Annotated in this window: 52 protein-coding genes and 3 tRNA genes (2 of these 55 only partly in view); 29 read left to right on the forward strand and 26 right to left on the reverse strand. The window is 69.8% G+C overall.

The features are described 5' to 3' along the window. From NE358_RS01625 to NE358_RS01670, 10 genes are all read right to left on the reverse strand, one after another. Positions 1 to 803: the 5' portion of a S8 family serine peptidase gene (locus NE358_RS01625; RefSeq protein ID WP_141376492.1), read on the reverse strand. Its footprint begins 526 nt before the window's first position; 803 of the gene's 1329 nt are visible here — the first part of the coding sequence; its start codon is at positions 801 to 803; its stop codon lies off the left edge, out of view. Next, on the reverse strand, positions 800 to 2128 hold the full coding sequence (gene eccB, locus NE358_RS01630; protein WP_103206901.1) for a type VII secretion protein EccB: 1329 nt from the start codon (positions 2126 to 2128) through the stop codon (positions 800 to 802). The genes NE358_RS01625 and eccB overlap by 4 nt, the downstream gene beginning before the upstream one ends. 3 nt (positions 2129 to 2131) lie before the next feature. Next, entirely contained in the window at positions 2132 to 3466 is a 1335-nt protein-coding gene (gene eccD, locus NE358_RS01635) for a type VII secretion integral membrane protein EccD (protein ID WP_103206900.1), read from the reverse strand. Between the two features lie 77 nt (positions 3467 to 3543). Beyond that, the gene (locus NE358_RS01640; protein ID WP_103206899.1) at positions 3544 to 3831 is read right to left on the reverse strand and encodes a WXG100 family type VII secretion target; all 288 of its coding nucleotides are present in this window, start codon (positions 3829 to 3831) and stop codon (positions 3544 to 3546) included. Further along, a complete protein-coding gene (locus NE358_RS01645) occupies positions 3828 to 4148 on the reverse strand; it encodes a WXG100 family type VII secretion target (RefSeq protein ID WP_074695998.1) in 321 nt (106 codons plus the stop codon). The genes NE358_RS01640 and NE358_RS01645 overlap by 4 nt, the downstream gene beginning before the upstream one ends. Positions 4149 to 4193: 45 nt before the next feature. Next, positions 4194 to 5237: a hypothetical protein gene (locus tag NE358_RS01650; RefSeq protein ID WP_499318209.1), complete on the reverse strand. Its 1044-nt coding sequence runs from the start codon at positions 5235 to 5237 to the stop codon at positions 4194 to 4196. Between the two features lie 356 nt (positions 5238 to 5593). Continuing rightward, positions 5594 to 6898, reverse strand: a complete 1305-nt coding sequence (locus tag NE358_RS01655; RefSeq protein ID WP_180993387.1) for a S8 family peptidase — start codon at positions 6896 to 6898, stop codon at positions 5594 to 5596. Then, a complete protein-coding gene (locus tag NE358_RS01660) occupies positions 6895 to 7290 on the reverse strand; it encodes a hypothetical protein (protein WP_116238739.1) in 396 nt (131 codons plus the stop codon). The genes NE358_RS01655 and NE358_RS01660 overlap by 4 nt, the downstream gene beginning before the upstream one ends. Before the next feature lie 126 nt (positions 7291 to 7416). Next, complete coding sequence (locus tag NE358_RS01665; protein ID WP_103207114.1) at positions 7417 to 7695, reverse strand: WXG100 family type VII secretion target; 279 nt, start codon at positions 7693 to 7695, stop codon at positions 7417 to 7419. A 38-nt stretch (positions 7696 to 7733) separates the two neighbouring features. After that, positions 7734 to 8045, reverse strand: coding sequence for a WXG100 family type VII secretion target (locus tag NE358_RS01670; protein ID WP_055831852.1), 312 nt, complete (start codon positions 8043 to 8045; stop codon positions 7734 to 7736). 291 nt (positions 8046 to 8336) lie between these two features. On the opposite strand from NE358_RS01670, the gene NE358_RS01675 reads away from it, so the two are divergent. From NE358_RS01675 to NE358_RS01710, 8 genes are all read left to right on the forward strand, one after another. Then, complete coding sequence (locus NE358_RS01675) at positions 8337 to 9701, forward strand: hypothetical protein (protein WP_146035519.1); 1365 nt, start codon at positions 8337 to 8339, stop codon at positions 9699 to 9701. Continuing rightward, positions 9698 to 10705: an RDD family protein gene (locus NE358_RS01680; RefSeq protein ID WP_289940818.1), complete on the forward strand. Its 1008-nt coding sequence runs from the start codon at positions 9698 to 9700 to the stop codon at positions 10703 to 10705. The genes NE358_RS01675 and NE358_RS01680 overlap by 4 nt, the downstream gene beginning before the upstream one ends. Next, a complete protein-coding gene (eccCa, locus tag NE358_RS01685) occupies positions 10702 to 14706 on the forward strand; it encodes a type VII secretion protein EccCa (RefSeq protein ID WP_499318211.1) in 4005 nt (1334 codons plus the stop codon). Before NE358_RS01680 ends, eccCa begins: the two co-directional genes overlap by 4 nt. A gap of 94 nt (positions 14707 to 14800) precedes the next feature. After that, positions 14801 to 16840: a DNA helicase RecQ gene (gene recQ / locus NE358_RS01690; protein WP_371861597.1), complete on the forward strand. Its 2040-nt coding sequence runs from the start codon at positions 14801 to 14803 to the stop codon at positions 16838 to 16840. A 377-nt stretch (positions 16841 to 17217) separates the two neighbouring features. Continuing rightward, complete coding sequence (locus NE358_RS01695; RefSeq protein ID WP_103206893.1) at positions 17218 to 19320, forward strand: acyl-CoA dehydrogenase family protein; 2103 nt, start codon at positions 17218 to 17220, stop codon at positions 19318 to 19320. 97 nt (positions 19321 to 19417) lie between these two features. Continuing rightward, positions 19418 to 19993, forward strand: coding sequence for a DNA-3-methyladenine glycosylase I (locus tag NE358_RS01700; RefSeq protein ID WP_103206892.1), 576 nt, complete (start codon positions 19418 to 19420; stop codon positions 19991 to 19993). 220 nt (positions 19994 to 20213) lie between these two features. Continuing rightward, positions 20214 to 21761, forward strand: a complete 1548-nt coding sequence (locus NE358_RS01705) for a DEAD/DEAH box helicase (RefSeq protein WP_056225904.1) — start codon at positions 20214 to 20216, stop codon at positions 21759 to 21761. A gap of 267 nt (positions 21762 to 22028) precedes the next feature. Further along, a complete protein-coding gene (locus NE358_RS01710) occupies positions 22029 to 22421 on the forward strand; it encodes a nuclear transport factor 2 family protein (RefSeq protein ID WP_289940829.1) in 393 nt (130 codons plus the stop codon). Positions 22422 to 22455: 34 nt separating this feature from the next. Here NE358_RS01710 and NE358_RS01715 read toward each other — a convergent pair whose 3' ends face one another. From NE358_RS01715 to NE358_RS01750, 8 genes are all read right to left on the reverse strand, one after another. Then, positions 22456 to 22932 carry a recombinase family protein gene (locus tag NE358_RS01715; RefSeq protein ID WP_103206888.1) on the reverse strand — a complete coding sequence of 159 codons (477 nt, stop codon included), beginning with the start codon at positions 22930 to 22932 and terminating at the stop codon, positions 22456 to 22458. A gap of 227 nt (positions 22933 to 23159) precedes the next feature. Continuing rightward, on the reverse strand, positions 23160 to 23912 hold the full coding sequence (locus NE358_RS01720; RefSeq protein ID WP_289940834.1) for an SDR family NAD(P)-dependent oxidoreductase: 753 nt from the start codon (positions 23910 to 23912) through the stop codon (positions 23160 to 23162). A gap of 93 nt (positions 23913 to 24005) precedes the next feature. After that, a complete protein-coding gene (locus NE358_RS01725) occupies positions 24006 to 25763 on the reverse strand; it encodes a cation:proton antiporter (protein WP_289940835.1) in 1758 nt (585 codons plus the stop codon). A 62-nt stretch (positions 25764 to 25825) separates the two neighbouring features. Further along, the gene (locus NE358_RS01730) at positions 25826 to 27112 is read right to left on the reverse strand and encodes a kynureninase (RefSeq protein ID WP_499318214.1); all 1287 of its coding nucleotides are present in this window, start codon (positions 27110 to 27112) and stop codon (positions 25826 to 25828) included. Then, positions 27102 to 28040 carry an amidohydrolase family protein gene (locus NE358_RS01735; RefSeq protein WP_289940837.1) on the reverse strand — a complete coding sequence of 313 codons (939 nt, stop codon included), beginning with the start codon at positions 28038 to 28040 and terminating at the stop codon, positions 27102 to 27104. The genes NE358_RS01730 and NE358_RS01735 overlap by 11 nt, the downstream gene beginning before the upstream one ends. A 10-nt stretch (positions 28041 to 28050) precedes the next feature. Beyond that, positions 28051 to 28308: a glutaredoxin family protein gene (locus tag NE358_RS01740; protein WP_103206884.1), complete on the reverse strand. Its 258-nt coding sequence runs from the start codon at positions 28306 to 28308 to the stop codon at positions 28051 to 28053. A gap of 41 nt (positions 28309 to 28349) precedes the next feature. After that, entirely contained in the window at positions 28350 to 29477 is a 1128-nt protein-coding gene (locus NE358_RS01745; RefSeq protein WP_103206883.1) for a glycosyltransferase, read from the reverse strand. A gap of 174 nt (positions 29478 to 29651) precedes the next feature. After that, the gene (locus tag NE358_RS01750) at positions 29652 to 30806 is read right to left on the reverse strand and encodes a polysaccharide deacetylase family protein (RefSeq protein ID WP_289940841.1); all 1155 of its coding nucleotides are present in this window, start codon (positions 30804 to 30806) and stop codon (positions 29652 to 29654) included. A 107-nt stretch (positions 30807 to 30913) separates the two neighbouring features. Here NE358_RS01750 and NE358_RS01755 point away from each other — a divergent pair, with 107 nt between their 5' ends. From NE358_RS01755 to NE358_RS01765, 3 genes are all read left to right on the forward strand, one after another. Next, entirely contained in the window at positions 30914 to 31870 is a 957-nt protein-coding gene (locus tag NE358_RS01755; protein ID WP_289940842.1) for a Gfo/Idh/MocA family protein, read from the forward strand. 41 nt (positions 31871 to 31911) lie between these two features. Further along, positions 31912 to 33105, forward strand: coding sequence for a chromate efflux transporter (chrA, locus tag NE358_RS01760; RefSeq protein ID WP_289940844.1), 1194 nt, complete (start codon positions 31912 to 31914; stop codon positions 33103 to 33105). 103 nt (positions 33106 to 33208) lie between these two features. Next, entirely contained in the window at positions 33209 to 34792 is a 1584-nt protein-coding gene (locus tag NE358_RS01765; protein ID WP_289940847.1) for an AMP-binding protein, read from the forward strand. Positions 34793 to 34863: 71 nt separating this feature from the next. Here NE358_RS01765 and NE358_RS01770 read toward each other — a convergent pair whose 3' ends face one another. From NE358_RS01770 to NE358_RS01785, 4 genes are all read right to left on the reverse strand, one after another. Next, entirely contained in the window at positions 34864 to 36870 is a 2007-nt protein-coding gene (locus NE358_RS01770) for an MDR family MFS transporter (RefSeq protein WP_289940849.1), read from the reverse strand. Positions 36871 to 37288: 418 nt separating this feature from the next. After that, positions 37289 to 37361 (reverse strand) — tRNA-Phe (locus NE358_RS01775). Between the two features lie 64 nt (positions 37362 to 37425). Beyond that, positions 37426 to 37499, reverse strand: a tRNA-Asp gene (locus NE358_RS01780). Positions 37500 to 37529: 30 nt separating this feature from the next. Then, positions 37530 to 37602 (reverse strand) — tRNA-Glu (locus tag NE358_RS01785). Positions 37603 to 37815: 213 nt separating this feature from the next. Between NE358_RS01785 and NE358_RS01790 the strand changes: the two genes are divergently transcribed. Continuing rightward, positions 37816 to 39255 carry a peptidoglycan DD-metalloendopeptidase family protein gene (locus NE358_RS01790; protein ID WP_289940851.1) on the forward strand — a complete coding sequence of 480 codons (1440 nt, stop codon included), beginning with the start codon at positions 37816 to 37818 and terminating at the stop codon, positions 39253 to 39255. 60 nt (positions 39256 to 39315) lie between these two features. Here the strand turns inward: NE358_RS01790 and NE358_RS01795 are convergent, their stop codons facing one another. Further along, positions 39316 to 39849 (reverse strand): inorganic diphosphatase, encoded by a 534-nt coding sequence (locus NE358_RS01795; protein ID WP_103206876.1) that lies wholly within the window; start codon positions 39847 to 39849, stop codon positions 39316 to 39318. Positions 39850 to 39939: 90 nt separating this feature from the next. On the opposite strand from NE358_RS01795, the gene tilS reads away from it, so the two are divergent. The 13 genes from tilS (at position 39940) to lysS (ending at position 51843) form a co-directional block, all read left to right on the forward strand. Continuing rightward, entirely contained in the window at positions 39940 to 40938 is a 999-nt protein-coding gene (gene tilS / locus NE358_RS01800) for a tRNA lysidine(34) synthetase TilS (protein ID WP_289940853.1), read from the forward strand. Positions 40939 to 40961: 23 nt separating this feature from the next. After that, positions 40962 to 41513, forward strand: coding sequence for a hypoxanthine phosphoribosyltransferase (hpt, locus tag NE358_RS01805; protein ID WP_141376520.1), 552 nt, complete (start codon positions 40962 to 40964; stop codon positions 41511 to 41513). Between the two features lie 139 nt (positions 41514 to 41652). Then, positions 41653 to 43656 carry an ATP-dependent zinc metalloprotease FtsH gene (gene ftsH / locus NE358_RS01810; RefSeq protein WP_103206873.1) on the forward strand — a complete coding sequence of 668 codons (2004 nt, stop codon included), beginning with the start codon at positions 41653 to 41655 and terminating at the stop codon, positions 43654 to 43656. A gap of 6 nt (positions 43657 to 43662) precedes the next feature. Continuing rightward, positions 43663 to 44250, forward strand: a complete 588-nt coding sequence (gene folE, locus NE358_RS01815) for a GTP cyclohydrolase I (protein WP_103206872.1) — start codon at positions 43663 to 43665, stop codon at positions 44248 to 44250. Next, positions 44247 to 45038, forward strand: a complete 792-nt coding sequence (folP, locus tag NE358_RS01820; RefSeq protein ID WP_141376523.1) for a dihydropteroate synthase — start codon at positions 44247 to 44249, stop codon at positions 45036 to 45038. Before folE ends, folP begins: the two co-directional genes overlap by 4 nt. Continuing rightward, positions 45038 to 45403 carry a dihydroneopterin aldolase gene (gene folB, locus NE358_RS01825; RefSeq protein ID WP_103206870.1) on the forward strand — a complete coding sequence of 122 codons (366 nt, stop codon included), beginning with the start codon at positions 45038 to 45040 and terminating at the stop codon, positions 45401 to 45403. Before folP ends, folB begins: the two co-directional genes overlap by 1 nt. Further along, positions 45400 to 45927, forward strand: a complete 528-nt coding sequence (gene folK, locus NE358_RS01830) for a 2-amino-4-hydroxy-6-hydroxymethyldihydropteridine diphosphokinase (protein ID WP_103206869.1) — start codon at positions 45400 to 45402, stop codon at positions 45925 to 45927. Before folB ends, folK begins: the two co-directional genes overlap by 4 nt. After that, on the forward strand, positions 45924 to 46409 hold the full coding sequence (locus NE358_RS01835) for a DUF3180 domain-containing protein (RefSeq protein ID WP_289940862.1): 486 nt from the start codon (positions 45924 to 45926) through the stop codon (positions 46407 to 46409). The genes folK and NE358_RS01835 overlap by 4 nt, the downstream gene beginning before the upstream one ends. Beyond that, positions 46363 to 47094, forward strand: coding sequence for a PH domain-containing protein (locus tag NE358_RS01840; RefSeq protein ID WP_499318221.1), 732 nt, complete (start codon positions 46363 to 46365; stop codon positions 47092 to 47094). Before NE358_RS01835 ends, NE358_RS01840 begins: the two co-directional genes overlap by 47 nt. Before the next feature lie 101 nt (positions 47095 to 47195). After that, complete coding sequence (locus tag NE358_RS01845) at positions 47196 to 48674, forward strand: PH domain-containing protein (RefSeq protein WP_289940863.1); 1479 nt, start codon at positions 47196 to 47198, stop codon at positions 48672 to 48674. Next, entirely contained in the window at positions 48671 to 49393 is a 723-nt protein-coding gene (locus NE358_RS01850) for a DUF2520 domain-containing protein (RefSeq protein ID WP_103207102.1), read from the forward strand. The genes NE358_RS01845 and NE358_RS01850 overlap by 4 nt, the downstream gene beginning before the upstream one ends. After that, positions 49390 to 50244: a pantoate--beta-alanine ligase gene (gene panC / locus NE358_RS01855; protein ID WP_103206867.1), complete on the forward strand. Its 855-nt coding sequence runs from the start codon at positions 49390 to 49392 to the stop codon at positions 50242 to 50244. Before NE358_RS01850 ends, panC begins: the two co-directional genes overlap by 4 nt. Positions 50245 to 50322: 78 nt before the next feature. Then, a complete protein-coding gene (gene lysS, locus NE358_RS01860; protein WP_141376531.1) occupies positions 50323 to 51843 on the forward strand; it encodes a lysine--tRNA ligase in 1521 nt (506 codons plus the stop codon). On the opposite strand, the gene NE358_RS01865 is transcribed toward lysS, so the two are convergent. Then, positions 51794 to 52957: a DUF4192 family protein gene (locus NE358_RS01865; protein WP_289940869.1), complete on the reverse strand. Its 1164-nt coding sequence runs from the start codon at positions 52955 to 52957 to the stop codon at positions 51794 to 51796. The genes lysS and NE358_RS01865 overlap by 50 nt on opposite strands. A 134-nt stretch (positions 52958 to 53091) precedes the next feature. On the opposite strand from NE358_RS01865, the gene NE358_RS01870 reads away from it, so the two are divergent. The 3 genes from NE358_RS01870 to NE358_RS01880 all read left to right on the forward strand — a co-directional run bounded on the left by NE358_RS01870 (position 53092) and on the right by NE358_RS01880 (position 55617). Further along, the gene (locus NE358_RS01870; protein ID WP_103206864.1) at positions 53092 to 53289 is read left to right on the forward strand and encodes a hypothetical protein; all 198 of its coding nucleotides are present in this window, start codon (positions 53092 to 53094) and stop codon (positions 53287 to 53289) included. Positions 53290 to 53353: 64 nt separating this feature from the next. Next, complete coding sequence (gene cls, locus NE358_RS01875; protein WP_103206863.1) at positions 53354 to 54820, forward strand: cardiolipin synthase; 1467 nt, start codon at positions 53354 to 53356, stop codon at positions 54818 to 54820. Between the two features lie 74 nt (positions 54821 to 54894). After that, a complete protein-coding gene (locus NE358_RS01880; RefSeq protein ID WP_289940874.1) occupies positions 54895 to 55617 on the forward strand; it encodes a hypothetical protein in 723 nt (240 codons plus the stop codon). 21 nt (positions 55618 to 55638) lie between these two features. Here the strand turns inward: NE358_RS01880 and NE358_RS01885 are convergent, their stop codons facing one another. Together NE358_RS01885 and NE358_RS01890 are read right to left on the reverse strand one after the other, a co-directional pair. After that, on the reverse strand, positions 55639 to 55872 hold the full coding sequence (locus NE358_RS01885) for a helix-turn-helix domain-containing protein (RefSeq protein WP_116238721.1): 234 nt from the start codon (positions 55870 to 55872) through the stop codon (positions 55639 to 55641). Further along, positions 55869 to 56495 (reverse strand): hypothetical protein, encoded by a 627-nt coding sequence (locus NE358_RS01890; RefSeq protein WP_289940878.1) that lies wholly within the window; start codon positions 56493 to 56495, stop codon positions 55869 to 55871. Before NE358_RS01890 ends, NE358_RS01885 begins: the two co-directional genes overlap by 4 nt. Positions 56496 to 56685: 190 nt before the next feature. Between NE358_RS01890 and NE358_RS01895 the strand changes: the two genes are divergently transcribed. Further along, positions 56686 to 57671, forward strand: the start of a protein-coding gene (locus NE358_RS01895) for an ATP-dependent Clp protease ATP-binding subunit (RefSeq protein WP_103206859.1). The gene runs 1540 nt beyond the window's last position; 986 of the gene's 2526 nt are visible here — the first part of the coding sequence; its start codon is at positions 56686 to 56688; the stop codon falls past the right edge of the window.

A 57671-nucleotide genomic window follows, 5' to 3' on the forward strand; every position in this document is an offset into this window, starting at 1 on the left:
GGGGCGGAGAGGCTCACGTGGGGGCCGTGGATGCTCGCCTTCGTGACGACACCGCCCGACCCGACGGCAGCGACCCCGATGACACCGGAGAAGCCCGCGGGGTAACGCGCACCGTCCTTGTCGTCCTGCTCGGGGGAGTCGTTGTTCGAGCGGTTTCCCGAGCTGGCGACGACGAGGCTCCCGCGTTGCTGCGCGTAGGCCACGGCATCCGCGAGGGAAGCGTTCTTCTCGCTCGTGCTGATCGAGACATTGATGATCTGCGCACCCCGGTCGGCGGCGTAGCGGATGCCCTCGGCCAGCCGTTCGGTGTTCGGACCGAACCCCGCCTCGACGAGTTGCTTCTCGATACCGGCGTAGACGCGCACGGGCAGGATCTTCGCGTCGGGTGCCAGGCCCTGGATTCCCGAGCCGGAGATCAGCTGGGCGGCGATCTGACCGGCGATCACGGTGCCGTGCGCATAGTTGTCGGTGCGTCCCGACGCATCGGTACCGTCGGGGACGAGGTTGACCCCGGGCAGCACCGCGGCCTCGAGATGCGGGTTCACCGCGACCCCCGAATCGACGACGGCGACGGTCACGCCTGCCCCACGAGTGAGGGGCCAGGCCGACGAGCTCTGCAGCGACGCGAGCGCGGTGGGCGCGTCGGGGATGCGCGTCGAGGCAGTGCACTGGCTCTGCGTCGTCGCCGCCAGCACGCCGGTCGTGGGACCGACGGCGGACGCGGGTGACGGGATGCCGACCAGCAGCACCCCCGCCGCGGCAGCGAGGGCTGCCAGGCGAGCGGCGCGGGAGCGAAGGGTCACTTCGTCTCCGGCGTCTGCTGCGCGGCGCTCTCGCTCAGGGAGGGGCCGGTGCGCAGGAGGGCGGTCCACCCGTCGGGGATCGAGCCGACGTCGTTCGTGGAATAGCCGAGCCGCGCGATGGTGTCGTCGGTCGCGCCCGGAAGCGGGAACGCCGTGCCCGTGGCATCCACCAGTGTCAGGATGCTCGTGTTGTCGGCGCCTCGTCCGCCGGCGCGCACGAGAGCCCCGTGGCTGGGATCGACCCGGATGCCGGTGGTGACGGCGGTCGAGGTCGGTTGCGTGGCCAGGGTCGTCGTGGCCTGGCCTTCGCCGGCGGTGAGTACGGCGCAGGGACGCTGGCCCGAGGGGACGGTTTCGAAGCCGACCCGGGGCCACTCGTCGCCGAGGCCCTGCGTCGCGGTGGGGAGGCTGCGGATCTCGTCCGCGGTCACCTCGGTCACCTTGCCCTTGAGGGCCTCGCCGCTGCCCAGTTGGTACAGCTGCCACGCCAGGGGCGAGAGGGACTCGAGCACCCCGCCGGTCTGCACGAGGAAGCGCTCGTCTTCGGCGGCGCCGGCCTGCCGGATGACTTGGCCGACGCGCAGCGAGGTGTTCGTGACGGGCTGCCCGTAGTTCTGCAGTGTGATCGGGGTGAGCGCCGTACCGGCCGTGAACAGATCGAGCCACGATGCCGGCACGGTCACGGGGGAGAGCGAGGAGATCCCCGCGGCGCGCAGCACGGCGTCGGCGACTTCGCTCGAGACGGCGAAGCTCCGACCGCCCTGCACCACGTGGAGGATGCCGTCGACCGACACGACGACCGCGCGGTCCGTGGCGGGAGTGGGGGCCGCGGCCGCGGAGATGCGGACGTCGAGACCGGCGTCGTCGGAGACGCAGGCGCTCCAGCCGGTGTTGATCAGCCCGGATACGGGGGGCAGCTCGTCGGGAGCGCCGGTGATGCCGAGGGTGTCGCCGACGGGGGTACCGCCGAGGGTCGAGGAGTCGGTGGAGATCACGCCGTACTCGTTCGCCGGGAGCAGCAGACGGGCGCTGGCCGTGTTGATCACGGGGTGCAGCACACCGTCGACGGTGACGAAGCGGGCACCGGTGTCGGACACGAGGACGAGCTTGCCGTTCTCCCAGCCCGTCGGCAGACCGGGGCGGATGAGCCCGTAGAAGACGCCGACGAGCACCACGATCACGGTGAGGGCGATGGCGGCGATGACCGCGCGCAACGGCGAGCTCGGCTGCAGCTCTTTACCGCCGGGGGCGCCGCTGACGAATGCGGTGAGCAGGCGGCGGCGCGAGAAGTTCTGCGCCTCGATCAGGTCGCCCTTGGTGGCCATGCGTCAGGCCAGACCGGACGAGATGACCGCGAGGGGCAGGAGCGCTGCCAAAACGAGCAGCTCGGCCGTGTCGGCGAGGCGGATCAGCCGCAGGCGCGTCTTGGGGGCGAGCAACGTGACGGTGACGACGCAGACGGTGGCGATGGCCAGGACGACGAGGATGCCCACACGCAGACCCGGCTGGGCGAGCGAGGCCACGACCCCGGCCACGACGAGACCGATGATGCCCGTGGCCATGACGGTGAGCACGCCGGAGCGGGCGAAGGTCTGGCGCGAGGGGAACATCATGCCCGCGAACGCGAGGGCGCACACGAGAGCGCCGGTGGCGTTCTGCGCGGCGACCAGAGGAGTCGCCACCAGGATGGCGGCGGCCAGGGCCAGGCGCAGCCCCATCAGGACGCGCTTGCCCTGTGCCACACGGGCGGCCACGTCGTCGGCGTCGATCGGCTGCGGGTCGGCGAACATCTCGGCGTCGCTCTGGGGCGACACCACGCGCAGACGCGTGGTGCCGATGGCCAGCCAGGGCAGGGCCCCCGCGAGCGTGGCGACGACGCCGACCATGAGGGTCCAGACGGCGGGGGCGGGGAAGAATGCGGCGAGCGTACCGGTGACGCCCAACGCGCCGCCGGCCACGAGGGGCGCGAGCTGCAGTTCGGCCCGCTCCCGGGTGAGGGCGAGCGAGACACCCGCGACGACGAAGGCTCCGCCGCCGGCGGCGGCCATCGGCAATCCCCACATGTCGAGGGAGGCGGGCATCGCGATGAAGCCGGCGACGGCGGCGAAGAGGGATGCCGCCATCCCCAGGCCCTGGCCTGCCTCGCGCTGGCCGAGTCGTGAGACGACCGCGGAGACGACGAGCAGCACGACGGCTCCGCCGCCCGCGACGAGAGCGCCGAAGGGGAGGGCGCGACCGGCTGCGAGCAGGAGGACGGCGCACACGCCGAGCAGCGCGAGGCTGACCGCGAGGGCTGTGCGCGCGTTGTCGCGGGTGGTCCAGGGACGGTTCTGCTGGCTGGTGGCGTCGATGACGGCCTCGACGATGTCGTCGTAGACGCGCGGCTGGGCGACGAGACCTCCGCGCACGAGGGTCAGCACTTCGCCGTCGACGATGCCCTGCGCCGCGGCGCCGCGAGACGGATCGACGCTGGTGCCGTCCGAGCGCTGGAGCGCGTATCCCGCCGAGGTCATCGACGGATCGAGCACGCCGAGGGACCGGGCGAAGCCCGGGAGGAACTCGATCACCGGCACTTGCGCCGGAATCGCGATGTCGAGCCTGCGTCCCTCGCTCTGTACCGACAACCGCAGCAGCGCTCGTGTCGCATTCATGACGTCAGCCATCTGCGGCCCCCTCTTTCCGGACCGAAGCCCCCTGCGGTCAGACCCCGAAATCCTATCGGTGGGTCAGGGGTCGGATGTCAGTGGAAACGCGCCGCCGACGCGCGATCGGCGCTGACGTAGTCGTCGGCGATCGAGTCGGTGGCGTTCGAGATGCGTTGGAGCACGTCGCGCATCTGCTCGAGCGTGGCGCTCCACTGCTGCTGGGCGTTGTTGTACGCCGCCTGCGCGGCGCCCTCCCACTGTCCCCGCAGGCGAGCGACCTCGCTGTCGAGACCGCCCAGGGTCGCGTCGATACGCGCACTCTCTGATCGGAGCCGAGCAGCCGCAGCGTGCAGCGACTCGGGCGTGACACGGAAGTCGCTCACGACTGGCCTCCCAGCATCGTTCCGAGACCGTGGATGGTCGTGCGGTGCTCTTCTTCGACGGCTTCCTGGTCGCGTGCCGTGGCCTGCAGCGCGGCGCTGAGGGTGATGAGCACGTCGTTCAGCTTCCGCGCGCCCGCCGTCCACTCCTCGACGAGGATGCCGTACGAGCTCGCCGCGTCCCCCGACCAGTTGCCGCGCAGCTCGTCGAGTTCCGCGAGCACCCGCCTGGTGCTGTCGGCGATGTCGGCGTGCGCGCCATTCACCACCTCGGAGCCCCGGGCAAGGGCTCCCTCTTCCGCGGAAATGCGGTCAGACATGTCGTGTTCTCCTGTCGGAACCGTTCAGTGTGTCGAAGGACGAGATCACTCGTCGCGTCCGCCGGCTTGTGCGTTCTCGGACCGGGGGCCGATCTCCTCATCGTCCTCCATGCGGGGGGCGATGGGGCCACCGAGCCCGCGCGATGCCTCGTCGCGCCGGTCGGAGCGCGAGCCGGGCCCGCCCATTCCGCCGACGCCGCGGCTGCCGGCACCGGCTCCTGCGCCGCGGGCTCCGCCACCGGCGGCTCCGCCGCCAGCCGCGCCGCCGCCACCCGCGCCGCCAGCGCGCATACCGGCACCCTTGGCCGTCGATGCCGCGGGTGCGCCGCCGCCGGCGGCACCGCCCATTCCGCCGACGCCGCGGGTTCCGAGGCCGGAGCCGGCTGCGGCGGTCTTGCCGAGCAGGCCGCCCGAGCGACCGGCTGCGCCGGATGCTGCCGTGCCGCCCGCACCGCTGAACAGGCTGCCTCCGGGGGCGCCCGCGCCACGCGCGATGCTGCCGAGTGCGGCCGCGCCGCCTCCGCCTGCGATCAGGCCCGCGCCGAGACCCGAGCCGATGCCCGCTCCCGCGCCGCCGGAACCGCCGAGCGAACCGCCTCCGGGTACCGAGGGAACGACCCCGGGCAGGTTCGGGGTGCCGATGATCGAGCCGTCTGGAGTCGGCTCGGGCTTGATGGTGTCGAGGTCGATGATGGGGGTGTTGCCGTGGATCGGGCCGTCAGGTCGTGGCCCGATGACCCCCGGCTGTGGCATCGCGTTGTACTCGGGCTGCGAGTTGCCGCCGTCGTTGCCACCGGGGGTCGCGACGGGGGACGTGTCCCAGTCGGGGTACTGCTCGAAACTGCGTCCACCGGAGCGTCCGCCGCCTCCACCCCCGCCCCCACCGGTACCGCCTCCGGTTGGCTCGACGGTGTCAGTTTCGGAGAAGGTGAAGTTGAGTGGTGGGGGGTCGCTGACCTGGACGGCATCCATCTCGTCGGAGAAACCCTCCATAGCGGAGCGCGCGGCGGCCTCCCGTTGATCGGACAGATAGCCGTTGATCAGCCCGACGGCCCCCTCACCCGCGAGGAAGGAGATCGGTCCCAGCATGAGAGTCGCGCCGGTAGCAGCGCCACGGACCGCAGCTTCCTGACCCCCGGAGAGCGAGCCGGAGGGGAGTGTGTCGAGCGCATCTCGCGCGCGTGATCGAACGTCGTTGGCTTGATCAAGCCGCTGAGCGAGCTCGTCCTCGACGTAGGTGACTTGCTGAGCGATCTGTCTCGCAGCGGCACTGAATCTCGCCTGAGCGGCAGATCCGGCCTCTCCTGTGATGCCGGGGTCGCTTGCGACGCGGTTCAGAACCTCCCGCAATGCGTTCAAGCCGTTGACGAGTGAGCCTCGCGTGGGAACGTCCCACGGCTGGCCTCCCTCGGCGAAGTTCGTCAAACGCTGTTCCCAGGTACCGGTCACGGCGATGTCCCCTTTCTCGCCTTACGGCGTTGAGTGACGATGATGAGCACGGTGATGACCGCCGCGATGAGGACAAGGGCCACGATCCCGATGACGGCCCACATCACGAGGGATGAGAAATCGAAACCGCTGGTCGGGCTGTCATCGGCGTATTGGTCGAAGCTTCGGCCTCGATCCGGAGCCACATATCCGTTCGTCCTAGCTGCCGCGATCTGATCGGCTGTCGGAAACCCTGCGCTCTTATTCATGAGAGGTGTCTCATCGGGGAACGTCGTCGGGTCGACGGCGAGCAGGGTCGGGAGCCACGCCGCTCCGTAGCCGAAACCGTCTTCCGTCCGAGAGGGCTCGTGTCGTTCGCCGTTCGTCGTTGCGAGCATCGCCTGGATCAGTTGATTTCCCGTGCTCTCCGGAAACTTCTGAGCCGCGAGCGCAAGCATGCCTGCGACTATGGGAGATGCATTCGACGACCCGGTGGCCGTCGCTGATCCGTCCCACCCGGATTCGGTCCCGATCTCTGGGAACCGGTCGCCCCCGGCAACCACGGTCGTTTGTGGAATGATCCAGGGTGATCCGTCCGCGCTGGTCTGTAGGGCTCCGTCCGGTCCGATCGCAGATACGGCGACGACCCCATTCAGCGAGTCTCCGCCATCGGTGATCGGTGCGCCGAGCAAGTCAGCGGCGCTGGGATTGGCCGTCGCAGAAACAAGTGCCACTCCCCGGGCGATGGCGTACGCGATAGCAGGTGCGTCCGCTTCGTGCCGCTCCATACCTACCGCCGTGTAAACGATCTTCGCGCCGTCATCGACCGCGAGCTTGACGCCATAGCCCCACGCGGTCATATCCGTCTCGGTCGCTGAATCTGGGTAGCACGGGCGATCGTCCGGGCCGTACCCATAGAAAGTGACCTCAGCGTCGGGAGCGATCCCGCGAACTCCCCCGGATCCTGTGCCGTTGCCGATGAGCAAAGCTGTCATTGTCGTGCCGTGACGTGTGCCCTTGTCGGGGTTGGTAGACGTCATTGAAGGGTGGTCCTTGCATACCGGCTTGTCCGAGATGCGCAAATTCTGCCCTTCAAACACCGGAAGGGACGGGTTGATCTGCTCTTCCAGCACGGCCACCTTCACGCCGCGGCCGGTGATGCCCTCCGAATGTGCGGCATCAACGCCGTACTTGTCCCACCAGAAGTCGAGGCCGGTCGTCCCTGAGGTCGTCGCCGCCGAAGCCGGGGACGCAGCGCTCAGAGATATGAACCCGGCGACGAGGAGAACTGCTCCGAACGTTCGGAGCGGATGCCGCTTCACTGCAGGCCAAGGGCGCCGCGCACGCCGGCCTGCCCCCCGGCAGAGGCACCCGGCGAGACGCCCGCCGGAGGGGCCGTCGATGCCGCGTCGATGATCGCCGTGACCTGTTGTGCGTCGCTCGCGTTCATCTCGTCCCGCTCCTCCAACGTCTGAACGGCCTGCGAGAGGGCAGCTGCGTTCTGCGCGATGTATTGCCTCACCTCTTCGACGCGTGCACCGAGTGTCTCGGCACGGGTGCGGAGAAGCTGCGTGAACTGGGAGGCCGCAGGCTCGGTTCCATTGCCGTCGACGACGCCGATGATGGTCGCTGCGGGGAGCTCGTCGCTTGTTTGAACGACTTTGCTCACGTTCGCGCGAACGAACTCGCTGTCGAGCCGAATGACGGAGCCCATACTTCACTCATTTCTTCACGCGCGTGCGGCGAGCACGCGACGATGTTGCCGCGCGGAAAACTTGCGGCGGCCCGAACGGGCCGCAAGAGCCGGCGGCCGCCTCAGCGACCGCCGGCTCGAGACGACTCAGACGAAGCGGCCGGCGGCGGACTTGTCGGTCGAGGTGTAGCCCTGGGCGATTTCGTCGGTCTTGCCGGCGATCTGCTGCAGGAGCTCGTTCAGGCGGGTGATGGACTGGGTCCACTGGGCCTGAGCCTGGTCGTACGCGGTCTGGGCGTCACCATCCCACGAGGAGCGGAGGGCGTTGACCTGGGACTCGAGCTCGTCGAGGCGGGTGCGGATGCCGGAGGCACCGTTGCGGATCTGACCCGAGAGCGCGATGACCTGCTCGGGACGAACGGACATGGACTGCATGAGAGTTCCTTCTTTCGTGTCGAGCGGGTTCAGCCGAGCAGGGAGCCCAGGTTGCCGATGGTCTGCTGGTGCGACTCTTCCGACGCGGCCTGGTCGCGCTCCGTGCCGCGGAGGGCGTCCTCGAGCGTGACGAGCACGTTGTTGAGCTTGGTGGTTTCTTCGTTCCAACGCTGCATGAGCTGCGTGTACGAGCCGGCCGCGGCGCCGGTCCAGAAACCGGCCACCTGGTCGAGCTCGGTGCGAACCTTGCGCACCTGCTCGTCGATGCCCGACTTCGCGGTGTTGACCGCTTCGGCCCCTCGACGAAGCGCACCCTCCTGGGCTGCGATGAGATCTGCCACTGTGTCTCCTCGATGTTCCTCCGGGCGCGCCCGGGCGTTGCGGATCGAATACGCGCACGGGGATAGATGACCCGCACACGGCGTCGATGGAGGAACCGGAGCCCCCCACCGGACTTCGAACTTACGTAAAGCATCCCCCCGGTTCAAGCCTCTTGCGCAATTTGAAAGATGACAAAACTCTCATCTTTATCCCCGGTGAACCGTGGAAAGGCGAACACGGCTCCGTGCGGGACGGATACGCTGGTGCGGTTGCGGCCCGTGGGCCGGAGAGCGCGAGAACGAGGGGGACCGTTGAGCGCAGAGGTGGTGCAGGGGCGTCGTGTGGCGCTCATCGATGGCGAATCGCGGTTCGACCTGGTCGTTCCTCTTCGCGCCCGCGTCGACGACGTGCTGCGCGCAGCCGGTTCCGACACCGCCCGCGGCACTCGTGTGGTGGGAATCTCCGGCCGCGAGATCGACCGGGCGACCGCCATGACCTCGCTCGACGACGGCGTCATCCTCGTCCTGGTCGACCCCGGCGCCTCGTTGCCCGACGCCGTCGCCCGCGCCGCTGCGGCTCCGAACGCCACACGAGTCTCGGCCGTGTGGTGGGTGCTCGCGGCGGGGGGCGGCATCCTGGCTCTGCTTCGTCTGGTCGGCGGTGACGGCCTGCCCCCCTCTGTGCGGGGGGCCGTTGCCGTGCTGGCCCTGGTCGCCGCGCTCGTCGCGGGCGCGGTGTTCGCCCTGCGCGCCCGAGCGCGCACGGCGATCCTTGCCCCCGTCGTGGGCGTCGTCGCGCTGGCCTTCGGCGGTGGTGTCGCCGTGGTCCCCGGGCTTCCCGCCGCCGCTCCCCTCGTCGCCGTCTTCACGGGTCTGCTCGCCGCGGCCGTCGTCGCGGGAGTGATCGGGGTGCTCGGTGCCACCGAGACGCTGCGCGCGCAGAGCCGTACCGCGACGATCGTGCTGGCGGTCCTCGCCGCCGTCTGGGGGTTGTCGCTGCTGATGCACCTCGACCCGTCCGCGCCCGCGGCCGTGACGCTCGGCCTCGTGCCGGTCGCCCAGCGCGTGCTGCAGTCGAGCCTCGTCGACGTGGCCCCCGGCACCTTCATCGACTACGGCCGCTTCCAGAGCACGCGCTGGACGGTCCGGCAGAACCTCCCCGATGAGGTCCGCACGATCGAAGCCGACGACGCCGACGCACTGGTCGAACGATCCACCGCCCGCCTCACGATCGGGGTGGTTCTGTTGATTGCCGCCGGGGCCGCCAGCGCGTTCACGGCGCTGCCGACATTCGACACCGACAACCCGGTAGTGCTCGGCGGTCGCATCGCTCTGGCGACGACGGTCGTTCTCGCCCTCCTCCTCAGCTCTCGCCGCAGCACGGTGCCGTTCCTGCGGTGGGTGGAACGCCTGGGGGCCGCCGCCGTGGTGGTCGCCGTCCTGATGGCGCTGCTGCCGAGGGTGTCGCCCGACATGCTGGTCGTCTTCGCCGGCATCCTCCTGGTGGTCGGTCTCGGATCCGCCCTGCTGGTCGTTCCGGTGGGTCGCGGACTGCGTTCTCTGGGCTGGTCGCGCACCGGCGACATCTTCGAGGCGCTGGCCACGGCGTTGTCTCTTCCGGCGGGCATGCTCGCGGCCGGAGCGGTGGAGATCGCTCGTGCGATGATGGCGACATGACGCAGCTGACGCCGTTCGGCGCGCCCGCGACGGTGGGGGTGCGCGTAGGAGCCTTCAGTGTCGACGCGGCCCTCGTGGTCATCGTCTCGGTCGCGGCATCCCTTCTCGCCTCTCCCGTGCTGGGGGCGGCGGTCGCCGCCGAGGCCCTGCTCGGTCTGTGGATCCTGCAGGCGCGACGCGGACTCACCCCCGGTGCGCTGCTCTTCGGTCTGCGCACCGCGCGGGTGGAATCGCCCGTCGTCCCGGGGGCCGGACGCGCATTCGTCCGGGGCCTGCTCGTCGTGATGGGAGGCGTCGTCCTCCTCGCCGGCGCGTGGGTCGTCGTCGCCTCGGCGGCATTCGACAAGTCGGGCCGTCGGCGCTCCTGGGCCGATCGCGCCGCGGGAACCGTTCTGCTAGCGGTTCCTCGCGGAAAGCAGGCTCCGGATGCCGATGAGCCCCGCGTCCTGTCCGAGCCCACGGTCCAACGCACCGGTGCTTCGCGCGAACCCCTGCGGATGGACGCCTCGGCGGCGGCCCTGCCTCTCGCTCCGGCATGGGACGCCCCCATCATCGCCATCGAGGCTCCCAGTGTCGCCGGGGAGCGCCCCGCGACCGTCGCACCCGAACCCTCGGCTCCGGCGCCGACCGCTCCCGCGCGCACCCCGGGCGTTGGCCGTGCGCAACTGCTCGTCGTCTTCGACACCGGTCAGCGCGAACAGTTCGACCTTCCCGCAGCCGTCAACTTCGGTCGCGCCCCCGTCGCGGATCAACCGAACGACGTGCTCATCTCGGTCGACGACCCCGATCGCCTCATCTCCAAGACCCACCTGCGTCTCGAGCATGACGGCGAGACCGCGTGGGTCACCGACGCCGGATCCACCAACGGATCGGAGCTGATCGACGACGACGGCACCGTCCACGTGCTGCGCCCCGGTTCCCGCACCCTGCTCGAGGAGGGCACCCGCGTGCGCCTCAGCGAACGTGTCTTCACCCTGAGTCGTCTGATCGGAGGTCCGGTGTGAGCACGGGTCCGCGCATCGCCCCGCCGTCCTTGCCCAACGGGCGGATCGTGCTCCAGCCGCCACCCGAACTCGTGCCGAACGAGGGGGGCAGCGGCATCCTGACCTCCCTCCTGCCGATGCTCGGAAGCGTGGGCGCCATCGTGATGGTGACCATCTCGAACAGCGGGCCGACGGGCTTCCTCATCGGTGGCATGTTCCTGCTGTCGTCCCTCGGCTTCGTGGCGGTCAACGGGTGGCGTCAGCGCGCCCAGCGCAATGCGCAGGTGCTCGGCAATCGCCGCGAGTACCTCGCCTACCTGTCCGACCTGCGTGACACCGTGCGCGTCGCGGCTCGCAAGCAGCGCCGCCATGGCGGGTGGATCATGCCGGCCCCGGCCGCTCTGCCGTTCATTGCCGAGGAGCGCTCGCGCGTGTGGGAGCGCCAGCCCGGCGACGAGACGTTCCTCCTCGCCCGCATCGGCGTCACCGACCAGCCGCTCAGCCTCACGCTCGAGGCGCCCGAGCTCCCGCCCCTGGCCCAGCTCGACCCGGTGGCCGCCTCGGCCGCGCACCGCTTCATGCTGACTCACGAGATGCAGCGCGATCTGCCGCTGGGATTCCCCCTCGGCGACTACTCGCGCATCGAGCTCGTGGGCTCCGACGAAGACGCGGTCCGCAGTCTCGCGCGCTCGCTGGTGGCCTCCGCCGCGACCCTGCACGACCCCGAAGACGTCATCATCGCGATCCTCGCCGGTCCCGCGCAGATGCCCGCGTGGGACTGGGCCAAGTGGCTCCCGCACGCGATGTCGTCGCGCGTGCAGGACCGACTCGGGCCCGCGCGCATGATCTCGGCATCCCTCGACGAACTCGTCGACATGCTGCCCCCGCAGCTCTCCACGCGTCCGCGCTTCACCCCGGGCGGCGGGGTGACCCCGCACGTGGTGCTGATCGTCGACGGCGTCGAGACCCCCACCAACAGTCCGCTCGTCGGTCTCGAGGGCGCGCAGGGCGTGACCGTGATCGACCTTCCCCCGCGGTGGGACGAACTCGACGACCCGCACGTGGCGCGCGTCGCGCTCGCCGAGGCGCCCGTGGTCGCGCGGGGGCGTCGCGCCGAGTCGAAGTCCGTCGTCGCCCCGGCGGAGTTCATCGACGGCGCGGGCCGGGCCCAGACCTTCCTTCCGGATGCCATGACCATCGCCGAGGCCGAGGCCACCGCCCGACGGCTCATGCCGCTGCGGCCGGCGCCCATGGTCGTCGTCGATGCGCCGACGACGCAGGGCCAGCTGGAGCTCACCGAGCTCCTGGGGCTGCCCGACGTCCGGACCGTGAACTTCGACCAGGCGTGGACGCGCCGTCTCGAGCGCGACCGCCTGCGCGTGCCGATCGGCCAGGAGCCCTCGGGCACGCCCCTCGTCCTCGACCTGAAGGAGTCCGCGTCGCAGGGCATGGGCCCGCACGGCGTGATGGTCGGCGCGACCGGTTCGGGAAAGTCCGAGGTGCTGCGCACGCTCGTGCTGGCCCTCGCCATGACGCACTCTCCGGAACAGCTCAACTTCGTGCTCGTCGACTTCAAGGGTGGTGCGACCTTCGCCGGTATGGCCGAGATGCCGCACGTCTCGGCGGTCATCACCAACCTCGGCAGCGAGCTGGCTCTCGTCGACCGCTTCCAGGACGCCCTCCAGGGAGAGGTGGTGCGTCGCCAGGAGCTGCTGCGCGCCGCGGGCAACTTCGCGAACGTCGGCGAGTACGAGACCGCGCGTCTCGGCGGTCGATCGGATCTCGCTCCTCTCCCGGCTCTGCTCGTCGTCGTCGACGAGTTCTCCGAGCTGCTGACGGCCAAGCCCGAGTTCGTGGACAGCTTCCTCAACATCGGTCGCGTCGGTCGATCGCTGCACGTGCACCTGCTGCTGGCATCCCAGCGTCTCGAAGAGGGCAAGCTGCGCGGTCTCGACACGTACCTGTCGTACCGGATCGGTCTGCGCACCTTCTCGGCCGCCGAGTCGCGCACGATCATCGGCACGCCCGACGCGTACACGCTCCCGCAGGAGCCCGGAGTCGGCTTCCTCAAGAGCGACACCGAGAACCTCGTGCAATTCCGCGCGGCGTACGTGTCGGGTCGGCCGAAGGGCAATGCCCGCTTGAGTGTGGACGATCCGGAGTCCGGAGCGACCGGGCCCGCGCGCGTCGAGGTCTTCACCGCTCTCGCTCAACCCGACGTCGATCCGGTCGAAGAGAATACGGATGCCACTCCCGCGGCGATCGCGACTCCGGCCACCGACAAGCGCTCCACCTTCCAGATCGCCGTCGACCGCATGAAGGACCGCGGCCCCGAAGCGCACCAAGTGTGGCTGCCGCCGCTCGCCGACCCCGCCCCGCTCGACGAGCTCATGCCCGACCTCGCCGAGGACCCGGCGCTCGGACTCGTCTCGCGTCGCTGGCGCGCAGCGGGCGCTCTGACCGTGCCGATCGGCGTGGTCGACATCCCCCTCGAGCAGCGCCGCGACCACCTCACGGTGTCGCTCGGCGGTGCCGCCGGTCACGTCGCGATCGTCGGTTCGCCCCTGAGCGGCAAGTCGACCCTCGCGCGCACGCTGGTCTCGGCTCTGGCGCTGACGGGAACCCCGCAGGAGTTCCAGTTCTTCGTGCTCGACTTCGGCGGCGGCGGCTTCACCGCGATGCAGCAGCACCCGCACATCTCGGGTGTGGCCACGCGCACCGAGCCCGAGGCCGTCCGCCGTGCGATCGCCGAGGTCGAGGCCGTGCTCGATGCGCGCGAGCAGTATTTCCGCCGCAATGCCGTCGACTCGATCGAGACCTATCGCTCGCGACGCCGCGAGGGGCGTCTCGACGACGGCTTCGGCGACGTGTTTCTCATCGTCGACGGCTGGTCGACCCTGCGGTCGGAGTTCGAGCCGCTCGAGGCGCGAGTGCAGACGATCGCCGCTCGAGGCCTCAGCTTCGGCGTACACGTCGTCGTCACCGCGAACCGGTGGCTCGAGATCCGTGCGAACCTCAAGGACCTCATCCAAACGCGCCTCGAGCTCCGCCTGGGCGACCCCACAGACTCCGACGTCGATCGCAAGCAGGCGGCCAACGTCCCGGTCGGCCAGCCCGGCCGCGGTCTCGCCGTGTCCAAGCTGCAGATGCTCACGTCGGTTCCGCGGATCGACGGGTCGGACGATCCCTCGACCATCGCGGACGGCGTCGCCGACATGATCGGCAGGATCGCGAACGCCTGGCACGGGGAGCCGGGCCCGAAGCTGCGACTGCTGCCCGAGAACATCTCGCTCGACGAGGTGCGCGCTCTCGCCGAGCCCGGTGACCGACGCATGCTGCTCGGCATCGAGGAAGCTCAGCTGTCGCCCTTCGGCATCGATCCCCGCGTCGAACCGCACCTGTTCGTCTACGGCGACTCGGGGATGGGCAAGTCGTCGTTCCTGCGCGGTGTGGCCAAAGAGATCCAGCGGCTGTACACGCCCGCTGAGGCGAAGATCTTCGTCGTCGACTACCGCCGCGCTCTGCTCGGCGAGATCCCCGACGAGTACCTCGGCGCGTACCTCACCTCGCACGACCTGGCCACGGGTGGGATGAACGACCTGTCGCAGTACTTCTCGACGCGTATCCCCGGGCCCGATGTCACGCCGACGCAGCTGCGCGAGCGCAGCTGGTGGAAGGGCGCCGAGGGCTTCATCCTCGTCGACGACTACGACCTCGTCGCCACGAGCCAGGGGAACCCGATCGCCGTGCTGCAGCCCCTGCTGGCGCAGGCCGGCGACCTGGGGCTGCACGTCATCCTGACCCGTCGGTCGGGTGGCGCTAGCCGCGCGGCGTACGATCCGATCATTCAGCGCTTCACCGACCTGGGTGTCACCGGCATCCTGCTCGGCGGAAACCCCGAAGAGGGCGCGCTCATCGGTCGCGTGAAGCCCGAGCGCGCGGCTCCCGGTCGTGCCCAGATCGTCAGCCGTGAGCAGGGTCTTCTCGCCTCGCAGCTGGTGTTCTCCCCGCCGTCGCACTGATCCGGCGTTCCTCCCCAGGAACGTGTCCCGCCCCGGCATCCCCGACGGATGCCGGGGCGGTGTGCGTGTCGGTGGCCCGGGTTACCGTTGAGGGGTGACTTACCCCGGCGCCGCATCCGAGTCGTACGCCGACGCGCCGCCCGAGCCGTACGACCTGCCCGAAGATCCCTACGCCGGCGTGGACTGGGATCCCGACCAGTTCGCACCTCCCGAAGACGTCGATGCGCCGCCGCCGCCCGTCGACCCGTCTTCGCCGTTCGCCCGCGCCGCGACCGTCACCGGCACGGCGCGAGAGCTCCCGGCCGTCCGCGACTTCACGGGGCGCGACCCGCGAGAAGTCCTGCACGAGGTCTACGGCTACGACGCGTTCCGCGGCGACCAGGCCGAGATCGTGCAGCACGTCGTCGGCGGTGGCGACGCCGTCGTGCTCATGCCGACCGGCGGCGGCAAGAGCGTCACGTACCAGGTGCCCGCGCTCGTGCGACCCGGTACCGGCCTGGTGGTCAGCCCGCTGATCGCGCTCATGCACGACCAGGTCGAGGCCCTGATCGCCAACGGCGTGCGCGCGGGCTATCTCAACTCGACGCAGGCGCCCGCCGAACGGCAGGCCGTCGAGCAGGCCTATCTCGCCGGAGAGCTCGACCTGCTGTACGTCGCACCCGAGCGTCTGAACGGCGCACAGACCCTCGCGTTCCTCGCGCGCGGTCGACTCAGCGTCATCGCCATCGACGAAGCGCACTGCGTGTCGCAGTGGGGCCACGACTTCCGGCCCGACTACCTCGCCCTCGGCGACCTCGCCGACCGCTTCCCCGACGTCCCGCGCATGGCACTGACGGCGACAGCCACCCCGGCCACCGCCCAAGAGATCGTCGAGCGTCTGCGTCTGCGCGACGCCCGCGGGTTCGTCGCCAGCTTCGACCGCCCGAACATCCAGTACCGCATCGATGCCAAGGTCGACCCGCGTCGGCAGCTCGTGCAGTTCATCCGATCGCAGCCCGAGGGCTCTGCGGGAATCGTGTACGCCCTGAGTCGAAAGAGCGTCGAGCAGACGGCGGCCTATCTCAGCTCGCAGGGCCTCGACGCCCTGCCGTACCACGCGGGTCTCGACGCCTCGGTGCGCGCGGCGAACCAGTCGCGGTTCCTTCGCGACGACGGCGTCATCATGGTCGCCACGATCGCCTTCGGTATGGGCATCGACAAGCCCGACGTGCGCTTCGTCGCGCACATCGATCTGCCGAAGTCCGTCGAGGGCTACTACCAGGAGACCGGCCGCGCCGGCCGTGACGGAGACCCGTCGACCGTGTGGATGGCCTACGGCCTCGGCGACGTCGTGCAGCAGCGCCGCATGATCGACCAGTCGCCCGGCGACCGCTCCTACAAGATGCGGCTCGGGCAACACCTCGACGCCATGCTGGCCCTGTGCGAGACGGTCGGATGCCGTCGGCAGAACCTCCTCGACTACTTCGGGCAGCGATCCGAGCCGTGCGGCAACTGCGACACGTGCCTCACCCCGCCCGACACGTGGGACGGCCTCGTCGCGGCGCAGAAGCTGCTGTCCACGATCGTGCGCCTGCAGCGCGAGAGGGGTCAGGCTTTCGGCGCCGGTCACCTGATCGACATCCTCCGCGGCGCGAAGACCGAGCGCATCGCCCAGCAGGGCCACGACCGGCTCAGTACCTACGGGCTCGGGGCCGACCTGTCCGACCAGGACTGGCGGAGTGTGATCCGACAGCTCCTGGCGCGCGGGATCATCGTCGCGCAGGGCGACTACGGCACCCTCGCCCTCAGCGAGGCGTCCGCGGGCGTCCTGCGCGGCGAGACCCCGGTGCCGCTGCGTCGCGATGCCCTGGGCCGCACCGGCAGCAGCGGCGGCTCGAGCCGCGCGCGCAAGAGCAGCGCCGACGACGTGGCCCCCGGCGACCGCGACCTGTTCGAGGCGCTGCGCGCGTGGCGGGCCGAGAAGGCCCGCGAGCAGGGGGTCCCGGCGTACATCGTCTTCGGCGACGCCACGCTGCGGGCGATCGCGGCCGCACGTCCGAGCTCCGTCGGCGACCTCGACGGCATCACCGGCATCGGCGCCAAAAAGCGCGAAGCATACGGTGACGGCATCCTGACCGTGGTCGCCGCGAACTGACGGCGCCGCGCCCGGGTGCTCTGGACGCCCCGTGCCCGGAGGTCCGGACCCCGCCGCGATCGCGCGCCTTCGTGCGGAGCCTGCTCCCGCCGCGAGCTATCGCGAAACAGCATCTCGCCGACAAACCGGCGACACCTCGCCACCGACTCGTCAGCGAGATGCAGTCTTGGGGCGTGACCGCGCGGCCCGGGCGCGCGGTACGCGCCGACCCCACGGCGTCCGCCGCGCTCAGCGCGCTCACGGGAATGTTGACCACCCACAACGACCCGGCGAAACGGGACGCGGGGTCGTTGTGGACATATCACAGGGTGTTTGGGTCCACGTTGTGGGAGACCTACCGTAGGAACCGTCCTTTGCAACGTCGAAAGGTGCCGAAGATGACCGACGCCGCCGTCCGTCCCACCACGCCCGCCACGAGCACGCGTACTCCTGTCGGAGGCGCACCCACCGCGCCGCACACCGCCGCCGAAGCGGCGGAGGGCCGCATCGACACCGAGCGTGTCACCGACCTGCTGCTCGGCACCTGGGGCGACACCCGCCGCCAGGCGCGCGAGATGATCAAGGACCCCGCGCTGTGGCGCGATGACAGCCTGGGCATGGACGCGCACCGAGAGCGCACCCTCAGCCAGCTCCACCTGCTCGTCCAGAACAAGGCGGTCCACCGCGCCTTCCCCAAGCGCCTGGGGGGCGAAGAGAACAACGGCGCCAACATCGCCGGTTTCGAAGAACTCGTCGCGGCAGACCCCAGCTTGCAGATCAAGTCCGGCGTGCAGTGGGGCCTGTTCGGCTCGGCCGTTCTTCAGCTGGGCACCCGTGAGCACCACGACAAGTGGCTGCCCGGCATCATGAGCCTCGAGATCCCCGGCGCTTTCGCGATGACCGAGACCGGACACGGCTCCGACGTGTCGGCCATCGGAACGACCGCGACCTACGACCCCGAGACCGAGGAGTTCGTCATCCACACGCCGTTCCGCGGCGCGTGGAAGGACTACCTCGGCAACGCCGCCGTGCACGGCAAGGCAGCGACCGTGTTCGCGCAGCTCATCACGAAGGGCGTGAACCACGGTGTGCACTGCTTCTACGTGCCCCTGCGTGACGACGAGGGGAACTTCCTCCCCGGCATCGGCGGAGAGGACGACGGCCTCAAGGGCGGTCTGAACGGCATCGACAACGGTCGGCTGCACTTCGACCAGGTCCGTGTGCCCCGCACGAACCTCCTCAACCGCTACGGCGACGTGGCTGCCGACGGCACGTACTCCAGCGACATCGCCAGCCCCGGCCGCCGCTTCTTCACGATGCTCGGCACGCTCGTCCAGGGTCGTGTCTCGCTCGACGGAGCCGCCGCGTGGGCCTCGGCCATCGGCCTGATCATTGCCGTCACCTACGGCAACCAACGCCGCCAGTTCGACTCGGGCAACGGCACCCCCGAGGTCACCCTGCTCGACTACGGCAAGCATCAGCGTCGGCTCCTGCCTCGTCTGGCGACGACCTACGCCGAGATCTTCGCGCACGACGAATTCCTGCAGAAGTTCGACGGCGTCTTCAGCGGCCGCCTCGACACGGATGCCGACCGCGAAGACCTCGAGACCCTCGCCGCAGCGCTCAAGCCCCTGTCGACCTGGCACGCCCTCGACACCCTGCAGGAGTCGCGCGAAGCGTGCGGCGGCCAGGGCTTCCTCTTCGAGAACCGTCTCGTGGGCCTGCGCGCCGACCTCGACATCTACGTCACCTTCGAGGGGGACAACAACATCCTGCTGCAGCTCGTCGGCAAGCGACTGCTCGCCGACTACGCCAAGCAGTTCAAGGGCAAGGATGCCAAGCAGCTCGCCGCCTTCGCGGTCGGACAGACCGCCGGGAAGCTCTTCCACGGCGCCGGAATGCGTCAGCTCGGTCAGGCCGTCAGCGATTTCGGCTCGACGGCGCGCTCCGTCGAGAAGGGCCTCCGAGCCGAGCAGCAGCATGAGCTGCTCGCCGGTCGCGTGCAGCAGATGATCGCCGACATCGCCGGGCGTCTGCGCCCGGCATCCAAGCTCTCCCGAGAAGACGCGGCGGCGTTGTTCAACGAGAATCAGGCGCAGCTGATCGAGGCCGCGCGTGCCCACGGCGAGCTGTTGCAGTGGGAGGCGTTCACCGACGCCATCAACCGCATCGACGATCGCGACACGCTCACGGTGCTGACCTGGCTGCGCGATCTGTTCGGTCTGCAGCTCATCGAGAAGCACCTCGCGTGGTACCTGATCAACGGACGCCTCTCGACGCAGCGCGGCGCAGCAGTGTCGAGCTACATCGACCGCCTCTGCGCGCGGCTCCGCCCGCACGCGCAGGACCTGGTCGACGCGTTCGGATACGGGCCCGAGCACATCCGCGCCTCCATCGCGTCGGGTGTCGAAGACGATCGTCAGAACGAAGCCGCGGCGTACTACGCCGCTCAGAAGGCCGCGGGCACCGCTCCTACCCCGGAGAAGAAGCCCGCCCGGTGACGCGCGAGGCGGGCGGCGGAAGGAGGGGGGCGCCGCCGTCCGCTTCGCGTTCCGACGCGCGAGCAGCGATGTCGGGGCTCCGCTCTAGCCTGGGGGCATGAGCGACCTTTCGATCGATGATGACGGCACGGCTCGCTGCGCGTGGGCCGGTGCCGACGCCGAGTATCAGCGGTACCACGACGAAGAGTGGGGCACCGCCTTGCACGGGGACCGTCGGCTGTTCGAGAAGATGAGCCTCGAGGGCTTCCAGGCGGGTCTCGCCTGGATCACGATCCTGCGCAAGCGCCCGCGTTTCCGCGAGGTCTTCCTCGACTTCGAGCCCCGGGCGGTGGCCGGGTTCGGCATCGACGACGTCGAGCGCCTGATGCAGGATGCCGGCATCGTCCGCAACCGCGCCAAGATCGAGGCCGTGATCGGCAACGCCGCCCTGGTCGCCGAGATGGGCGAGGGCGAGCTCGACGCCCTGCTGTGGTCGTTCGCGCCGGTGGATCATGCACCGCCCGCGACCTTCGCCGAAGTCCCCGCCCTGACGCCGGAATCCACCGCGATGAGTAAAGAGCTGCGTCGTCGCGGTTTCCGGTTCGTCGGTCCCACCACGATGTACGCGCTCATGCAGTCCTCGGGCATGGTCGACGATCACGTCGCCGGGTGCTGGCGCGCGGCTGGCTCGTGACCCCTTCGACGGGGGCGGATGCGCGGTGGGCCGCCGCACACGGGTAGAGTGGGGTGCGGAGCCATTGGCTCCCAGCGTCGTCGAACGCACCGGCCCCTTCTTCTCGGGCCTTTGACCTTCACGGCGAACGGATGCGCCACCCGGCGCCTTCGCCCCCTGCAGCCGCAGCATCGCGGCATCCCGAACCGCCGTGCGCGCGTGCGCCGCGGCTGGAGTATTCATGACGTCCCAGACTTTCGCCGACCTCGGCGTGCCCGCCCCCCTCGTCGACGTTCTCGCCTCGCAGGGCAAGAACGACGCGTTCCCCATCCAGGCAGACACCCTGCCCGACACCCTCGCCGGCCGTGACGTGCTCGGCCGCGGTAAGACCGGCTCGGGCAAGACCCTCGCCTTTTCTCTTCCCCTCGTCGCGCGCCTCGCCGGCAAGAACGACCGCCGTCGCGGCCGCAAGCCCCGCGCCCTCGTGCTCGCTCCCACCCGCGAGCTCGCCAACCAGATCGACGAGGTCATCAAGCCCCTCGCCGCGGCCTACGGCCTGGTCACCACCACCGTGTACGGCGGCGTGAACCAGAAGCGCCAGGTCGACGCGTTCAACGGCGGCGTCGACATCCTCGTCGCGTGCCCCGGTCGCCTCGAAGACCTCATCGGTCAGGGCCACGCGAGCCTCGACGACGTCGAGATCACCGTGCTCGACGAGGCCGACCACATGGCCGACCTCGGCTTCCTCCCCGGTGTCACGCGTCTGCTGTCGCGCACGCCCGCCAACGGCCAGCGCATGCTGTTCTCGGCCACCCTCGACAACGGTGTGGACAAGCTCGTCAAGCGCTTCCTGCGCAACGAGGTGCTGCACTCGGTCGACGAGGCGCACTCGCACGTCGCCGCCATGACCCACCACGTGTTCGCCCCCGCCGACGCCGACGCCAAGAAGGAGCTCGTGCAGACGCTCGCCTCGGGCACCGCGCGCCGCATCCTGTTCATGCGCACCAAGCACCAGGCCAAGAAGCTGGCGAAGGCCCTGACGGCCGCGGGTATCCCCTCGGTCGACCTGCACGGAAACCTGTCGCAGCCGCAGCGCGACCGCAACCTCGCCGCCTTCGGCGACGGCCGCGCCAAGGTGCTCGTCGCGACCGACGTCGCCGCCCGCGGCGTCCACGTCGACGGTGTCGAGCTCGTCGTGCACGTCGACCCGCCCGTCGAGCACAAGGCGTACCTGCACCGCTCGGGCCGTACCGCCCGTGCCGGCACCGCCGGCGACGTCGTGACGATCATGCTCCCCGAGCAGCGTCGCGACACCCTCGACATCCTGCGCAAGGCCAAGATCTCGGCCACGCCCACGGCCGTGACGCCGACCTCTCCCGAGGTCGTCGCCCTGGTCGGCGAGGTCGCTCCGTACGTCAAGCCCGAGCCGATCGTCGCGCAGCCTCAGGGCGGCGGACGCTCGCAGGGCGCGAACGCCCAGCGCAAGCGCGCCGAGCGCGCCCAGGGTGCGGACGCCGCATCCGCCGGCGGCGGACGTCGTCGCCGTGGCCGTGGCGCCGGCGGTCCCTCGGCCGATGCCCCCGCCGCTGCGGGCCACGCGCCCCAGGGCGGCCGTAGCCAGGGCCAGCGCTCCGGTGCCGGTCGCGGCCAGGGCACCGGTGGCGGACAGCGCGCCGGAGCGGGCGCCTCGCGTTCGCAGGGCGCGGGCCGTTCGGCATCCGGAACCCCCACGACCGGGATGGTCGTCGGCGCGCGCAGCCCCCGCACGAACCGTCGCGCCCAGGGCTGATCCACGTCACGAGGCCCCCGCAGATCCGTCTGCGGGGGCCTCGTCGTTTCTCTGGTCGTTCACGGGGTTTCGTCGGCGCACGCGGACGGGATCATCGACCCCGGTCCCGGTGCGGGCCGCGACGGCGGTACGGTCGTTTTCGCGGGTACTCCGGCCGACCTGGTCGCGGCGGGCTCGAGGTCGACCGTCGAGCATCTTGCGCGGTACGTCGGATTGTGACGTCATCGCCGGGACCTGCGGCCATTGTGAAGAAAGGAACCGCCCCAGATGACTCCCGGTGAACTCGTCGATCGCTATCTCGCCGCTCTGCAGAACGCCGACCTCGAGGCGGTGTTGGCGCTGTTCGCGCCGCAGGCCCGAGTGAACTCGCCGCTGTACGGGACGCTCGCACCCGAGAACTTCTACCCCGTCCTCTTCGCCGACACGCAATCGTCGAAGCTCACGCTGCTCAGCGTGATGAGAGATCTTTCGGGCGCGCCGATCCTCAGCTTCTGGTTCCGGTTCGACTGGGTGCTGGCCGACGGTTCCCCCGCGCCGTTCACGGTCGTCGATGTGGCTGAACTCGCCCCCGACGGACGCATCGAGACGCTGCACATCGTCTACGACACCGCCGAGGTGCGCCAGACGTTCGACGCGGGGCGCGTCAGCGATCCCTCCTGATCACCGCCCACCCCATCGGGCGGAGACGGCGGCCTCAGCCGCGCGGCGGAAGGGTCGCGTCGTGCAGGTGGCGATCGCCGTGAGAGAGGACTTTGACCATCACGCCGCGTCGACGAAGGTCCGCGACGGCACGCGTCTCGTCCTCGCGCGTCAGGCCGAGAGCGTGCACGCTCGCGACGACGAGAACGTCACCGCGCGTCAGCGTTCCGAAGAACCGGTCGAGTCTCTTCGACCATCCCTCGAGGGTCTCGGGCGCGGGGTGACGGAAGCCCTCGATCGGCACGCCGAAGCGGGTGAGATCGTCGCGCTGCTGCTTGACGGTCTCCATGTCGGGGCGCGAGACCACGAGGCCGACCAGCCGCGAACCGGCGGGGCGTGCACGCCACCAGTCGCGGTCGCTCTGCAGCTCGGTGAAGCACTTCGGGCACTCCGCCGCTGCGTGCGCGAGCGGCACGGGACTCGTCCCGGCGGCATCCGCGGATGACGGCATCGTCGGGATCGGATCGCTCATGGAAACCTCCGCGTCCATTCTGCCGCACGACCCTGCGAATCGGCCCGTCCCTGCCCCGAGACGCCATGTCCCGTTCTTGTCGCTGTATGTCCCGGATTGTGCGGCTCAGCGTGCCTCCAGGCGACACAAAGTGGGACACGGGTTCGGCCGAGCGTGTGGCACGTGGCCGCGGGCAGACGCACCGCGGGCCCGCCGCGACGCGCACGACGGGTCCGCAGGCGACCGCCTCAGTGAGCCGAGTAGCCGCCGTCCACGAGGTGGTAGCTGCCGGAGATGAACGAGGCGTCGTCGCTCAGGAGGAACAGCGTGAGCGCCGCCACCTCGGCGTCGGTGCCGAGACGGCCCGTGGCGTGCTCTCTCTCGAGGTGGGTCAACGCCTCGGGCGACAGGCTCGAGCGCACCAGCGGGGTGTCGATGAACCCCGGGCCGACGGCGTTCGTGCGGACGCCCTGGGCGGTGTACTCCAGCGCCGCGACCTTCGTCAGTCCCACGAGGGCGTGCTTGCTCGCGACGTAGGCTGCGTTCTGCGCGATGCCCACGGAACCCAGCACGGATGCCATGTTGACGATCGCCCCTCCTCCGGAAGCGACGATCGCGGGAAGCTGGAACTTCAAGCCGTAGAAGACACCGTCGAGGTCGACGGCGCGCACGCGGTCCCAGGCCTCGACGTCGTAGTCGCCGATGTTCTGGGGAGCGGCACCGATGCCGGCGTTGTTCACGGCGAGGTGCAGTCCGCCGTGTGTCTTCTTGGCGAACTCGACGGCCGACTCGGAGTCCTGCCATTTCGCGGTGTTCTGCGCGAAGGCCGAGGCGGTCCCGCCCACGACGGTGATTTCCTGGGCGACGCGCTCCGCGGCATCCAGGTTGATGTCGGTGACGACCACCGACGCGCCTTCTGCGCCGAGCTGCCGCGCGATGGCGGCTCCGATTCCGCTCCCGCCGCCGGTGACGAGGGCGACTTTCCGATCGAACCTGCTCATGGGTACTTCTCTCCCGCCGTCGAGTCACCACGGCTCTCGCGATGACCGCATGCGCGTGAATGGAAACCGTCAGGCGGGCCGCGGTATTCCGCCTCAGCCGTCGGCGCCATCGTCGATGCGTAGTTCGAGGCTCAGTTGGTCGGCGTCCAGCTCGGCGAGGGCGTGCCGGAGTGCCGCGGTGCTGAAGCGTCCGTCGCGGCTCAGGTCATCGAGTCGCGTGCGCATCGCCTCGATCGAGGCGCGTCGGAGCTCGAGCAGATCCCGCACTCGCGCGGTCGCGTCGTCGTCCTCGTTCGGAGGCTGCACGAGGCGTGCGCCCGCCCGCTCGATCAGGTCGGCGGGGAAGGGCTCGCCGTTCTGTCGGGCGAGCGCGCCCGACTGCACCGCCGAGATCGCGGCATCCCGGAGCTCCGCGCTCAGGGCGCGCTGCTCGTCTCGCGACGGCCCCTCGCCGCCCTCGCCGCTGAGACCCACGGTCCGGACCACCGCCGATAGCGTCAGCCCCTGCGCGACGAGGCTGAACAGCGCCACGAGGAAGGCGACGAAGATCAGTAGGGGGCGCTGGATGTTCGGGTCCTCGGGGAGAGTCTGCGCCGCGGCCAGAGTGACCACGCCCCTCATACCCGCCCACACGATCACCGTGCCGTGGCGCGCGGTCAACGGGGAGTCGCGGTAGTAGTCGAGATCCGCCATCGTACGTGCGATGCGCGAGCGCATCCATCCGATGCGGCGCTCGGTCCGTGCGGGGTCGGCGCCGCGCTCGCCGAACTGCTCCGGTGCCTCGCGGTAGGCCTCTTCGAAGCGGTCGAGGCGCTGCTGCGCCCCCTCGATCCGATCCTGGTGCCGGGGGTGACGGCGGCTGCGCCGGGCCTGGAGCCCGATCAGGCCCGTCACGTAGAGTGCGCGCACGAGCAGCACGATCCCCAGGGCCGACAGCGCCAGCCAGGTGCCGTGCCAGAGGCCCTCGTGCTCTCTGAGGTTGGCGACGACGATGTCCTTCAGCTCGAGACCGAAGACGAGGAAGACGCCGCCTTCGAGGATCAACTCGACCGTGCGCCAGTTCAGGCGATCGCTGATGCGCTGCTCGGGCGTGAACCGCCGCGCGGCTCCCTGGCCCGTGACGATGCCCGCGACCACCGCCGCGACCAGGCCCGACCCGCCCAGGTGCTCGGTCGGCAGATAGGCCAGGAACGGGATCGTGAAGCTCAGCGCGGTGTTCGCGGCGGAGTTCGACACGCGTTCGCGCACGCGCAGGTTCACCCACCCGATCGCCGCGCCGAGCACGAGCGCGATGACGACGGCCCAGGCGAAGTCGGCGAGGGCGTCGCCGAACGCGAAACCGGATGCCACGGCCGCCACGGCCGTGCGCAGCAGGACGAGCGCGGTGGCGTCGTTCAGCAGGCTCTCGCCCTCGAGCATCGTCACCACGCGCGGCGAGATGCCCAGGCGCTTGGCGATCGAGGTGGCCACGGCATCCGTGGGACTGAGGATGGCCCCCAGGGCGATGGACAGGGCGAGACCGAGACCGGGGATGACGGCCCAGAAGAAGAGTCCGAGAACGAGCGAGCTGAACACGACGAGCACCACCGAGAGTCCGGCGATGGGGGCGAAATCGCGGCGGAACTCGATGGCGGGCAGCTGCACCGCCGCCGAGTAGAGCAGGGGCGGGAGCACCCCGACCAGGATGACCTCCGGGTTCACCGAGAAGGGCGCGACGAACGGCAGCAGGCTCACTCCCGCGCCGACCGCCAGAAGAACGAGCGGTCCGGCGACGTTGAAGCGCGGCCCGATCACCGTGGCGAGAGCGACGACCACCACCCCGGCGAGGACGAGGAGGAGGGGATCGATCATCCTTCGAGGCTAGCCCTCCGTGCGCCGCGGTCCCGATCGATGAGACAGCACCCCGCTGAACCTCAGCTCTCGGCGCGCACCGCCTCGGCCACGGCTCGCATGCCGGTCAGGGTTTCGGAGAAGCTCGTCGACAGCGGCGAGAGACCGATGCGCAGCCCGTGCGGATCGCGGTAGTCGGGAATGACGTCGCCCTTCCACAGGCGAGCCGTCACGGCCCGCATCGCCGGGTGCGAGAGCGTCACGTGCCCCCCGCGTTCCGCCGGATCGCGCGGCGACGCGAGGCGCACGCCGAGCGGACTCAGGATGCCGTCGGCCACCCGCACCGCGAACTCGGTGAGTGCGACCGATTTCGCGCGCACGGCGCCGATACCGGCGTCGTCGAGGAGGTCGAGAGTGTCCTGCATCGCGATCATGGCGAGCACCGGAGGGGTGCCCGAGAGGAAGCGGCGCATGCCGTCGGCGGGTCGGTACAACGGGCCCATCGAGAAGACGTCGGCGGCACCCATCCACCCCTGCACCGGCTGGGTGAGTGCGGCGTGGTGACGCGCGGCGACGTACGCGAAGGCGGGGGACCCGGGCCCGCCGTTGAGGTACTTGTACGTGCAGCCGACGGCGAGATCGGCGCCCCACGCGTCGAGCTCGACCGGAACCGAACCCGCCGAGTGGCAGAGGTCCCAGAGCACGAGCGCGCCGGCGCGGTGCGCGACGGCGGTGAGCTCGGCACCGTCGGCGAGAAAGCCCGAGCGGTACGAGACGTGGCTCAGCAGCACCACTGCGGTGCGGGGACCGACGGCGGCGCGGAGCAGGTCGGCATCCACTCCCCGTGTCGTATCGACGTCGATCCAGACCACGCGCGCTCCGCGCTCGGCGGCGATCCCTTCGACGAGGTAGCGATCGGTGGGGAAGTCGTCGCGTCCGACGACGATCTCGACACGCTCCGGGTCACGGGCCGTCTGCGCGTCGAGGGCCGCGCGCAGCATCTTGTACAAGAGCACGGTGGTCGAGTCGCCGATGACCGTCTGACCGGATGCCGCGCCCAGCGCCAGTGCCCCGATCCGATCGCCGATGACGAACGGCAGCTCCATCCACGCTTCGTCCCACCCGCGGATGAGGCGCCCGCCCCACTCCTCCGTGACGAAGCGCGCGAGGCGTTCGGCGGTGGCGCGCGGCGGTCGGCCCAGCGAGTTGCCGTCGAAGTAGACCAGCGAGCTGTCGCTGCCGACGAACGCGTCGCGGTGAGGTGCCAGAGCGTCGGCCGCGTCGAGCCGCTGCGCCTCGGCCTCGAACGAGTGGTGGGGGAGTTCGAGTCGGTCCACGGAGCCGAAGTCGGGGGAGGGGTCAGTCGACACGGGTCAGCTCCTCGGTCGGGACGACGGTCGCGTGGCTCAGCCACGTCGCGACCTCGTCGTCGTCGGTGGGGGCGGCGCCGGCGACGAATGTCGAGACGGCGTCGAGGGGCCGGGCGCGGGGCCAGGGGTCGGTGAGTGCGGTCACGAGAGCGTCGCCGCGCACGCCTGCCTCAATCAGCGCGAGGAGCTCTCGTCGATTCACCCCGAGGGGGAGGGAGCCGTTGCCCAGATCGGTCCCGTAGAGCACGCGCCCACCCCGCGCGGCGAACGCGCGGAGGTTGGCGATCGCCCGCTCGCGGTCGGCGCCGCGGTGGATGTCGAGCGTCGAGATCCAGGCCTGTCCCGCAGCGACGGCTCGAGCCAGCGTTCGCCGCGAGACGGGAGCGTCGAACGGCGTGTGCGCGAGCACCGAGACGCCGGCCGCGATCGCGCGGTCCACCTGGCCCGGTCCCTGCGCGTGCGCGACGACGGGAAGACCCCGCTCGGTGGCCGAGGCGACCACGGCCGCGAGGGCCGCGTCGGTGAGCACGGGCCCGGCGTCGGCATGGAGCGTGACCTTGATGACCTTGGCTCCGGCATCCGCCTGCTCGTCGACGGCTGTCCGGGCTCCGTCGTGGACCCCCGGATGCCGTGAGGCGTCGGTCACGTACCGCACGACGGACCGTGGCGCCCAGGAGCGGCCGTCGGGATACCCGCCGGGGACGGTGAGGAAGGCACCGGCGAACGCGATGCGGGGGAGGCCTTCGGGCCGACGAGCGAGAGCGGCGGGATCGCCGCCGAGGTCGACGACGGCGGCGATCCCTCGCCGAGCCAGAGACCCGGAGTCGATCAGATGCAGGTGCACGTGGTGATCGACGAACGCGGGCAACGCGCTCCCCGCCTCGGCGGTGAGCGCGCGGCGCACGGGCCACGCGGCGGAGAGGGTCACGCCGACGCGATCAGATCAGCGACAGCTCGCGGAGTTTGCTCTCGACGTCGGCGTTCGACGGCTCGACGTGGTGGCTGGAGTCGGGGTAGACGACCACGGGAATGCTGGTGCGTCCCGAGATCTCCTTCGCGACGTCGGCGGCAGAGGGGTCGGCCACGAGGTCGATGTACTCGTAGTCGATGCCGAGCTCGTCGAGCTGCTTCTTGGTGCGGATGCAATCGCGGCACCAGTCGGCGCCGAACATACGGATGGGTGCGTCGGAGGACATGCGTCCAGCGTACGCCGCGGGGCGGTGAGCGGCGCCGCGAGTCAGGCCGTAACTTCGTCTTCGAGGGGCTCGATGGCGCGCACGGCCTTGCCGACGCGGCTCTTCTTGGGTGCGTAGACCACCAGCGCGTGGAAGACGAAGCGCACCACGAAGGCGGCGATCAGCGTGAGCGCCGCGGCGATGACGCTGGGCATGTGCGCCTGGCTGACCAGGACCCAGATCACCGGGATGCGGATGATCGCCTCGACGCCGTTGAAGGTGAACGACTTGATGAAGCGGTGCCGCATGAGCCCCGACTCGGCGCGCATGTCGGCGAACACGAGGTACTCGAGCGCGATGAAGTTCGCGACGATCGTCACGATGCTGGCGATCACCGCGGCGATCAGATACTGCACGCCGAACGCCTGCAGGGCCCACATGATCGCGAGGTTGGCCAGGGCGCCGAGGCCGCCGACGACGGCGAACGCCGACATGCGGCCGAAACGCAGCATGGTGAGCTGCACGAGGAAGCGCATGCCCTGACTGAACGAGGCCTTCGACTCACCGGCGAAGCGGGGCGCGAACGAGAAGGGGACTTCGACGACGCGCATCTGCTTGCGGGCCAGGATCTCGAGCAGGATTTTGAAACCGCGCGGCTGCAGCGTCTCGATCTCGAGTGTGCGGCGGTCGACGAGGAAGAAGCCCGTCATCGGATCGGTGCAGTTGTTGAGCTTGCGCGGGAACATCGCCTTGGTCAGCAGCGTCGACGCGCGCGATACCGCGGTGCGCACCGCGTTGGCGAGCCCGTCGGAGGTGCCCCCGGCGACGTACCGCGAGGCGACGACGACATCGGCGTCGCCCACCTCGGCGCGCGCGAGCATGTCGGCGATGACCTCGGGCGGGTGCTGCAGGTCGCCGTCCATGACGACGCAGAAATCGGACTCCGCCGCGCGGATACCCTCGACCACCGCGCCGCCGAGGCCGCCCACGGGGTTGTCACGGTGGATCAGGCGGACGGGGATGTCGGATGCTGCCGCGACCGCTCGGATGACGTCGGGGGTGTCGTCGGTCGAGTCGTCGACGAAGATGACCTCGATGGTGCGACCGAGCAGCGCGTGGGTCGTTCGTCGGACGAGCTCGGCGACGTTCGGACCTTCGTTGAAGGTCGGAACGATGACGGAAAGGTCCATAGATGCTCGCGTTTTCTCGGTGAGACAGAAGTGAACAGCGCAGACCGGCCGACGCGTGCCCAGTCTGAAAGTCTGGCGTACTTACCTGGGAGATCACGGATGCCTCCCTCGGTGCGCCCTAGGAAAGCGCCCGTGACGGGGACATTTCCGATGGCGCTATCCGTCATCCGAGGGTCAACCGATCTCTTTTACGAGATCGTCGACCGTCATTCCGTAATTCATTCGGATGACAGGCAGTGCGAGTTTATCGGTACCGATGCGCACGTACCCGTGCTCGATGGTGCGACCGAGTTCGAAACCAGCGCGACGCAGCCCTTCCTTCGTCGTGTCGTTGTAGTGGCCGAAGGGGTAGGCCACGACTTCCTTCGCGCCGAGGATCTGCGCCGACCGATTCAGGTCGGCGGCGATCGTGTCGGCGTCGTCGTTGACCATCCGCCCCTTGCCGTTGGCGCCGGCGCGGTGCATGTCGTGGGTGTGCGAGCGCTGGAGCACGAAGGGATTGGGCGCGCCCTCGGAGCGCGCCGAAGTGATCACGAACGAGGTGGTGAGCAGCTTCCGGTCGTTGACGATGGGGGCGGCCATCTCGAGCCACGTGCTGTCGGCGTCGTCGTCGGTGATGATCACCGAGTGCTTCGGCAGGTAGAGCTTCCCGTCGATGAAGGCGCTCAGCTCGTCCCACGTCGGCAGGTAGAACCTCGACTGCTGGATGTGCGCCATCTGCGCGTCGAAGTCGCCGATGTAGGCGTAGTTCAGCCGCAACCAGTTGTCTTCGCCCTTCGGGTTTCGCGTGAACTGGTGGTACATGAGGATCGGGATTCCGGCGGCCTCTGCCGTGTTCGCTTCGGGAGTCGTCCACCCCGCGTGGAGCGTCCGCTGCCGATCGGTGCACGTCACGAGGTCGGCGCCGTTCAGCCGTGCCGTCTGCGTCATCGCGGCGGCGTCGGCCGCCGCGTCGTACCACCCGGCGAAGACGCGCCCCTCGGCGCGGGGGATCGGGAGGTTCTGGTAGCGCACCCCCTGCGTCTGCAGCTGCGGATCGAGGGCGATCCCGTCTCCCGCGAACGACACCGCGCACGACTGAGGATCGGTCGAGGTGGCCAGCAGGGCCTGGGCGGGGGTGAGGGGGGTAGGCGTCGGCGTCGGGGTCTCCGAAGGCGTCGCGCTCGCGACGGCCTCGTCGGTGGCGGGGGGCGCTTCGGGGCCGAGGGTCAGGGCGACGGCGCAGATGCCGGCTCCGACCAGGGCGACGGCGATGACCGCGCTGATCACGCGCTTTCGACGAAGGCGGCGGGAGGCACGGCGGCGGTGCTCGGCTCGGGTGGTGTTCATGGTGCCTCGGGCTCGGACGGGTGAGTCGGCGCGATCCTATCGACGCGGACGGTCGCCTCCGTGAACGACGGTGCTTTCCGGCGCGGCGCTCGCGGGATGATGAAGGCATGATTCGCATCGGCATCGTCGGGACCAGTTCCATCTCCGAGCGCTTCGCGGAGGCGGTCGCCGCGGTCGAGGGTGTCGAGGTCTCGCGGGTGGCCTCTCGCGACGAAGCGCGCGCGAGAGCCTTCGCCGACACGATCGGGGCGCCCCGAACCGCCGTCGGCCTCACGGCGCTCCTCGCAGCCCCCGACGTCGATGCCGTCTACCTCGCCAGTCCCAACGCGCTGCACGCGGAGCAGGTGCGAGAAGCGGTGGATGCCGGCATCCCGGTGCTCGTGGAGAAGCCCGCCGTTCTGTCGGCGGGGGAGTGGGAGGTCGCGGTGTCGCACGCTCGCGAGCGCGGCGTCGTTCTGCTCGAAGCGATGCGCTCGGGGTACGACCCGGGACTGCACGCGGTTCGCCGGCTGCTGCCGCGCCTGGGAACGCTCCGCCGCGTCTCGTTCCGGTACGAGAAGCGGTCGGCGCGCTACGACCACGTGCTCGCGGGAGAGCAGACGAACATCTTCGATCCCGCCCTGGGCGGAAGCGCGCTCCGCGACCTCGGGGTGTATCCACTGCACGCTCTGGTGCGGCTCTTCGGCGCCCCGCGCTCGATCGACGGCGTCCGGGTCGGCATCGCCTCGGGGACGGACGGGCTCGGGAGCGCGCTCGCCGCCTACGACGGCTTCATCGCCGACATCGCGTGGTCGAAGATCACCGACACCGCCCTGCCGAGCGAGATCCAGGGGGAGGAGGCGTCGCTGTCCATCGACGCGATCGACGCGCCCCGACGCTTGACCCTGACCCCGCGCGAGGGCGATGTCGAGCGGATCGAGGTCGAGGCGCCGGCCACCCCGATGGTGGGCGAGGTCGAACGGTTCCGTGACGCCGTGGCCGGGGTCGACATCTCGGACGATCAGCGTCTCACCGGCCTCACCCTGCGGCTGGTCGACGAGATCCTGGGGTCTGCGTCGGTGTGACCATTCACCCGCCGTTTCCACGGCGGGGTCAGGATGAGCGAATGCGACGATCCGGCCGAGTGAGCGAGGTGTTCCTCGCGTTCCTGCGCCTCGGCGTCACCTCGTTCGGTGGGCCGGTCGCACACCTCGGCTACTTCCGCGACGACCTCGTCGTGCGGCGGAAGTGGATGGACGACCGCGCCTACGCCGACCTGGTCGCGCTCTGCCAGTTCCTCCCCGGCCCCGCGTCGAGCCAGGTGGGCTTCGCGATGGGCCTTCATCGCGCCGGGGCCTTCGGAGCGCTGGCCGCTTTCGTCGCCTTCACCCTGCCCTCGGCCGTCCTTCTCGTCGCGTTCGCCGGGGGAGCGGCGCTGCTCGGCGGACCGGTCGCCGGGGGCATGATCGCGGGGCTGCAGATCGTGGCGGTGGCGATCGTCGCGCAGGCGGTGTGGGGCATGGCGCGCACCCTCACCCCCGATGCGCCGCGTGCGGGCATCGCGGTCGCGGGCCTCGCCCTCGCGCTGCTGCTTCCCGGAGCGCCGGGGCAGCTCGGTGCCCTCGCCCTCGGTCTGCTGTCCGGGCTCGTCCTGCTGCGCGGCGCGCCCGCGGCGTCCTCGCCCGCGCTGCCGTCTTTCGGCATTCCCCGGGCTGTCGCCGTGACGTGCCTCGTCCTGTTCGCGGTCGGGCTGCTGGGGCTTCCGGTCCTCGCGGCGGCCACGGGGTCGGACACGGCCGGGCTCGTCGATGCCTTCTTCCGCTCCGGCGCCCTCGTCTTCGGGGGTGGTCACGTCGTGCTCCCGCTGCTGCAGGCCGGGGTCGTCGACACCGGCTGGGTGTCACCCCCGGCGTTTCTCGCCGGCTACGGCGCAGCTCAAGCGGTGCCCGGCCCGCTCTTCACCTTCTCGGCCTATCTGGGTGCGGTGTCGTCCGTGGGCCCCGGCGGCCTCACCGGTGCGGCGATCGCCCTCTTCGCGATCTTCCTGCCCGGCTTCCTCGTGCTCGTCGGCGTGCTGCCTTTCTGGGATGCGGTGCGCGACCGGCCCCGCGTGCGAGCGGCGATGCGCGGCGCGGGGGCGGCGGTCGTCGGCATCCTGGGGGCTGCTCTCTACACGCCCGTCTTCACGACGGCGGTGACCGGCCCCGGGCCCGTGGTGCTCGCGGTGGTCGGTTTCGTCCTGCTCACGGCGTTCCGTGTTCCCGCGTGGGCGGTGGTGCTCGTCGGCGCGGCCGGAGGTGTGGCGCTCGCCGTCACCTGAGCGGCCGCCGAGAGCCGGTCCCGTCCGGGATGACACCGCGTCCCACGGATGCCAGGATGAGCCCACGGCACCGTCGCCGCGGCAGTTTTCGAGGGAGAGAACCGTGTTCCAGAGCCCGTATCCGAGCATCGAGATCCCCGACCAGAGCATCTACGACTATCTTTTCGGTTCCCTCGCGGAGTCCGACCTCGATCGCGTCGCGCTCATCGACCCCGCCACCGGGGCCGAGACCTCGTACCGCGCCCTGCGCGCGCAGGTCGACGCCTTCGCCGGAGCCCTGGCCGCTCGGGGCGCCGACACCGAGACGGTGGTCGCGATGCTCTGCCCCAACGTTCCCGCCTTCGCGACCGTGTTCCACGGCATCCTGCGTGCGGGATCGATCATCACCACGATCAACTCCCTCTACACGGCGAACGAGATCGAGAAGCAGCTGACGGATGCCGCGGCCACCTGGCTCGTGACCGTGTCGCCGCTGCTGCCGCAGGCCCATCAGGCCGCGCGAGCCGTCGGCATCCCGGACGACCGGGTGATCGTTCTCGACGGCGCCGAGGGCCACCCCGACCTTCGCTCGCTGCTCGGCGAGGGGCGCACCCCGCCCGAGGTGGACTTCGACCCCGCGACCCACATCGCCGTGCTGCCGTACTCGTCGGGGACGACCGGCGTGCCCAAGGGCGTCATGCTCTCGCACCGCAACCTCGTCGCCAACGTGCACCAGTGCCGACCGGTCATCGAGATCGGCCGCGACGACCGGGTGCTCGCCGTGCTGCCGTTCTTCCACATCTACGGCATGACGGTGCTGCTGAACCTGGCGCTTCGTCAACGCGCGACGCTCGTCACCATGCCGCGCTTCGATCTCGTGGAATTCCTGCGCACCGTGCAGGACCACCGCTGCACCTTCCTCTTCATCGCCCCGCCCATCGCCGTCGCCCTCGCGAAGCATCCGGCAGTCGACCAGTTCGACCTCTCCCGCGTCCACAGCGTGTTCTCGGGGGCGGCCCCTCTCGACGGCGAGACGGCCGAGACCGCCGGTCGACGGATCGGCGCCCGCTTCTACCAGGGCTACGGCATGAGCGAGTTGAGCCCCGTCTCGCACGCGATCCCCGCGGGCTCCGACATGCCCGTCAGCTCGGTGGGGGTGCTCATCCCGGGCTGCGACGCGCGGCTCGTCGATCCCGAGACCGGCGCCGACCTCGACGAGCACGGCGACGACGGCTTCACCGCCCCCGGGGAGATCTGGGTTCGCGGGCCCAACGTGATGCTCGGGTATCTGAACCGCCCCGACGCGACCGCCGAGACCCTCGACGACGAGGGGTTTCTGCACACCGGCGACATCGGCGTGCACCACGTCGACGGCTACTTCACCATCGTCGACCGCTTGAAAGAGCTCATCAAGTACCACGGCTACCAGATCGCGCCCGCAGAGCTCGAGGCGCTGCTGCTCTCGCACCCGAAGATCCAGGATGCCGCGGTCATCGGCGTGCGCGGCGACGACGGCGAGGAGATCCCCAAGGCGTTCGTCGTGGCGGCCCCCGACTCGGGCCTGAGCGCTGACGACGTGATGGCCTTCGTGGCGGGAGAGGTCGCGCCGCACAAGAAGGTGCGCCGCGTCGAGTTCATCGACGTGATCCCCAAGTCGACGTCGGGCAAGATCCTGCGCAAAGACCTGCGTGCACGCGAAGCCGCCTGAGTCGGCGGGTCGCGCGGGTACGAAAAAAGGGCGGGGCGTCTTCAGACGACCCGCCCTTCTTCGCTGCTCCCTTACGGGGCGATGAGCGCTCCGGTCTGAGCGGCGGCCTCTTCGGCGCGCTTTTCTTCCTCGTCCTTGCCGCGGCGCTCGTCGGCGGCCTCCTGAAGGGCCGACTTCGCCCGCAGCGGCGGGGTGCGGAAGAACAGCGACAGCACGAAGGCCAGCAGCACGACGCCCATCGCGGTCCAGTAGACCGTCGTCGCCGAGGAGTTGAAGCCGACGAGGAACGGCTTGGTCAGGCGCGCGTCGGCACCGACCAGGAACGAGGTGTCGTCGAGCGTCGAGCCGCCGACCGACGTGTTCTCATCGCCGGCGGCGAACTGATCCTCGATCGTCGTGGCCGCCGTGTCCACGAAGGCCGCGCGCTGCGTGGCATCCGAGAAGTCCAGGCTCACCGTGCCGTCGGCGGCGACGCGCGCGACCGGAACCTGCTGCTGGATCTGCGTCGTCGCGGCGGCGACGGCCTGAGCGACGGCGGCCTGGGTGGCGGCAGCCTGCGCCGACGCCGGGATGCGACCGGCGGCGACCTGCTGCGCGACGGCCTGGGTCGCGGCATCCTGAGCCTGCTGCACACCCGCCTGCAGCTGCGACGTCGTACCGTCGACGATCTTCGACACGATCGGGGTGTAGATGCTCGACATGATCTTCTCGTTCGCCGGAGCCGAGGCGACCGTCGGGTCGAGAGCGGCGTCGAGGGCGTCGGTGAGCGTGGCGCGGTCGGCGAACGAGCCGGTGATGTTCGACGGCATGAGCGTGAACAGCAGCGACAGCAGCACGGCGGTGCCGAGCGTTCCACCGATCTGACGGAAGAACGTCGAGCCGCTCGTCGCCACACCCATGTCGCGCAGACCCACCGAGTTCTGGCTGGCGATCGTGAGCGTCTGCATGAGCTGCCCGAGGCCGAGGCCGATGACGAGCATCGCGATCGCGACGTGCCAGTACGGGCTGTCGTACTTCAAGAAGGTCAGCAGGAAGAAGCCCACCGACATCAGCGCCGTACCCAGGATCGGGAACATGCGATAGCGGCCGGTGCGGGCGATGATCTGGCCGCTCGCGATCGAGGCGATCATGAGGCCGAGGATCATCGGCAGCATCTCGAACCCGCTCTGCGTGGGCGAGGAGCCGAGCACGAGCTGCAGATACAACGGCAGCGTCAGCATCGCGCCGAACATGCCGAAGCCCACGAGCACCCCGATGATCGTGGCCATCGAGAACGTGGGGGAGCGGAAGAGCTTGAGCGGGATGAGCGCGTCGTCCTTCATCAGGGTCTCGGCGATGACGAAGGCCAGGATGCCGAGAGCGCCGACGACGTAGCAGGCGATGGCGATCGGCGAGCCCCAGCCCCATTCGCGGCCCTGTTCGGCCACGAGCAGGAGCGGGACGAGGGCGACGATGACGGTCGTGGCGCCCCACCAGTCGATGCGCACCGAGTGACGCGGCTGCTTCGGGATGTGCAGGAACCGCCAGACGATCGCCAATGCGACGATGCCGATCGGCACGTTGATGAGGAACACCCAGCGCCATCCGGTGATGAACAGGATCTGGCTGGCGCCCGCGAACAGTCCGCCGACGAGGGGGCCGATGACGCTGGAGATGCCGAAGACGGCGAGGAAGTATCCCTGGTACTTCGCGCGTTCGCGCGGGGCGAGGATGTCGCCCATGATCGCGAGCGGCATCGACATCAGGCCGCCGGCACCGAGGCCCTGGATGGCGCGGAAGGCCGCGAGCTCGACCATCGAGGTCGAGAAGCTCGCAAGCACCGAACCGATGATGAAGATCAGGATCGCGATGAGGAACAGGGGTCGCCGACCGAAGATGTCGGAGAGCTTGCCGTAGATGGGCGTCGAGATCGTCGACACGATCAGATAGGCCGTGGTGACCCACGCCTGCAGGCTCAGGCCCTGCAGGTCGTCGCCGATCGTGCGGATCGAGGTGCCGACGACGGTCTGGTCGAGGGCGGAAAGGAACATGCCGGCCATGAGGCCGAAGATCACGAACATGATCATGCGGTGCGTCATGACCGTGTCGGTCGCTGCCGTATGGGCGCGTCTGGTTCGAGTGATGTCTGACATCGGAGGCCTCTTCAGGAGAAGGCCTGGCGGACGGCTCGGGGTGGCTCAGTCGGGCGCCAGGTGTTTGCTAAAAGTCAACTAATAGTAGCGCCGTCCGACGATGACCGAAACCACCCACGACTGTGCGAACCCTATGCGGCCGTCCATCGCCGGCGCCAGCGGTGTCGTCGCGAGAACGGGGGAAGCCGCTGGAACAGCGCGTTGTCGCGCGGAACGGCCTCGTCTCGGCACGCCGCCTGTTTTCGGCGCAGCGCGCGACGCTGGCTCACGAGGCGGCGGAGCGCCGCGAAAGGGGGGATGCCGACGCAGAGCGGCATCCGGGAACGAAAAAGTCCCCCATGAGTAGAAGCCTCATGAGGGACCGTGGCTCCGACGGGCGTCGATCCCGTGACCTCACGATTTTCAGTCGTGCGCTCTACCAACTGAGCTACAGAGCCGAGCGACATGTCTGCCGCTTCCTAGACGAAAGGCCTCCTCGAAAGAAGGCCCGTCGCTATGGAGCGACCCTGACGGGACTTGAACCCGCGACCTCCGCCGTGACAGGGCGGCACGCTAACCAACTGCGCTACAGGGCCATGCATTTTCAATTGTACTTCACCGGAGAGTGACCCCAACGGGATTCGAACCCGTGCTACCGCCGTGAAAGGGCGGCGTCCTAGGCCGCTAAACGATGGGGCCGAATGAGCCTGAAACCTTGCAGTTTCATCCTCGCTTGCCGACGACCGAGCCTACTTCACAACCGTCGAGATTGCCAATTCGGGGCGTGGCGTCCCGCGCCCGCGCGTGTCGGCGGCGCAAACTAGGCCGCGACAGCGGGAACTCGCTCTGTTGTACGTGTGACTCGTGTTGCTACTGTTAGCCGAGTTGCGACCCGGTGAGATGAGGTAGCCCGTGACGCTCGTACCCCCTGATCAGACCGACGACTGCGGCTGCGCCCCCACGGCCAGCGAGCAGCGGCGTTTGTGGCCCACCTTCGATAGGCGCAGCGCCCTGAAGTACGGCGCCCTCGGTGCCGTCGCTCTGGGAGCCTTCGGTGCGGCGACGGCCGGCTTCAGTTCCCCCGCCGTGGCCGCCGACTATCCCTCGTGGGACGACGTGCAGGCCGCCAAGGCGAACGAGGCCGCGAAGGCCGGCGAGATCTCGCGCATCCAGGGGCTGATCCAGGGCTTGCAGTCCGAGGTCGCTCGGACGCAGGCCGAGGTGCAGGCCCGGTCCGATGAGTACTACGCCGCGCAGCAGGCCTACCAGGACGCCGACTACCGCGCTCAGCTCATCCAGCAGCAGGCGGACGCCGAAGCCGCGAAGGCGACGGACGCCGCCAGCAAGGCCGGCAAGGTCGCCGCCCAGCTGTACCGCTCGGGCGGTGACGACACCTCGCTCAACCTCTTCTTCTCCGGCTCCGCGGCATCCGCCGACGATCTGCTGGCCAAGCTCGGCACGATGGACAAGCTCCTCGAGCGCAACAAGTCGGTGTACTCCGCCGCGGTGGCCGCTCGCGACAGCGCGAAGAACCTCAGCAATCAGGCCAACGACGCGCGCGCCGAGCGCGATCGCCTGCAGAAGATCGCCGAAGACAAGATGGCCGCGGCGCAGCAGGCGGCCCAAGCCGCTCAGGAAGCCCTCGCCGCTCAGCAGGCCAATCAGGCCGTTCTCGAGGCGCAGCTCGCGGCCCTTCAAGACACCACGGCCAAGACGGTGGCCGACTACCAGGCCGGTGTAGAGGCCGAGCGCAAGGCGCGCGAAGAGCGCGAGCGCAAGGCCCGTGAAGAGGCCGCAGCTCGAGACGCCGCCGAGCGTGCCCGACGCGAGCAGGAAGCCGCCAACAACAACAACAGCGGTGGTGGCGGTGGCGGTGGCGGCGGTAACAGCGGCGGCGGTGGCGGCGGCGGCGGCGGCGGAAGCGTCGGCGGATCCGGCTGGGCTCGACCCTCGTCGGCCTACACCTCGTCGGGGTACGGCCCCCGCTCGGGGCAGTGCAACTCGAGCTACTGCGCGAGCACCTGGCACCTCGGCCTCGACTTCGGCGCCAGCTGCTGGTCACCCATCTACGCGGCAGCGGCCGGTCGCGTCACCTACGCCGGCGTCAACGGCGGTTTCGGCAACTACATCCGCATCGCTCACGACGACGGCTCGGGCACCGGGTACGGCCACATCGTCAACGGCGGTATCTACGTCTCGTACGGTCAGCGCGTCGAGGCCGGTCAGCAGATCGCCGCGACGGGTCAGACCGGCAACTCCTTCGGCTGCCACCTGCACTTCGAGGTCTACCCGCCGTGGGGCGGGACCACCGACCCCGCGCCCTGGCTGCGCTGGCGCGGCGTCGACGTCTGATCAGGCGCACGAGAAAACCCCCGGTCCGAGGACCGGGGGTTTTCTCGTGGGGGCAGCTGATCAGAGCGTGTTGGGAGCCTCGCCCGAGCCCTGCGTCTTGGTCTGCGCGTCGTGCTCGTCGAAGCGCGTGAAGGCCTCGGCCACGAGGCGCTCGGCTTCGGCGGCATCCGCCCACTCGTCGACCTTGACCCACTTGTTGGGCTCGAGGTCCTTGTAGTGCTCGAAGAAGTGCGAGATCTCCTTCTTGGTCCACTCGTCGATGTCGGCGACGTCCTGGATGTGGTCCCAACGCGGGTCCTTCGCGAGGACGGCCACGACCTTGTCGTCGCCGCCGGCCTCGTCGCTCATCTTGAGCACGCCGACGGGGCGCACCTTGGCGAGGATGCCGGGGTGGAGGTCGCGGTCGAGCAGCACGAGCACGTCGAGCGGGTCGCCGTCTTCGCCGAGGGTGTTCTCGAAGAAACCGTAGTTGGCGGGGTAGCCGAACACCGTGTAGAGGATGCGGTCGAGGTAGACGCGGCCGGTGCCGTGGTCGACTTCGTACTTCACGCGGCTGCCGCGGGGGATCTCGATGACGGCGTCGTACGCGCCCATACTCGTGCTCCTTAGATCTGTGGATTTCCGCGGCCCAGCCTAGCCGGGAGCGACCACGGTGCCGCGTCGGGTCGCCGCTACCGTGGAGGCATGGATCACCGCCCGGGACTCGACCCGTCCGTCGCCGAGGTGCGCAGGGCGGTGCGTGCCGCCTTGGAGCGTGCCGACGGCCCCGTCGCGGTGGCGCTCTCCGGTGGTCCGGACTCCCTGGCCCTCGCGGCGGCGACCGCCTTCGAAGCCGCGCGTGCCGGCATCCGGGCCGAGGCCGTCGTGATCGATCACGGGCTGCAGGAGGGATCGGATGCCGTGGCGGCGGCCGCCGCCGAGAAGGCGCGTGCTCTCGGTCTCGGCGCCCGCGTCGTCCGCGTCGAGGTCGGTTCGACCGACGGCCCCGAGGCGGCGGCTCGAGCGGCACGGTATGCGGGTCTCGCGGCGGCGGCCGTCGAGATCGGGGCCGACGTCGTCCTGCTCGGACATACGCTCGACGACCAGGCCGAGACCGTCCTGCTCGGTCTCGCGCGTGGTTCCGGAGGGCTCAGCCTCGCGGGCATGCCCGCTGAGAGACGGGATGCCACGGGCCCGATCTGGGTGCGCCCCCTGCTCGCCGTGCGCCGGCACACCACCGTCGCGGCCTGCGCCGCGCAGGGTCTTGACCCGTGGACCGACCCGCACAATGCCGACCCCGCGTACTCGCGCGTGCGCGTGCGCAACAGGGTGATGCCGGTACTCGAGACCGAGCTCGGACCGGGGGTGGCAGAGGCCCTCGCCCGCACCGCAGAGCAGCTGCGGGAAGACGCCGAAGCGTTCCAGGACATGATCGACGAGACCATCGAGGACATCGTCGAGCACGCCGAGGCGGGGATCTCGATCTCGGTCGCCGCGCTCGCGGCGAACCCGGCGGCCCTGCGCAACCGGATCGTCCGTTACGTCGTCGACAGTGAGTTCGGCGTCTCCCTGTCCCGCGCGCAGACCCTCGAGATCGCCCGGCTGGCGACCGACTGGAAGGGGCAGGGGCCCATCGATCTGCCCGGATGCCTCGCCCGTCGCGTCGGGGCGCGTATCGAGGTCGTCGCGCGCACGGCATCCTGATTCCGCCGACGTAGACTTTCCCAATGCGCGCGGCCGACATCTCCGACGACATCAGCGAAGTCCTCCTCACCGAGGAGCAGATCCACGAGAAGCTCGCGGAACTCGCGACACAGGTGGCTGCCGACTACGAGGGCCGCGAGGTCGTCCTCGTGGGCGTGTTGAAGGGCGCGGTCATGGTCATGGCCGACTTCGCGCGCCACCTCCCTGTGCACGTGTCGATGGACTGGATGGCCGTGTCGTCGTACGGCGCGAGCACCCGCTCGAGCGGTGTGGTGCAGATCCGCAAAGACCTCGACACCGACATCACGGGCAAGCACGTGCTGATCGTCGAGGACATCATCGACTCCGGCCTCACCCTCAGCTGGTTGCTCGAGAACTTCGCCTCGCGCGGCGCCGAATCCGTCGAGGTGCTGGCACTGCTGCGCAAACCCGAAGCCATGAAGGTCGAGGTCGATTGCCGGTACGTCGGTTTCGACATCCCCAACGACTTCGTCATCGGCTACGGACTCGACTACGCCGAGCGCTACCGCAATCTTCGCGACGTCGCCGTGCTCGCGCCCCACGTCTACTCCTGACGTTCCCACGGCGCCGGGAGGCGGCATCCCGAGCCTTGTACGCCCATGACGAACGCACAGGCCCGGCATAGTCCGTGGGCGTTAGCCTGTTGCGACCGCGTTTCTGCGGAGGACCACGAAAGGGCTGGGCTCGCCCACCATGAATTTCAAGAAGATCACGCGAAATCCGATCATCTACGTTCTGCTGGTCGGTCTGCTCCTCGTCATCGGTTTCTCCCTCATCTCCAACTTGAGCGGTGCCCGCCAGGTCTCCACCAAGGAGGGGCTGGACCTGCTCAAGGGCGGCACCGTGAGCCAGGTCGTGACGAACGATCCCGACCAGCGCGTCGACCTGAAGCTGTCGCAGCCCTTCGAGGGCGCCAACGACGTGCAGTTCTACTTCAGCCAGGCGCGCGCGAACGAGGTCGCCAGCGCGATCGATGCGGCGAACCCCTCCGACGGCTTCAACGACGTGGTGCCCAAGCCCGGTTGGTTCGACAGCATCCTCGGGCTGATGCTGCCCCTCGTGCTCCTCGGTCTGCTGTTCTGGTGGCTGCTCTCCAGCGCCCAGGGCGGTGGCAGCAAGGTCATGCAGTTCGGCAAGTCGCGGGCCAAGCTCGTGACGAAAGAGACTCCCACCGTCACGTTCCAGGACGTCGCGGGTTCGGACGAGGCGATCGAAGAGCTCGATGAGATCAAAGAGTTCCTCAAGGATCCGAAGAAGTTCGAAGAGGTCGGCGCCCGCATTCCGAAGGGTGTGCTGCTGTACGGCCCTCCCGGAACCGGTAAGACCCTTCTCGCCCGCGCCGTCGCCGGCGAGGCCGGAGTGCCGTTCTACTCGATCTCGGGCTCGGACTTCGTCGAGATGTTCGTCGGTGTCGGCGCGAGCCGCGTCCGCGACCTCTTCAACCAGGCCAAGGAGAGTTCTCCGGCCATCATCTTCATCGACGAGATCGACGCCGTCGGTCGCCACCGTGGTGCCGGTATGGGCGGCGGTCACGACGAGCGCGAGCAGACGCTGAACCAGATGCTCGTCGAGATGGACGGCTTCGACCCCAAGGTCAACGTCATCGTCATCGCGGCGACGAACCGCCCCGACATCCTCGACCCCGCCCTGCTGCGTCCGGGCCGCTTCGACCGCCAGATCGGCGTCGACGCTCCCGACCTGAAGGGCCGCCAGCGCATCCTCGAGGTGCACGGTCGCGGCAAGCCCCTCTCCGATTCGGTCGACCTCGAGGTCGTGGCCAGGAAGACGCCCGGCTTCACCGGCGCCGACCTCGCCAACGTGCTGAACGAGGCCGCCCTGCTGACCGCCCGCTCGAACGCGCAGCTCATCGACAATCGCGCCCTCGACGAGGCCATCGACCGCGTGATCGCAGGTCCCCAGCGCCGTACCCGCGTGATGAAGGACAAAGAGAAGCTCATCACCGCGTACCACGAGGGCGGTCACGCCCTGGCCGCCGCCGCGATGAACCACACCGACCCCGTGACCAAGGTCACCATCCTTCCCCGCGGCAAAGCCCTCGGCTACACGATGGTGCTTCCCCTCGACGACAAGTACTCCGTCACCCGCAACGAGCTGCAGGACCAGCTCACGTACGCGATGGGCGGCCGTGTGGCCGAGGAGATCGTCTTCCACGACCCCACCACGGGCGCGTCGAACGACATCGAGAAGGCCACGAGCATTGCCCGCAAGATGGTCACCGAGTACGGCATGACCAACGAGGTGGGCCCGGTCAAGCTCGGCGGCTCGTCGGGAGAGGTCTTCATGGGCCGCGACATGGGTCACGGCCGAGACTTCTCCGAGCGCATCGCGGAGCGCGTCGACGCCCAGGTGCGCGCGCTCATCGAGCAGGCGCACAACGAGGCCTACCAGGTCATCAACGACAACCGCGAAGTGCTCGATCGACTGGCGCTGGCGCTGCTCGAGAAGGAGACTCTCGACCACAACGAGTTGGCCGAGATCTTCACCGACGTCAAGCGCCTGACGCCGCGGCCGCAGTGGTTGTCGTCGGGGGACCGGCCGGTGTCGAACCAGCCGCCCATCGAGGTGCCCCGTCGTCAGCAGCCCGCCGGCATCGCGGCATCCACCGAGGCGGAATCGCAGGCCGCGACGAAGGCGCAGCCCCGTCCGAGCGGACAGACGCGCCCGGCTACCGCCTGAGGATCCGTGGCCGTCGATCGTGAACGCGTCGCCGTCCTGGTGCGAGAGCTCCTGGAGGCGATCGGGGAGGACCCCGATCGCCCCGGGCTCCGCCAGACTCCGACGCGCGTCGCCGACTCCTGGGCCGAATTCTTCGGGGGAGTGAATCAGGATGCCGGAGCCCCGCTGCAGCACACCATCTCGGTGTCGCGCGGGCCGGCGCCCGACACCCTCCCCTCGGGAGCCGTGATGCTGCGCGACATCGCCTTCCGGTCGATGTGCGAGCATCACCTGCTGCCGTTCCGCGGCCGCGCGCACGTCGCCTACCTCCCGGGTGAGGAAGTGGTCGGGCTCGGGGCGCTGCCGCGCGTCATCGACATCCTCGCCGCCCGCCCGCAGGTGCAGGAGCGTCTGGGAGAACAGGTCGCCGACGCGATCGCCTCGGCGCTCGATGCGCGCGGCGTGCTCGTCGTCCTGGATGCCGTGCACGAGTGCGTCACGATGCGCGGGGGTCGACAACTCGACGCCTCGACCGTGACGATCGCCGCTCGCGGGGCGTACGGCGACCCCGCCGCCCGGGCCGAGCTCGTGGCGCTGATCGGGGCGCGCGCGTGACCCTCGTCATGGGGATCGTCAACGTCACCCCCGACTCCTTCAGCGACGGCGGACGCTACCTCGATCCCGACGTCGCCCTCGCCCATGCCCGGCTCCTTCGCGAGCAGGGCGCCGAGATCCTCGACGTCGGCGGGGAATCGACTCGGCCGGGTGCCGAGCGGGTCGCGCCGCGCGTGGAGCAGCAGCGCGTGCTGCCGGTGGTCGAGGCCCTGGCATCCGAAGGCTCGTTCGTGAGCATCGACACGATGAACGCCGCCACGGCGGTCACCGCGGTGCGGGCCGGGGCGCGCCTCGTGAACGACGTGTCGGGTGGGCTCGCCGACCCCGACATGCTCGCCGCTGTCGCTGAGACCGAGGCGGATTTCGCCCTGGGGCACTGGCGCGGGCCGTCGACCGAGATGTACGCGCGCGCCGACTATGCGGACGTCGCGCGAGAAGTCACCTCCGAACTCGCCGAGCGGGTCGAGGCCGCTCTGTCCGCGGGGATCGACCGATCGCGATTGGTCGTCGACCCCGGTATCGGCTTCGGTAAGCGCGGGGCGCAGAACTGGCAGACGCTGCGCGCGCTGCCCGAGATCGCGGGGCTCGGGCTCCGTGTGCTCGTGGGTACGAGCCGGAAGAGGTTCCTCGCGGAGGCGCTCGGCGAGGACGCCGACCTCGCCCGCCGCGATCTCGCGACCGCCGTCACGAGCGCTCTGTGCGCTCGTGCGGGCGCGTGGGCCGTGCGCGTGCACGATGTACCGACCACCCGCGACGCGCTCGCCGTCGCCCGCGCTTGGGAGGCCTGATGGATGCCGATCGGATCACGCTGACGGGGGTGCGCGCCGTGGGGCACCACGGTGTCTACCCCGACGAGAAGCGCGACGGGCAGGAGTTCGTGGTCGACGCGACTCTCTTCCTGTCGCTGCGACGGGCGGCGGAGACCGACGATGTCGTCGACACGGTGCACTACGGCGAACTCGCCGAGCGCCTCGTCGAGATCGTCGAGGGCGACCCGGTCGACCTGCTCGAGACGCTGGCCCAGCGGTTGGCCGACGCGGTCCTCGCCGACGAGCGGGTGGATGCCGTCACGATCACCGTGCACAAGCCGCAGGCGCCCATCACGGTGCCCTTCGGCGACGTGGCCGTGACCATCTCGAGGTCGCGGTCGTGAGCGTGCGGTTGGCGCACGGCATCGACGCGGCTCCGCGGCCCGCGCCCGTGCACGCCGTCGTCGCGCTGGGGGCCAACCTCGGGTCGCGGCACGAGACCCTTGCCGCCGCGGTCGACGAACTGCGGCGGTTAACTCTCACCACCGATGTCCGCGTGTCCGCCTCGATCGAGACGGTGGCCGTGACGCTGCAGGGCGAAGACGCCGACGCCCCGCGGTACCTGAACGCGGTGGCGGTCCTCGAGACGCGTCTGTCGCCGGGGGAGCTGCTCGCGTCGCTCCACCGGATCGAGGCGCGGCACGGTCGAGTGCGCCGCGAGCGCTGGGGCGACCGCACCCTCGATCTCGATCTGATCACCTACGGCGACGAACGCATCGACCGCGACGATCTCGTCGTTCCGCACCCCCGCGCACACGAGCGGGAGTTCGTGCTCGCGCCGTGGCTCGACGTGGACCCGGATGCCGAGATCCCCGGCCGCGGACGCGTCGCCGACCTGCTCGAGAAGCTGCGCGGAGGCGTCCGATGAAGCGCACAGGAGCCGGCATCCTCACGATCGCCGTCGTCGTCGGCCTCGTCGTCGGGTTCCTGCTCGACACGTCGCTCACGGCGATGGGGCGGTCGACATTCGTCCCCGCGGCGAGTCTGCCCACGATCCTCGCGCTGCTCGCCGCGGTGATCGTCGTGCTCGCCATCCCGGTGTTCCGGGCGACGCGGGGCCGGAACACCCGGCCGATCGATCCGTTCCGGGCGGTGCGCGTCGCGATGCTGGCGAAAGCGTCGTCCCTTCTCGGCGCGGCCGCGGCCGGATTCGCGGCCGGGTTGATCGGGTTCCTGGTGACCCGCCCCGTGGTGCCCTCGATAGGCTCGATGGGATCGATCATCGCGACACTCGTTTGCGCCGTCATCCTCGTCGTCGCGGGACTCGTGGCCGAGCAGCTCTGCACCATCCGGAAGGACGACGATGACGACGCCCCAGGGAACACCCCCGCAGGACCCGTGGGGATCTGACGTTCCGCAGACGCAGGCGGGGGTCTCGGAGGGGATCGCGGCCGAGCGATCTCGTGCTCCTCGTGCGGATACGGACCCCTCCGACGTCCGCCCGGCCGACGCTCGCTCCGCCGACGCCCGACGACCCGCCGACGGCGATGCAGCGGCCGACGATGCCGTCCTCGGCGTGGGCACGTACGATCGCATCCTCGAACCGCGCTCGGAGCGCCGCCTGCCCCTCGGAGAGGGCACGTGGCACCAGCTGGCCCGTGCATACGTGCGGGTGCAGCTGATCTCGCAGGGGGCCGTGTTCGTCCTGGTGCTGGCTGCCGCCGTCATCGTGCAGGCGCTCGCGGGATTCTCGTGGCTGTGGATCCCCGCGGGGGTCATCCTGCTGGTCACCGCGATCGGCCTCGTCATCACCCCGCGCCAGGCGCGCTCCTTCGGCTACCAGCTGCGCCGCGACGACCTCGTGTTCCGTCGAGGAATCCTCTGGCAGCGGGTGGTCGCGGTCCCGTACGGCCGCATGCAGCTCGTCGACATCACCCACGGCCCCCTCGACCGGGGCTTCGGCATCGCCCAGCTCAAGCTCGTGACCGCTGCGGCGTCGACGGGTGTGACCATCCCCGGTCTCACCCAGGAGGCGGCCGAACGGCTGCGCGACACTCTCGTGGCCGTCGCCGAGACCCGCCGGACCGGACTGTGACCGATCCGGACACGGCGGGCTCGCCTCTCGGATCGCCGCCTCGGCAGCGGACGGTCGTGCGTTCGCCCTACAGCGACGGGGAATGGCATCGGCTCCATCCGTTGACGCCGTTGCTCCGGGGTGGACTGACGCTCGTCGTGATCGTCGGCGTCATCGTGACGAACCTGCGCGAGCGTCTCGTCGAATGGGTCTTCCCGGTGTTCACCGATCTGCCCCCGGGGGAGCTTCCCCCCGACCCGGTCGATTTCCTCCTCGCGAACAACCTGATCCTCATCGCGGCGGCTGCGGCTCTCGTCGTGCTCATCGTGCTGCTGGTGCTGTTCCGGCTGTCGTGGCGGTTCCACACCCTGCGCATCAGCGAGGACGACGTCGAGGTGCGCTCGGGCGTGCTGTTCCGCACGCACCGCCGCGCGCCGCTCGACCGCGTGCAGGGGGTCAACCTGACACGTCCGATGGTCGCCCGCCTCCTCGGGCTCGCGAAGCTGGAGGTGGCCGGCGCGGGACTCGATGCCAACGTCAAGCTGGAGTACCTCTCTGGCAAGGATGCCGAGGCCATCCGCGGCGATATCCTCCGTCTCGCGTCGGGCCGGCGTCTCGCCGAAGGTCGAGCGGAACCCGGTGGCCGCGCTTCCTTCGCTCGACAGGCGGCGGCGGCCGTGGGCTCGGGCTTGCAGGGAATCGTGGACGGGGAGGACCTCTCCGACGCCGAGCCGGAGAGCATCGTCCGCATTCCGTTCGGCCGGCTCGTGGCATCCCGTGTCCTGAGTGGATCGAGCCTCATCCTCATCGCCCTCGTCGTGGGAATCGTCGTCGCGGCGTCGGTGTCGACCCTGTGGCTGCTGTTCACGGTCGTTCCGATGTTCCTCGCGTTCGGGGCGTACTACGTGCGGTCGATCGCCCGTGGCCTGCGGTATTCCATCGCTCCGACCGTCGACGGCGTGCGTGTGACTTTCGGCCTGTTCACGACCGTGTCGGAGGTCGTGCCGCCCGGCCGCGTGCACGCGATCGAGGTGCGGCAGCCCCTGATGTGGCGTCCCTTCGGATGGTGGACGATCTCGGTCAACCGCCTCTCGGGGCGGTCCTCGACCGACACGAGCAACGATCAGCTGGCAGCGGTGCTGCCGATCGGCACGCGCGCCGACGTCGAACGCGTTCTGCGGATCCTCGCCCCCGGCCTGTCGGCCGACGAGTGGACTCTCGTGTTCCGCGACGGCATCCTGGGTCCGATGGACGACGATTCCTACGTGACGACCCCGAAACGCGCTCGATGGCTGCGCCCGCTGTCGTGGCGCCGCAACGGAGCGCTGTTGACGGCCGATGCGCTGCTCCTGCGCCGCGGGTGGGTCTGGCGTTCGCTGAGCCTGATTCCCCTCGCGCGGCTGCAGTCGATCGGCCTGCACCAGGGACCCCTCGCCCGCGCGACGGGGACCGCCACCCTCATCGCCCACGTGATCGCGGGCACCGTGCAGACATCTGTAGGTGTCCTCGACCGTGACGACGCGCTGGGGTTGTTCGAGCGCACGGCTCGAGCTGGAATCGATGCGGCGGCCATCGACCGCACCCACCGGTGGGCCGGATGAGCGCCGGACGTGACGGACGCCTCGGCGTCGGGGTGATCGGGGCCGGCCGCGTCGGGCCGGTCATCGCGGCGGCCTTGGCGGGAGCAGGGCACGCCCTGACGGGGATCACGTCGGGTTCCGACGACGATCGCGTCGAGGCGATCCTGCCGGGCCTCCCGGTGCTGACCTCCGACGAAGTCGTCCGACGCAGCGAGCTGGTGGTCGTGGCCGTGCCGCACGACCAGCTGCCGGGTCTGGTCTCGGGTCTCGCCGAGGTCGGCGCGTGGCAGCCGGGCCAGCTGGTGCTGCACACCGACGCCGCGTACGGGGCGCGGGTGCTGGATCCCGCCGCCCGGAGCGGTGCCATTCCGCTGGCCATCCATCCCGCCATGGCCTTCACGGGAGTGTCGTCGATCGATCTGCGCCAACTGGCGCAGTCGTATGCCGCCGTCACAGCCCCCGCCCCGGTGCTGCCGATCGCGCAGGCGCTCGCCGTCGAACTCGGGTGCGAACCGATCGTGGTCGCCGAGGACGATCGGGCGACGTATGCGGAGGCCATCGCGACGGCGACGGAGTTCTCGCGTTCGATCGTGCGCCAGTCGTCCGCTCTGCTGGATCGCATCGGGATCGAGAATCCCGGCGCGTACCTGTCGGCGCTCGTCCGGTCGAGCGTCGACCAGGCTCTCATCGAGGGCGGGCGCCGCGACGACCTCGGCGGCACCGCTACGATCGACGGATGATCCGCACCCTCGAGGATCTGCGCACCCGACTCGGCGAGATCCGAGGCGCAGATCGATCGGACGCCGGCCCGCGCGTCGCCCTGGTATCCACCCTCGGCGCGCTGCACGACGGCCACGTCGATCTCATTCGCGAAGCCCGCGACCTCGCCGACGTGGTCGTGGTGTCGACCTTCGTCAATCCGCTGCGCTTCCGCACGGCCGACGATACGGCGGCCTACCCTCGCTCGCCGGAATCCGATGCGCGGGTACTCGCGGACCTCGGCGTGGACGCCGTCTTCGCCCCCACGGTCGAGGAGTTCTTGCCGGCGGGTACGGCCACGACGCGTGTTTCGGCGGGCGATATCGGCCTGCGCTACGAGGGTCGTGTTCGTCCGTTCTACTTCGACGGGGTCCTCACCGTCGAGGCGAAGCTCTACCATCTCGTGCGCCCCGACGTCGCGATCTACGGGGAGCGCGACCTCCAGCGCATCTTCCTCGTGCGCCGGATGGTGCGTGATCTCGATTTCCCGATCGAGATCGCGACGGTGCCGACCGTGCGTACCGATGACGGTCTGCCCGTGTCGAGCCGCGTGGCTCTGCTCGATGCCGTCGATCGTCGCGCGGCCGCGGCCCTTCCGCGCGCGCTGGAGGCGGCGGCATCCAACTCCGACCTCGGCGTCGACTCGTGCATCGCGGCGGCCCAGTCGGCGCTCATGGGGGAGCCGCGGATCACGCTGGAATACCTGAGCGTGGTCGATCCGGAGACCTTCCTGCCGGTGGACGACGGGCACCGCGGTCGCGCGTTCGCGCTCATCGCCGCCACCGTGGGCGGCCACCGCTTCATCGACAACGCCGAGATCTCGCTGCGCTGACGACCGCCGCTCGGGTGGCGGCTCCGGGGCGGTCGAGGACGACGAATACACTGGGGGAGACCCCGAGGAGCCTTCCTGATGACCGACGCGCCCGCGAACGACGCCGCCGAACCGACCGAAGACGAAGTCTTCGAGCAGAAGGCGGTGCGCCTGGCCAAGCGCGAGCGCCTGCTCGCGGAACGTTCCGACTCCGCGGGCGGTCCGTACCCGGTCGCGGTCCCCGTCACGACGACGATCCCCGAGCTGCGCGCGCGCTTCGGAGAGCTCGAAGCAGGCGCCGAGACCGGTGAGACGGCCGGGGTCGCCGGTCGCGTGGTGTTCAGCCGCAACACCGGCAAGCTCTGCTTCGCGTCCCTGCAGTCGGGCGACGGCAGCCGCATCCAGGCCATGGTCTCGCTCGCGAGCGTGGGCGAGGAGTCGCTGCAGGCATGGAAGGAGCTCGTCGACCTCGGAGACCACGTCTTCGTCTCGGGCGAGGTCATCTCGAGCCGCCGCGGCGAGCTGTCGATCATGGTCTCCGAGTGGACGATCGCGGCCAAGGCCGTGCTGCCCCTGCCGAACCTCCACACGGAGCTCAGCGAGGAGAGCCGCGTCCGCAGCCGCTTCCTCGACCTGATCGTGCGCGACCGCGCTCGCGAGACCGTCCTGGCCCGCGCCACGGTGAATGCGAGCCTGCGCCGCACCTTCACCGAGCGCGGTTTCGTCGAGGTCGAGACCCCGATGCTGCAGGTGCAGCACGGCGGTGCGAGCGCGCGTCCCTTCACGACGCACTCGAACGCCTTCGACACCGAGCTGTTCCTGCGCATCGCGCCCGAGCTCTACCTCAAGCGCGCCGTGGTGGGCGGTATCGACCGGGTCTACGAGATCAACCGCAACTTTCGCAACGAGGGTGCCGATACGACGCACAGCCCCGAGTTCGCGATGCTCGAGGCGTACCAGGCCTACACCGATTACAACGGCATCGCCGATCTGACCCAGACCCTGATCCAGGACGCCGCCGTCGCCGTGGCCGGTTCGACCACGGTCACGTGGGCTGACGGCACCGAGTACGACCTGGGCGGCGAGTGGGACCGCATCTCGATGTACGACTCGCTGTCCGCCGCGTCCGGTCGTCACATCACCCCCGAGACTGCGCTCGACGAGCTGCGAGCCCTCGGCGACGAGGCCGGCGTCGACGCCCCGCCCCAGGACACCCACGGCAAGTGGGTCGAAGAGCTGTGGGAGCACTTCGTCAAGGGCGGTCTGACGCGCCCGACCTTCGTCATGGACTTCCCCGTCGATACCAGCCCCCTGGTCCGCGAACACCGCTCGATCGCGGGCGTCGTCGAGAAGTGGGACCTCTACGTGCGCGGCTTCGAGCTCGCGACCGGCTACTCCGAGCTCGTCGACCCCGTGATTCAGCGTCACCGCTTCACCGAGCAGGCCAAGCTCGCCGCTCGGGGCGACGTCGAAGCCATGCCGATCGACGAGGAGTTCCTCCGCGCCCTCGAGCACGGTATGCCCCCCACGGGCGGTATGGGCATGGGCATCGACCGTCTGCTCATGGCGATCACCGGCCTGGGTATCCGGGAGACGATCCTGTTCCCGCTGGTGAAGTAGGACGCTCGAACACCCACTCCGGTAGACGCCCGGCGTCGATGATGTCGAGGACGATGGCGCTGAGGCCGTGGTCCGCGTCGATCTCGAGGGCCGTCTCGGCGTAGACGGCGGCGTGGGAGGAGCGTCCCGTCGCCCAGGCGAGCCAGGCGCACGCCGACAGCGCACCGGGGCGACGCTCACGGGGGAGGGCCGCGGCCACGAACCGGCAGAGTTCGAGCGCGCGGCGAAGACGGTCGGGGTCGGGGCGAGCCCCTTCTCCCCACATCGGCCGCGCGAGATCCTCGGGGAACGGCGTCCCGCGGCGATACGCGGTCTGGGCGTGAAGAGTGGCGTCGCCGGTGGCGAGGTCGGCCGCCCACTGCATGAGAGCCACGTCGCGCAGCGAGGGGCGGTCGAGGCAGAAGGCGACGGCGGCGAGTTGCGCGGCGTCCAACTGAGCCGGCGCGGACGCCAGCGCGTCTTCGAGCAGGACGGGCGGATCCGCCACCGCTGCGGCGGCCGGATCGACTGCGGCGGCATGTTCGCGCCGGGGGAGCGCGCGACGATCGTGCGCGCCGTCGAGCACGCGCTCGATTCTGCGGAGCGCTGCGAGCACGCCTCGCGAGAGAGCGGAATCGATCCGCGGCAGTTCGGCCGCGGTGAACTGATCGGCGACGAGACCGGACCCGGGCTCGCCCTGCGGCGGCGCGGTGACCTCGGAGAGCGGATGCGGTGTCGACGACGAGGGGGACAGGTAGCTGTCCCACCCGTCCGGGCCGACGACGAGGGCGTCGACCACGCGGAGCCCGCAGATGTCCGCCCGGGCGATGGCGGCGTCGACGAGCGCCCGGTGCGGCAGGGCTGCCGGGCCCGCGACGTCGTCGTCGGTATAGACGACGAGAGCCACGGCATCCGTTCGCGCGACTTTGCAGGCCATACCGATGATCGTGGACGCGATGCTCTCGACCGAGGCAGACGCTCCGGCGGGGGGCAGATCGACGCGCATCGCGCCGAGTGAGCGGGACTCGGTGAAGGGCACGAGCACGAGACTCCGGCTCGGGGTGCATTCGAGCAGGCGCGGGACGAGGGCGAGGAACGATGCGGACGAGGTGACGGAGACGACGGTGGGTGCCATGGGTCGAGGGTGTCGAAGAGGACCGTCCTCCCGCGGGGCTCGATAGCTCGATCGTGGAGGAATCCTGGCATTCGTCACCTGGGGAGGAACCTCCTCAGACCGCGCGCTCCGTCAGCGCGGGTATCCTCGACACCATGGACGAGACCTGGACCGCGATGTTGTGGGCGATTCTGCCGACCCTCGTGGTGTCGGTGGTCTTCTTCTTCATCCTCCGCAACGTCATCCGGATGGATCGCACCGAGCGCAAGGCCTACGCCCGCATCGAAGCGGAGGAGCGCGCCAAGCGCGGTCTTCCCCCGGTCGCGCGCACGGGCGAGGGCCCCGCGGCCTGACACCCCTTCGGTCTCTGTCGGAGGCCGTCGCTACGCTGGGTCCACAACCCGTCCAGGAGGATCCGTGCTCAACGCCACGTTCGACGCGAGCTGGCTCGTCATCACGCTCTTCGTCGTCGACCTGGTGGTGCGCATCGCCGCGATCATCATCGTGCCGCGCAACCGGCGGCCGACCGCGGCGATGGCGTGGTTGCTCGCGATCTACTTCATCCCGTTCGTCGGCGTCTTCCTCTTCCTGCTGATCGGCAACCCCCGGCTGCCGCGCAAGCGCCGTCGAAAGCAGACCGCGATCAACGAGTACATCCACGACACGAGCGCCTCGCTCGAGTTCGGCACCCTCCGCCCCAACGCCCCTCAGTGGTTCCGTGCGCTCGTCCAGCTCAACCGCAACCTGGGTGCCATGCCGATCGCCGGAGACAACGCCGCCACCCTGATCGCCGATTATCAGCAGAGCCTGGATGCCATGGCCGAGGCCATCCGGCAGGCTCAGCGCTACGTCCACGTCGAGTTCTACATCCTGCAGACCGACGCCTCGACCGACAACTTCTTCCGTGCCCTCGAAGAAGCCGCGGAGCGCGGCGTCGTGGTGCGCGTGCTGCTCGATCACTGGGCGAACCGTGGCAAGCCGTTCTACAAGCAGACGCTTCGTCGCCTCGACGCGATGGGAGCCCACTGGCACCTGATGCTGCCCGTGCAGCCGCTGCGCGGTCGCTACCAGCGTCCCGACCTCCGCAATCACCGCAAGCTCCTCGTTATCGACGGTGACGTCGCGTACATGGGATCGCAGAACGTCACCGACTCGTCGTACAACCTGCGCAAGAACATCCGACGCGGTCTGCACTGGGTCGACTTGATGGTGCGCGTCGAAGGACCCGTCGTCGCGAGCATCAATGCGGTCTTCCTCTCCGACTGGTACAGCGAGACCGACGAGACCCTCCGCGACGAGATCGACCTGTTCAGCGTCACCTCCGGCCCGGGCGATCTCGACTGCCAGGTCGTGCCCTCGGGGCCCGGGTTCGATTTTCAGAACAACCTCAAGCTGTTCCTCGGCCTGCTCTTCGCGGCCAAGGAGCGCATCATCATTGTCAGCCCCTACTTCGTTCCCGACGAGGCCCTGCTGCTCGCGATCACGACCGCCTGCCAGCGCGGTGTGCACGTCGAGCTCTTCGTCTCCGAAGAGGGTGACCAGGCGATGGTGTACCACGCGCAACGCAGCTACTACGAGGCCCTGCTGCATGCCGGCGTCACGATCTGGATGTACCGCAAGCCCTACATCCTTCACAGCAAGAGCGTCACGATCGACGACGAGGTCGCCGTGATCGGCTCGAGCAACATGGACATGCGGTCGTTCGGTCTGAACCTCGAGGTGTCGCTCCTCGTTCGCGGCGAGGAATTCGTCCGCGACATGCGCGCTATCGAGGGCGCGTATCGCACCCTGAGTCGACAGCTGACGATCGAGGAGTGGCGCCGTCAACCGCTGCGCTCGACGATCCTCGACAACCTGGCCCGCCTCACCTCCGCGCTCCAGTGACGCGCCGCGGCATTCGCCGCCGGTACCCAGGATTCTCCGACATCATGGGGCAGAACTCGCCCCCGGAGGTTCTGATGTCGCAACACCGTTTGACCCTGCTCGGAATGATCGGCGCCGCTCTCGTCACCGCCGGCGCTCTCGCCGGATGCGCCACCGGCCCGTCTGCGCCCCCGATGCCGGGTTCGAGCCCGGATGCCACCGCCTCGACGCCCTCCGCCGAGGTCGGGGCCGCGTGGGTCGACGGTGGCCGCTCGATCGCGGTGGTCACGAACGGGAGTTCCTCGTGCCCGCCGGTCGTGAGCGGCCAGCCGAACCTCGCCGGCACCACCCTCGCGGTGGAGCTCTCCGAGTCTGCGCAGCAGGAGTGCACCCGCGACATGGCGCCGCGGGCCACATTGGTCGCTCTGCCCGCGGGTGTCGACCCGGGTCAGGATCTCGCCGTCACCGTGACGGGCGTCGCGCAGGGGGAGGCCAGGCTCGCGGGGCTCGCGCCAGCGCCTGCCGCCACGGGTGAATTCTCCCCGTCCGCAGGCTGGGTGAACGACTCCCTCGTCGCCATCGTCACCTACGGCAGCTCCACGTGCGTCCCCTCTGTCGAGGCGGTCACCACCGCGGGCTCCGATGTCGCCGTCCAGTTCGCGACACCGCCGGCCGATCAGATCTGCACGATGGACATCGCGCCGCGGGTGACCCTCGCCGACATCGGCCGCGAGGCCGGGTCGGGCGCGGTGTCGCTCGTGCTCTCCGGTGGTGGTGTCGACGCGGGCTCGCCCATCCCCGTGCTCGGCGCGCGATGACCTCGACGGCCGGACCCGGCGTCAGCGATCTCTGACGAGCAGGTCGCCCACCTCGCACTCCAGTACGCGGCAGATGGCGGACAACGTCGAATAGCGGATCGCTCGGGCGCGGTCGTTCTTCAGCACCGACAGGTTCACCACCGAGACCCCGACGAGTTCGCTGAGGCGCGTCAGCGTCATGCCCCGCGCCTCGAGAAGCTCGTCGAGGCGACAGTGGATGCCGGTGGGCTCGTCATCCGTGGCGGCCGGGGTCATACGAGGCCCTCGGTGTCGCGCTGGAGACGATCGCCGACCGCGAAGACGGTGCCGGCGAGGGCGACGACGAACGCGACGGCGAAGATGGCGAAGACGTCGACCGTGCCGACGACCGCTCGGTCGTAGGTCCCTTCGGACACCAGGGCGAGTGCGCCGTTGACGGCCATGTTGTGGAAGAAGGGCACGAAGTACATCCCCGCGATGGCGACGAGGCCGGCTGCGGTCACGAGCGCTGTGTGCGCCCGGGAGAAGATGCGCCCCCGCAAGATGCCGAAGCACAGGACGAGCAGCAGCGTCACCACCGTCACCATGGCCGCTGCGAACACCGCGTGGCTGATGACGAGCGCCGCGAGCGAGGCGGGCTGGAGAGACGCGACGGTCACCGAGGCGGAATCGAGCTGGACCGTCACCGCCGAGCCGCCGGGGCCGAGCGGCGCCTGCGCATCGGTCGCGGCGAAGGGGGCGAGGAGCGTGATGTCGCGATTCGGGAGAACACGAGCGATGTCGGCGATCGCCTGCACGACGGCCGCCACGGCGATCGCGACGCCGCCGATCAGGAACAGGACGAAGCCGGCGGTATCGCCGCGCGACAGGACCCGGGACGTGGGGCGGGGGGAAGCCATAATCGCTCCTTATCGATGATCGTTATTATCGGTTGTCGATAACATAACGATGATCGATGGGCCCCGCAAGAGCGAGCGATGTGGCGGTATGCCCACGGCGAACACGGGGCTCTGGCATCCGGCCGCTGGTTACTCTCGATGTACGGCGCGCGGAGGCGTGCCTGTCAGCCCATTTTTGGAGGGACTGAGGATGTTCGAAAGATTCACCGATCGTGCTCGTCGTGTGGTGGTGCTCGCCCAAGAAGAGGCGAAGATGCTGAACCACAACTACATCGGCACGGAGCACATCCTTCTGGGCCTCATCCACGAGGGTGAGGGCGTGGCTGCCAAGGCGCTCGAGTCGCTGGGCATCTCGCTCGATGCCGTCCGCGAGCAGGTGCAGGACATCATCGGCCAGGGGCAGCAGCAGCCGACCGGCCACATCCCGTTCACGCCGCGTGCGAAGAAGGTCCTCGAGCTGTCGTTGCGCGAAGCGCTGCAGCTCGGACACAACTACATCGGAACCGAGCACATCCTGCTCGGTCTCATCCGCGAGGGCGAGGGCGTCGCCGCCCAGGTCCTCGTCAAGCTCGGTGCCGACCTGAACAAGGTGCGCCAGCAGGTCATTCAGTTGCTCTCGGGCTACCAGGGCAAGGAGCCCGCGGGCGTCGCCTCGGGTGCCGGCGAGCAGACCCAGGGCGCGGCCCAGGGCGGGTCGGCCGTTCTCGACCAGTTCGGACGCAACCTCACGCAGGCCGCGCGCGACAACAAGCTCGACCCCGTCATCGGGCGCGAGAAGGAGATCGAGCGCGTGATGCAGATCCTGTCGCGCCGTTCGAAGAACAACCCGGTCCTCATCGGCGAGCCCGGCGTCGGCAAGACCGCCGTCGTCGAGGGTCTCGCGCAGGCCATCGTCAAGGGCGATGTGCCCGAGACCCTGAAGGACAAGCAGGTCTACTCGCTCGATCTCGGCTCGCTCATCGCCGGTTCCCGCTACCGCGGTGACTTCGAGGAGCGCCTCAAGAAGGTCACCAAAGAGATCCGCACGCGTGGCGACATCATCGTCTTCATCGACGAGATCCACACCCTCGTGGGCGCGGGCGCCGCAGAGGGCGCGATCGACGCGGCATCCATCCTCAAGCCGCTCCTCGCGCGCGGTGAGCTCCAGACCATCGGTGCCACCACGCTCGACGAGTA

Source organism: Sphingomonas sp. G5 (assembly GCF_052660795.1).

What these genes read in the sequence shown, in the direction of transcription:
- NE358_RS01680 (WP_289940818.1), top strand. Translation starts at nt 9,698, where the DNA reads ATGACGCAGCTGACGCCGTTCGGCGCGCCCGCGACGGTGGGGGTGCGC.
- NE358_RS01725 (WP_289940835.1), bottom strand. Translation starts at nt 25,763, where the DNA reads ATGATCGATCCCCTCCTCCTCGTCCTCGCCGGGGTGGTGGTCGTCGCT.
- NE358_RS01705 (WP_056225904.1), top strand. Translation starts at nt 20,214, where the DNA reads ATGACGTCCCAGACTTTCGCCGACCTCGGCGTGCCCGCCCCCCTCGTC.
- NE358_RS01720 (WP_289940834.1), bottom strand. Translation starts at nt 23,912, where the DNA reads ATGAGCAGGTTCGATCGGAAAGTCGCCCTCGTCACCGGCGGCGGGAGC.
- NE358_RS01880 (WP_289940874.1), top strand. Translation starts at nt 54,895, where the DNA reads ATGTCGCAACACCGTTTGACCCTGCTCGGAATGATCGGCGCCGCTCTC.
- NE358_RS01740 (WP_103206884.1), bottom strand. Translation starts at nt 28,308, where the DNA reads ATGTCCTCCGACGCACCCATCCGTATGTTCGGCGCCGACTGGTGCCGC.
- NE358_RS01715 (WP_103206888.1), bottom strand. Translation starts at nt 22,932, where the DNA reads ATGAGCGATCCGATCCCGACGATGCCGTCATCCGCGGATGCCGCCGGG.
- NE358_RS01795 (WP_103206876.1), bottom strand. Translation starts at nt 39,849, where the DNA reads ATGGGCGCGTACGACGCCGTCATCGAGATCCCCCGCGGCAGCCGCGTG.
- panC (WP_103206867.1), top strand. Translation starts at nt 49,390, where the DNA reads ATGATCCGCACCCTCGAGGATCTGCGCACCCGACTCGGCGAGATCCGA.
- NE358_RS01865 (WP_289940869.1), bottom strand. Translation starts at nt 52,957, where the DNA reads ATGGCACCCACCGTCGTCTCCGTCACCTCGTCCGCATCGTTCCTCGCC.
- eccB (WP_103206901.1), bottom strand. Translation starts at nt 2,128, where the DNA reads ATGGCCACCAAGGGCGACCTGATCGAGGCGCAGAACTTCTCGCGCCGC.
- NE358_RS01665 (WP_103207114.1), bottom strand. Translation starts at nt 7,695, where the DNA reads ATGTCCGTTCGTCCCGAGCAGGTCATCGCGCTCTCGGGTCAGATCCGC.
- NE358_RS01840 (WP_499318221.1), top strand. Translation starts at nt 46,363, where the DNA reads ATGACGACGCCCCAGGGAACACCCCCGCAGGACCCGTGGGGATCTGAC.
- NE358_RS01645 (WP_074695998.1), bottom strand. Translation starts at nt 4,148, where the DNA reads ATGTCTGACCGCATTTCCGCGGAAGAGGGAGCCCTTGCCCGGGGCTCC.
- hpt (WP_141376520.1), top strand. Translation starts at nt 40,962, where the DNA reads ATGCGCGCGGCCGACATCTCCGACGACATCAGCGAAGTCCTCCTCACC.
- NE358_RS01700 (WP_103206892.1), top strand. Translation starts at nt 19,418, where the DNA reads ATGAGCGACCTTTCGATCGATGATGACGGCACGGCTCGCTGCGCGTGG.
- lysS (WP_141376531.1), top strand. Translation starts at nt 50,323, where the DNA reads ATGACCGACGCGCCCGCGAACGACGCCGCCGAACCGACCGAAGACGAA.
- folB (WP_103206870.1), top strand. Translation starts at nt 45,038, where the DNA reads ATGGATGCCGATCGGATCACGCTGACGGGGGTGCGCGCCGTGGGGCAC.
- NE358_RS01770 (WP_289940849.1), bottom strand. Translation starts at nt 36,870, where the DNA reads ATGACGCACCGCATGATCATGTTCGTGATCTTCGGCCTCATGGCCGGC.
- NE358_RS01835 (WP_289940862.1), top strand. Translation starts at nt 45,924, where the DNA reads ATGAAGCGCACAGGAGCCGGCATCCTCACGATCGCCGTCGTCGTCGGC.
- NE358_RS01650 (WP_499318209.1), bottom strand. Translation starts at nt 5,237, where the DNA reads ATGCTGGGACCGATCTCCTTCCTCGCGGGTGAGGGGGCCGTCGGGCTG.
- NE358_RS01850 (WP_103207102.1), top strand. Translation starts at nt 48,671, where the DNA reads ATGAGCGCCGGACGTGACGGACGCCTCGGCGTCGGGGTGATCGGGGCC.
- chrA (WP_289940844.1), top strand. Translation starts at nt 31,912, where the DNA reads ATGCGACGATCCGGCCGAGTGAGCGAGGTGTTCCTCGCGTTCCTGCGC.
- NE358_RS01660 (WP_116238739.1), bottom strand. Translation starts at nt 7,290, where the DNA reads ATGGGCTCCGTCATTCGGCTCGACAGCGAGTTCGTTCGCGCGAACGTG.
- NE358_RS01870 (WP_103206864.1), top strand. Translation starts at nt 53,092, where the DNA reads ATGGACGAGACCTGGACCGCGATGTTGTGGGCGATTCTGCCGACCCTC.
- NE358_RS01745 (WP_103206883.1), bottom strand. Translation starts at nt 29,477, where the DNA reads ATGGACCTTTCCGTCATCGTTCCGACCTTCAACGAAGGTCCGAACGTC.
- NE358_RS01755 (WP_289940842.1), top strand. Translation starts at nt 30,914, where the DNA reads ATGATTCGCATCGGCATCGTCGGGACCAGTTCCATCTCCGAGCGCTTC.
- eccD (WP_103206900.1), bottom strand. Translation starts at nt 3,466, where the DNA reads ATGGCTGACGTCATGAATGCGACACGAGCGCTGCTGCGGTTGTCGGTA.
- tilS (WP_289940853.1), top strand. Translation starts at nt 39,940, where the DNA reads ATGGATCACCGCCCGGGACTCGACCCGTCCGTCGCCGAGGTGCGCAGG.
- ftsH (WP_103206873.1), top strand. Translation starts at nt 41,653, where the DNA reads ATGAATTTCAAGAAGATCACGCGAAATCCGATCATCTACGTTCTGCTG.
- NE358_RS01890 (WP_289940878.1), bottom strand. Translation starts at nt 56,495, where the DNA reads ATGGCTTCCCCCCGCCCCACGTCCCGGGTCCTGTCGCGCGGCGATACC.
- NE358_RS01750 (WP_289940841.1), bottom strand. Translation starts at nt 30,806, where the DNA reads ATGAACACCACCCGAGCCGAGCACCGCCGCCGTGCCTCCCGCCGCCTT.
- NE358_RS01885 (WP_116238721.1), bottom strand. Translation starts at nt 55,872, where the DNA reads ATGACCCCGGCCGCCACGGATGACGAGCCCACCGGCATCCACTGTCGC.
- NE358_RS01695 (WP_103206893.1), top strand. Translation starts at nt 17,218, where the DNA reads ATGACCGACGCCGCCGTCCGTCCCACCACGCCCGCCACGAGCACGCGT.
- NE358_RS01710 (WP_289940829.1), top strand. Translation starts at nt 22,029, where the DNA reads ATGACTCCCGGTGAACTCGTCGATCGCTATCTCGCCGCTCTGCAGAAC.